This window comes from Bradyrhizobium valentinum, assembly GCF_001440405.1.
Classification (GTDB): domain Bacteria; phylum Pseudomonadota; class Alphaproteobacteria; order Rhizobiales; family Xanthobacteraceae; genus Bradyrhizobium; species Bradyrhizobium valentinum.
Genome location: NZ_LLXX01000119.1, coordinates 96,692 through 153,780, shown reverse-complemented (window position 1 = coordinate 153,780; position 57,089 = coordinate 96,692). Strand labels below are relative to the sequence as shown.

The following is a 57,089-nucleotide window of genomic DNA, read 5'->3' as shown; positions in this document are numbered from 1 at the left end:
ATCCAACCCTTATCGAGGAGACCCGCGATGTTAGCCAGAGCAAGTGCCGCGCTGTTGGGAGCTGTCCTGTTTGCCGGCGCCGCCAACGCCCAGGAGACGACGATCAAGTTTACGCTGGGCTGGAAAACGCAAGGCAGCGATGCCGCGTTCTTCTATGCCAAGGACCATGGCTTCTTCAAAGCGGAAGGCCTCAACGTCGTGATCGATCAGGGCGAGGGCTCCGGCGCGACCGTGACGCGCATCATGTCCGGCGCCTATGACGCCGGCTTCGGCGACGTCAACGCCATCATCCAGAACGCCTCGACCAAGCCGCAGGACGCCCCTGTCATGGTCTACATGATCTGGAACCAGCCGCCGTTCGCGATCGTGACCAAGAAGAGCAGCGGCATCAACACCATCAAGGATTTCGAAGGCCATACGCTCGGCGGCGCGCAGGGCACGCCGACGACGCGGCTGTTGCCGGTGTTTGCGCAGAAGAACAAGCTTGAGGGCGAGAAGATCAAGATTTCCAACATGGCGCCGAACCTGCAGGAGCCGATGCTGATCAAGGGTGATATCGATGCTGCGCTGGTGTTCAACATCACGAGCTATTTCAACCTTGTGCTGAACCGCCAGGATCCCGACAAGGACTACAAATGGTTCCAGTTCGGCGATTACGGGCTTGATCTCTATTCCAACGGCGTGATGGTCTCGCGCAAGCTTTTGGCGTCCAATCCGAAGGCCGTCGCCGGTCTCGTCCGCGCCGTCAACAAGGGCATGATCGCAATCGCCAAGGATCAGAACGCCGGGATGAAGGCCGCGGTGAACTACGATAATCTGATCAACGTCGACGTCGAGAAGCGCCGCCTGCAATATTCCTTCGACAAGCTGATCGTCTCGCCCGAGATGAAGGAGATCGGCGTCGGCGACGTCAAGGACGACCGCATGGCCCGCGCCATCGGTATCATCGTCGAAGGCTATCAGCTCGCCCGAGCGCCGGCGCCGGCTGAGATTTTTTCGCGCGAGTTTTTGCCGCCGCGGGCGGAAAGGGAGCTGGTTTATACGGCGAATTGAGCGTTTCCGTCATTGCGAGGAGCGAAAGCGACGAAGCAATCCATGTCTTAGCAAGCGGCGAATTGGATTGCTTCGCGGAGCCTGCCATCCGGCGGCGCTACGCGCCGACCGGGTGGCTCGCAATGACGGAGAGGGCGCGTCATGACTATGGAAGTTGCCGCACACAGCCTGTTCTCTGGCCTGCAGGGCGGCTTGCTCAATGATGTCGTGCTGCGTCACGACAACGGCGTTATTACGTCCATCTCCGATAGCGCTCCGCCCGCCACAAGCCCGCGCTCTCTCCTGTTACCCGCCTTCGTCAATGCCCACGACCATGCGCGGCCGACCGCGTCGTCATTCGGCGCGGTCGGCATGCCGCTCGAAAGCTGGATCCTGCGCTCCGCGCTCGGCACGCCGGTCGATCCCTATCTCACCGCAGCTTCCGCGCTGGCGCGTTCGGCGCGTGCTGGCTGCGCCGCGATGATGATCCATTATACTCGCCCGAGCGGGACGATGCCGCTGGTGGAAGAGGCGGGCGCCATCGCGCGCGCGGCATCCGACGTCGGTATCCGCATCGCCTTTGCGCTCGCGGTCCGCGACCAGAATCCGGTCGTCTATGGCGATGAAGAACCCGTTCTCTCCGGTCTCTCCAGCAACGATCGCAGCACGATCGAGCAGATGTTCGTCCGCGCGCCGATGTCGCCGCAAGCCTATATCGAGCTGACGGACGCGATCGCTTCGGCCATCGCTGGTCCCAACGTCGATGTGCAGCTTGGTCCCGCCGGCGTGCAATGGTGCTCGAAACCGCTGCTGGAGGCGGTCGCGGAGAATTCGGCACAGACCGGCCGGCGCATCCACATGCATCTGCTGGAGACCGTCTATCAGCGCGCCTGGGCGGACCGGCATTTTCCGGATGGTATCGTCCGTTATCTCCGTGATATCGGCTTCCTGTCGGAGCGACTGACGCTGGCGCATTGCATCCATGCCCGCCCCGAGGAAATCGAGATGATTGCCGCTTCCGGCGCGCGCATCGTCACCAATTTCTCCTCCAATCTTCATTTGCGTTCCGGCCTCGCGCCGGTCGCCGCCGCGCACCGATGCGGCTGCGCCATTGCGGTCGGCGTCGATGGGCTGGCGCTGGACGAGGACGACGACGTGCTGCGCGAGATGCGGCTGGTGCAGATGGTGCACGGCGGCCTCGGCTTCCAGCGCACCTGGACCGCTTCCGAATTCCTCGCGCTCGCGATCGCCAACGGACGGAAGGCGACCGGCGCGCCGGGAACGGGGGCGCTCGTATCAGGTGCGCCGGCCGATTTCGTTACCATCGATCTCGACCGGCTGGATCGCGACCAGATCATGCCGGTCGACCCCATCGATCTCCTGTTCGCGCGCGGCAATGCCTCCCTCCTGCGCGACGTGGTGGTGGATGGACGGCTGATCGTGAGGGACGGCCGCTGCACCGGCGTCGATCTCCCCGCGATCGAAACGGAGCTGCGGGGCATCTACCGCGCCGGCGCCGACAGGCTCTCCGGCTTTCAGCGTGCCTGGCCGCAGCTTTCGACCTCGCTGCAAAGCTGGTTCGAAGTGCAACTGGACTGCCGGTAGCGCTAGCGCGCCGTGCTGTTTTGTGAATTCCGTAGCGCGGGACGAAATTCCGCTTGCACAGAATCTCGGCAAAGGTTGTTGTCCAGCAACAAGAAACTGAGGCGGGCGGCCGCATCGTGCTGCCGATTGGGGTATGGGGAAGCAAGCGGGGCGAGGTGCGCCGATGGCCCATTCATTACGCTCTGACGTCCAAACGGAATCGTCCATGTCTTTCCACAAGCTGCTGATCGCCAACCGCGGCGAGATCGCCATCCGCATTGCGCGCGCGGCCGGAGATGCAGGCCTCGCCACCGTCGCGATCCATTCCGCCGACGATGCCCTTTCGCTGCATATCCGCGCCGCCGACGCCGCCCATGAAATTCCCGGGCGGGGCGCACGGGCCTATCTCGATGTCGAGGCCGTGATATCGGCCGCCAAAGTGACCGGGTGCGACGCCGTGCATCCGGGCTATGGCTTCCTTAGCGAGAACGCCACGCTCGCCCGGCGCTGCATCGAGGAAAGCATCGTCTTTGTCGGGCCGTCGCCGGAAGCGCTCGACCTGTTCGGCGATAAGGCGCTGGCCAAGGCGCTGGCAAACCAGTGCGGCGTGCCTGTTATCGAGGGCACCAGCGGGCCGACCAGCCTGGAAGAGGCAAAGGCCTTCCTTGAATCGCTCGGCGAGCGCGGCGCCATCATGATCAAGGCCATCGCGGGCGGCGGCGGCCGCGGCATGCGTATTGTCGATGACGCGGGCAAGCTGGAGGAGGCCTATGCGCGCTGCCAATCCGAGGCCATGGCCGCCTTCGGCAGCGACGGCGTCTATGTCGAGCGGCTGATCCGAAACGCCCGCCACATCGAGGTGCAGATCATCTGCGACCATTACGGCGCGATCAGCCATCTCTGGGAGCGCGAATGCACCATCCAGCGCCGTAACCAGAAGCTGATCGAGATCGCACCGAGCCCGTCGCTGAACGACGCCTTGCGCGGGCGCATCATCGATGCCGCCAAGGAACTGGCTGCGGCTGCGAACTACGACAATCTCGGCACCTTCGAATTTCTTGTCGATAACGACGCCAGGACGTCGGATAAGGCCTTTGCCTTCATCGAGGCCAATCCGCGGCTGCAGGTCGAGCATACCGTCACCGAGCAGGTGCTGGGCCTTGATCTGGTACAGTCGCAGCTTGCGGTCGCGGCCGGCGCCACGCTGGGCTCGCTCGGCCTCGCGCAAGGGTATATCCCCCGGCCGCGCGGATTTGCGATGCAGCTCCGCGTCAACATGGAGGTGATGGACGTATCAGGCGTGACCCAGCCGACCGGCGGGACGCTGGCGGTGTTCGACCTGCCGTCCGGCCCCGGCGTTCGCGTCGATACGTTTGGATACTCCGGCTACCGGACCAGCGCCGCCTTCGATTCGCTGCTTGCCAAGGTCATTGTGCATTCGCCGGGCGGCAACTGGACCGACGTCGTGCACAAGGCCTCGCGCACGCTGCGCGAGTTCCGGATCGGCGGTGTCGCCACCAACATCTCCTTCCTCGCGGCGATCCTGGCGCATCCGGATTTTGTCGAGAACCGCGTCAGCACCGGCTTCATCGAGGCTCATGTCGTTGATCTGGTCGGCGAAGCCAGGAAGACGGTTGAGGCGACCGCCGAGACGGCGTTGATCGAATCGGGCGCCGCGGCCGACGACGGCGCGCCCACGGTCGAGGTTGCGACGGCCGGGCCGGCGGGTTCGGTGGCCGTGCCGGCGCCGCTGCAAGGTACGATCGTGGCTGTTGACGTCAGGGAAGGGGACCTCGTCCGCCCCGGCCAGCAGATCGCCGTGCTCGAATCCATGAAGATGGAGCATCTGGTGACGGCGCCGCATGGCGGCAGGGTAACGAGAGTTGCGGCGGAAGCCGGCGTGACGCTGATGCAGGACGAGACGATTCTCTATCTGGAGCTGGCCGAGATCGACGCCCACGAATTGGCTGAGGAAGAAGATGTCGATCTCGACCACATCCGCCCCGATCTGGCCGAACTGATCGAGCGCCGCGCCATCACGCTGGATGAAAACCGCCCGGCCTCGGTCGAGCGCCGCCGCAAGACCAACCAGCGCACCGCGCGGGAGAATGTCGCCCATCTCGTCGATGACGGCTCGTTTGTCGAATACGGCTCGCTCGCCATCGCTGCCCAGCGCCGGCGGCGCACCGTCGATGATCTCATCCGCAACACGCCGGCCGACGGCCTGATCTCCGGCGTCGCCACCATGAACGCCGAAAAATTCGGCGCGGAAGCCGCGCGCTGCATGGTGATCGCCTACGACTATACCGTGCTGGCCGGTACGCAAGGTCATATGAACCACAAGAAGATCGACCGTATGCTGAGCCTTGCCGAGCAATGGCGCCTGCCGCTGGTGTTCTATGCCGAAGGCGGCGGCGGCCGTCCCGGCGACACCGACCGGCTCGGCATGACCGGCCTCGACGGGCCGTCCTTCGTACAGTTCGCCAAGCTGTCGGGCCTCGTGCCGGTCATCGGCGTCGTATCAGGCTATTGCTTTGCCGGTAACGCCGCCATGCTCGGCTGCTGCGACGTCATCATTGCCACCAGGAACGCCTCGATCGGCATGGGCGGCCCCGCCATGATCGAGGGCGGCGGCCTCGGCGTCTACCATCCCGCCGAAGTGGGGCCGGTGTCGTTCCAGTCGCCGAACGGCGTCATCGACATCCTGGTTGAGGATGAGGCCGAAGCGACGGCTGCGGCGCAAAAATATCTATCGTATTTTCAAGGCGCGGTTAGCGACTGGAAGGCGCCGGACCAGCGGCTGCTACGGCGGGCGATCCCGGAAAACCGCTTGCGCGTTTACGACATTCGTACCGTCATCGATCTTCTGGCCGACGAGGGATCGGTTCTGGAGATACGTCGCGATTTCGGCATCGGCATGATCACCGCCTTCATTCGCATCGAAGGAAAACCGTTCGGCCTGATCGCCAACAATCCAAAACATCTCGGCGGCGCGATCGATGCGCCGGCCGGCGACAAGGCCGCGCGCTTCATGCAGCTCTGCGATGCCTTCGACATCCCGCTGCTGTCGCTGTGCGACACGCCGGGCTTCATGGTAGGGCCCGAAGCGGAAAAGACCGCGATCGTGCGCCATGTCGCGCGCATGTTCGTGACCGGCGCGAGCCTCACCGTGCCGCTGTTCGGCATCGTCCTGCGCAAAGGCTACGGCTTGGGGGCGCAATCCATGATCGGCGGCGGCTTCCACGCCTCGTTCTTCACGGTGGCCTGGCCGACCGGCGAGTTCGGCGGCATGGGGCTGGAAGGTTATGTCCGGCTCGGTTTCCGCAAGGAGATGGAAGCGATCGAGGACCCGGACGAGCGCGAGGACTATTACAGGTCCAAGGTCGCCGAGCTCTACGCCAACGGCAAGGCGGTCTCGATCGCCTCGGTGCTGGAGATCGACGAAGTGATCGATCCAGCCGACACCCGGCACTGGATCATGTCTGGCCTGCGTTCGGTGCCGAAGCCGGAAGCCCGCACGACGAAGAAGCGGCCGTGTATTGATGCGTGGTAGGTGTCGTCCCTGCGAACGCAGGGACCCATAACCACAGGGTTGCGTTGTTGAAGAAGAACGCCGACCAGCGCGCTCCACAATGACGGCCGCGGCGTATGGGTCCCGGCTCGCGCTTCGCTTGGCCGGGACGACGAGAGAAATTGCCTGGCGCTACAGACTGATTTGCTTTGCGCACAAGCGCGACTTCATGCAGCGGTCTGCGACCAATTGGCACGACGGGCAAATCACCAAAAACCTGTCCAGCCCTTCCGCAAAAATATTCTGCTTTCGTTCTCACCCAAATCAGTCGCATAACTCCGCCCGTCTCACGGCAGATGAGGGGCGCTCGCGATCGTCACGAACGTGCGGTGAGATGCGATGGACGCTGATGGCGCGATAGACGTACGCGCCGGAAGCGTACGGCGAAGTCGTGTGGTCCGGACGCCGCGGTGCTGGCGTTAAGTGTCACGGGTTGTCTCGTGATGCGACGGTGGCAAGAAAGCCGTTCGCCGGGGAGAGCACGAAGTAAGCCGTAAAGCCATTGCGCAGGGAAGGCCGGAATGCTCCCGCTGCCCTGTATGCTCGTGTGCAGTTTTGTTTGCGCAAATCGCACGCGAGACCGCGGGTGCAGCAAGCACCCGGTCTTCCCTGCGCCCTCTGATAGGAGAGGGCGGGAAATTTTAGGCAAAGCTCGGGCAGTTCGTGTCGCGAGATCGCGAACGCATATCTTGTTTTTATAATACCATGTACACACGCTTCACCGCACAAAAGGTCTGTTCCCTCCCCCCTTGCGGGGGAGGGTTAGGGAGAGGGGTGGCGGCAACGGCGGTGCGCGTGGCTTACCCCTCTCCCCAGCCCTCCCCCGCAAGGGGGGAGGGAGCGGACCGCCCGTGCGTCGAGACGGTCCCGCTACCCCAGCCTCAACTCATCATAACCCTTAGCTGCCACCTCGTCGCATCGCGCGCGGTACGCCGGCGCGCTGCCACTGTAGCGGGCGACGATACGGGTTTGCTTGCCCTCGACGTTGGAATTGATGCCGGTCATCCAGGAATTGACCTCGTTGGACAGCAATCCCTCGCCGAGCGCCTTGACGTGATCGGTCCAGGACTTGACGCCCTCCGGAGCCGCCTCCAGCCGCGTCAACCCCTCTTTCATCGCGAACAGGAGCAGCCCGGTGACCCAGTCGACGCTGTATTCGATGCTGCGCGGGATGTTGCCGAGCGCGGTGTGCGGCCCCATCAGCATCAGCATGTTCGGAAATTCATGCACCATGATGCCGAGATAGGTCTCCGGGCCGCTCTTCCATTTATCCTTCAGCCGCACACCGCCTGCGCCGCGAAAATCGATCTTGTCGAAGCTGCCGGTGATGGCATCGAAGCCGGTGGCGTAGATGATGATGTCGAACGTGTATTCCCTGTCGCTGGTCCTGATGCCCTCAGGCGTGATCTGCTCGATCGGCGTTTCGTTGATGTCGACCAGCTCGACATTGTCCTGGTTGTAGACCTCATAATAGAAGGTCTCGAGCGGCAGCCGGCGGGTGCCGAATCCGTGATTCTTCGGGATCAGCCTTTCGGCCACCGCCTGATTCTTCACGCGCCCGCGGATCTTGCGCGCCACGAAGTCGGAGATCGTGGCGTTCGCCTTGCGATCGATCAGGATGTCGCGGAAATTGCCCTGCCAGATACCAAAGCCGCGCTCGGCATAGAGCTTTTCATAAAACGCCTCGCGCTCCTCGTCGGAAACCTCGAACGCGCCGCGCGGGTCCGGCGTATGCAGGAAGCAGGCAAAGGTCTCCTGGCAGCGGGCAAACATCTCAGGATAGCCAGCCTTGATCTTCACTTGCGTCGCGGCGTCGATCTTGCCGTTGTGCAGCGGCGCGCACCAGTTCGGCGTGCGCTGAAACACGGTGAGATGGCCGACCTGTCCCGCAATGGTCTGGATGGTCTGCACGCCGGTCGCGCCGGTGCCGATCACGGCGACGCGCTTGCCGGCGAAGTCGACGGGCTCCTTCGGCCATCGCGCGGTGTGAAAGGATGCGCCCCTGAAATCGTCGCGTCCCTCGATCTTCGGCAGCGTCGGCGTCGAGAGAGGTCCGATCGCGGTGATCAGGAAACGCGTGTCGAAGCGGCTGCCGTCTTCGATCGTGATGGTCCAGCTTCGCCAGTTCTCGTCGTAGACCGCGGCCGTCACCCGGCTGCGAAACTGGATATCGCGGCGCAGGTCGAACTTGTCGGCGACGTAATTGAGATAGCGCAGCGTTTCCGGCTGGCCGGCGAAATGCTCCGACCATTCCCATTCCTCCAGCAACTCCTTCGAAAACGAATAGCCGTAGGAATAGCTTTCGGAATCGAACCGCGCGCCCGGATAACGGTTCCAGTACCAGGTGCCGCCGACATCGGTTGCAGCCTCGAACACCCGCACGCGGAAACCCTGTTCGCGCAGCCGGTAGAGCTGGTACAGGCCCGACATGCCCGCGCCGATGATGATGGCGTCGTAGTCCGGAATTGGCGTCGCTCCCTAGCGCATGTTTGGGAGCAAAGCTATCCCGTCTCGTGCCGGCGAACAAACCTGTATCAAGGCGCGGCAGGGTTGCAGGTTTGTCCCACCAAGCCCGCCTCACTCAGCTTTACTGCCGGCCGCTTCTGCCCCTATCGTGGAGCCCAGATCGCCCGACAAGCGGCGAGCAGTTTGGGAGGAGAAACTTGCACCGAAATCACCAGCGCGCAGCGGCGGCTCTTACGCAGCATTCCTGCCAACAGCCACTTTAAATTGTGTTCGTCATTCCGGGGCGATGCGAAGCATCGAACCCGGAATCTCGAGATTCCGGGTCTGGTCCTTCGGACCATCCCGGAATGACGGAAGGACCAAGAATGAAGCACGATCCCGTTGACGTCCTGATCATCGGCGCCGGCGCGTCCGGCGCGGCGGTGGCATGGGGCCTGGCCGAAACCAGGATGCATATCCTCTGCCTCGACCAGGGCGGCTGGATGAAGCCCTCGGAATATCCGAGCACGGGGCGCGACTGGGAGGCGAAGTTTTACGGCGACTGGTCGACCAGCCCGAACATCCGCGGCCGGCCCGAGGACTATCCTGTTAACGACGACAACTCGCCGATCAAGGTCGTGAACTTCAACGGCGTCGGCGGCTCGACGGTGATGTACACCGCGCACTGGCCGCGGCTGCATCCCTCCGATTTCAAGGTGAAGACGCTCGACGGCGTCGCTGACGACTGGCCGATCGATTACGATGCGTTGACCCCGTTCTTCGAAGAGAACGACCGGATCATGGGCGTCTCGGGCCTGTCAGGCGATCCGCTGTCGCCGCTGACACACCCGCCGATGCCGCCGCAGCCGCTCGGGCTTTCCGGCCCGCTGATCGGCAAGGCCATGAACAAGCTCGGCTGGCACTGGTGGCCATCGGACACCACGGTCGCGACGATGGATTACGAGGGCCGGGCGCGCTGCATCAATCTCGGCCATTGCACGCCGGCCTGCGCGCAAGGCGCAAAGGCCTCGACCGACATCACCTATTGGCCGCAGGCGATCCGCGCCGGCGTCGAGCTCAAGACGCATTGCCGCGTGCGCGAGATCCTGACCAACGAGCACGGCATGGCCTCCGGTGTCGTCTATTACGACAAGGATGGCGTCGAGCAGTTCCAGCCGGCCGAGGTCGTTATCATCGCCTGCAATGGCGTCGGCACGCCGCGGCTGCTCTTGAATTCGGTCTCCGGCCGCTTCCCGAATGGGCTGGCCAATTCATCCGGTCTGGTCGGCAAGAACCTGATGTTCCATCCCTATGCGCAGATCTACGGCTTCGTGAAGGAGCCGACCGACTCTAACCGCGCGCCGCCGACCTGCCTCTGGAGCAAGGAATTCTACGACACCGATCTCTCGCGCGGCTTCGTCCGCGGCTACGGCATCCAGTTCGGCCGCGGCGCCGGGCCTGTGTTTGAAGCTGTCGCGAGCGAACAGAAGGGCATTTTGCCATGGGGTGCAGACCATCACCGCGTGTTCCGCAGGCTCAATGGTCATCGCCTCGCGGTCTCCGCGATCTGCGAGGATCTGCCCGAGGAGCACAACCGCGTCACGCTCGATCCGGTGCTGAAGGACAGCCACGGCATTCCCGCGCCAAGGATCGACTACACGATCAGCGAGAACAGCCGGAAGATGATGGAGCATGGACTGGCACGCGGCCGGGAGATTCTCGAAGCCGCCGGCGCGACTGACATCTGCATCAACAACCCTATACCCTGGGGCGGCTGGCATCTGCTCGGCACCGCGCGGATGGGCACTGACCCCGCGCGCTCCGTGGTCAACGAATGGGGTCGGTCGCATGACGTGAAGAACCTCTTCATCGTCGACGGCAGCGTGTTCGTGACCTCGGGCGGCGTGAACCCGACCTCGACCATCCAGGCGATCGCGCTCTACGTCGCCGATCAGATGAAGCAACGCCTTGCCAACCTCTTCGATTGAGACCGCGATGTCCGCAGCCAATGAACTGACTTCAGCCCAGCGCGATAATCTCCGCACCGTCGCCGCGATGATCATTCCCGCCAGCGATGAGTACAAGGTGCCCGGCGCGGACGACCCCGCGATCCAGGCCGACATGCTGGCGACACTCGGCCGCGACACCGCGCTGGTGGCGCAGGCGCTCGATCATCTCGCGCGTCTGGCCGGCAAGCCGCTGGCCGAACTCGATGCAGCCAAACGCGATGCGATCGCGAAGGAGTTCCGTGCGACAGGCGGCGTCGCGGCTGCGACGCTCGTCCGCGTCGTGCTGCAATGCTACTACCGCGACGACCGCGTGCTCCGCTCGCTCGGCCTCGAGCTGCGCGCACCGTTCCCGAAAGGCTACACGCTGGAGCAGGGCGACTGGTCGCTGCTCGATCCCGTCAGGGTGCGCGGTGGCCGGATGCGGATTCCTTGAGATGGAGGCAGCGCTGCGTGCGGAGCGCAGCTCTTGCATACGCGGTTCCCGGTCACCATCTGATGAGACCGAAGGAAACTCACCATGTTGGATTTTACCTCAGATATCGCCGATGACGGGCCGTCATCGCGAACGGCCGAGTCTGCCCGGGACAATGACCAGGTCTTGCTCGATGCTTACTCCAATGCCGTGATCGACGTGACTGAACGCGTCGGTCCCGCGGTCGTGCGTGTCGAAACCGGACCGAAGGTGCGTACCGTGCGCGAGCGCGGCGGGCTCGGCTCCGGCATCGTCATCTCGCCCGATGGTCTCGTACTGACCAACAGCCATGTGGTCGGATCATCGAAGGAGATCAGGCTGCGCGACACCGAAGGATTCGACACCGACGCTCACGTGCTCGGCGTCGATCCAGACACTGACCTTGCCTTGCTGAGGGCCGACGGCGCGCGCGATCTGCGTTATGCCTCGCTCGGCAATTCCAAGAGCCTGCGTCGCGGCCAACTCGTGGTCGCGATCGGCAATCCGCTCGGCTTCGAATCGACGGTGACCGCCGGCGTGGTGTCGGCGCTCGGCCGCTCGATCCGTTCGGTGAGCGGCCGGACCATCGAGGACGTGATCCAGACCGATGCTGCGCTGAATCCAGGCAATTCCGGCGGGCCGCTGGTATCGTCGGCATCGGAGGTGATCGGCATCAATACCGCCATCATCAGCGGTGCGCAGGGCATCTGTTTTGCGGTCGCCAGCAACACCGCGGAGTTCGTGCTGTCCGAGATCATCCGGCACGGTTACGTCCGCCGCGCCTATATCGGCGTCGCCGGCCAGACCGCGCCGATCCCGCGGCGGCATGCGGTGGTCGCCGGCGTCGACAACAAGATGGGCGCGCTGCTGGCGCAGATCGAGCCGGACAGCCCGGCGGCAAAGGCCGGCCTGTTGCCGGGTGACGTCGTGATCAAACTCGACGGCGTCGAGATCAACGGCGTCGACGATCTGATCCGCGCTCTCGACCGCGACCGCATCGGCCGCACGCTGACGATGGACGTGCTGCGGCTAGGCCGCCTGCGGGCGATCGACATTCATCCGGTGGAGAGGAAGCCGGCGGGGAGGCAGTAGCTATTTCGCCACCGAGCGCTGCTTCCCCTCTCCCCTTGTGGGAGAGGGTGGATCGAATGAGCGAAGCTCATTCGAGACGGGTGAGGGGTTCTCTCCGCGGAGACAGACCCCTCATCCGGCGCTTCGCGCCACCTTCTCCCACAAGGGGAGAAGGAAGAAAACGAGATGCGATGCTATTACTGCAGCGCCGCCAGCAACTCGTCCGGTGCTTCGACCATCATCATGTGACCGGCGCCCGGCAGCACCACGGTACGCGAATTCGGCGTCGCCGCTGCGAGTGTCTTGCCGGCCTTCGCGGGCGTCATCATGTCGCGCTCGCCGAGAATGAAGGTCGTGGGCACCTTGACCTGTGCCGCTGCCGCGAGCGCGTTCTGATAGGAGTTGCAGGCGTTGAGATCATTGTAGAGCACGCCGGGACGCGTCTGCTGCAGCACGCGCTGCGCGCCCTGATGCATCCAAAGTCCTGGCGCGAGGCTGCCGCCGAGTTCGGCCTTGAAGCCGAGACCCCAGATCGAGACCATGTCGATGGCATCGGGATTGTTAACCTCGGCGGCCTTGAGCAGATCCGGCCCGACGGTCATCGTGGCGGCGGTGCCGATCAAACTGAGACCGGAGACCTTGTCGGGATGCCGCGCGGATGTCTCGAGCGCGATCAGCGATCCCATCGAATGCCCGACCAGCTTGGCTTTGGGCGCGCCGGCGGCATCGAGCAGCGCGGCAGTCCAGTCGGCCATGTCGGCGATGGTCGGCAGCGGCGCACCCGCCGAGCGGCCGTGTCCCGGCAGATCGGGCGCCAGCACGGAATAGCCGTGATGCGCAAACCACCGGCTGTGCAGCGCCCAGGTCGAATGATCGAAGCCTGCGCCATGCAGCATCACGACTGCGGGCAGCGACAGATCGAACGGACGGCCGCCGGTCGCGACGAACGTATCAACGCCGTTGACGGAAAGCTGCATGGTTCACACCTTCTGCGATGCGCGAAGCGCCTGGCCGAGATCGTCGATGATGTTGGAGACGGTTTCGATGCCGACCGACAGTCGCACCAGCTCCTCACCGACCCCTGCTGCCTTGAGCTGTGCCGCGTCCATCTGCTGATGCGTGGTGCTGGCGGGGTGAATCACCAGCGTCTTGGCGTCGCCGACATTGGCGAGGTGGCTGATCATCCTGAGCTGCTCGATGAATTTTTTGCCGGCCGCGCGACCGCCCTTGATGCCGAAAGAGACGATCGATCCTGCACCGCGTGGCAGCAGCCGCTTCGCAAGCTGATGGTCTGGATGATTCTCCAGCGCCGGATGCAGCACCCAGTCGACCGCCTTGTTGGCGGTGAGGGCTTCGAGGACGGCGAGCGTGTTGCTCATGTGGCGCTCCATGCGGACGCCGAGCGTCTCGACGCCCTGCAGCAATTGGAACGCGTTGGTCGGCGACAGGCAGGCGCCGAAGTCGCGCAGGCCTTCGGTGCGCGCGCGCATGATGAAGGCGGCCTGGCCGAACTGCTCGTCGAAGACGATGCCGTGATAACCAGCATAGGGCTCGGTGAGCTGCGGGAATTTGCCGGAAGCGTGCCAGTCGAACCGTCCGCCGTCGACGATGACGCCGCCGATCGCAATGCCGTGGCCGCCGATCCATTTGGTCGCGGAATTCATCACGAGATCGGCGCCGAGCTCGATCGGCCGGCTGAGGAACGGCGTCGCAAAGGTGTTGTCGATCAGAAGTGGAATCTTCGCATCATGCGCGATCTGGGCGACCGCCGGAATATCCAGCACTTCCATCCCGGGATTGCCGATGGTCTCGCCGATCACGAGCCGCGTATTCGGCTTGATCGCGGCGCGGAATTCATCGAGCGCACGCGGCTTGACGAAGGTCGTCGTGATGCCGAAGCGCGGCAGCGTGTGCGCCAGCAGGTTGATGGTGCCGCCGTAAAGCGAGGCGGAGGCGACGATGTGATCGCCGGCGTTCAGGATCGTTGCGATCGCCAGGTGCATCGCGGCCATGCCGCTCGCGGTGCAGATCGCGCCGACGCCGGCTTCCAGCGCGGCGAGCCGCTCCTCGAGCACCGCGGTCGTGGGATTGGAAATGCGGGTGTAGATGTGCCCGGCGCGCTCGAGGTTGAACAGTGCCGCGGCGTGATCGGAATCCTGGAACACGTAGGAGGTGGTCTGGTAGATCGGAACCGCGCGGGCGCCGGTTGCGGGATCCGGGCGCTGGCCGGCATGCAGGCTCAGGGTTTCGAAAGCAGGCGGCTTGGGTGCGGGCATGCGGGGCTCGTCATATCAACGGGTGGCGGGAAGGTATTTGATAGCTCAGACGTGCACGGCGGTGCGGACGCGCCCGGCATTGCCGAACACGCGCAAGTAACGTTCGATCTCGGACGGGGTGCCGGTCGCCTTCTCGGGATTATCAGACAGCTTGACCGCCGGCCGACCGTCAACCGACGTCACCTTGCAGACCAGCGAGATCGGATCGAGATCGGCGGATCCATCCGGCGCGCAGCCGACGAAATCATTGGTGAGGTTGGTGCCCCAACCGAAGGAGATGCGGACGCGTCCGGTGAAGTGACGATAGGTCTCCTCGATCGAGTCGACATCCATGCCGTCGGAGAATACCAGCAGCTTCTCCTTGGGATCGCGCCCCTTCTGCTTCCACCACTTGATGATGTCCTCGCCGGCCGCAATCGGGGGTGCGCTGTCCGGGCGGAAGCCGGTCCAGTCGGCGACCCAGTCCGGCGCGTCGCGCAGAAAGGTCTTGGTGCCGAACGCGTCGGGCAGGGCGATCAGGAGGTTGCCGCCGTAGGTATGCCTCCATTGATCGAGGATGCGATAGGGCGCCCAGCGCAGCTCCTCGTCGGAATTGGCGAGAGCGGCCGCGACCATCGGCAGTTCATGCGCGTTGGTTCCGATCGCTTCGAGATCGTTGTCCATCGCGAGCAGCACGTTGGAAGTGCCGGTGAAGGAGGGACCGAGGCCCTCCTTGACGGCCTCGACGCACCAGCGTTGCCATAGATGGCCGTGGCGTCGGCGGGTGCCGAAGTCCGAGAGCCGCAAGCCTTCGAGCTTGCGCAGCCGTTCGACCTTGGACCACAGCTTGGCCTTGGCGCGCGCGTAGAGCACGTCGAGCACGAAGCGTCCCTGTCCCTTGGTCGCCTGGCGCGAGCGCAGCTCGTTCATGATCGCGAGCGCCGGGATCTCCCACATCGTGGTGTGGGTCCACGGTCCGTGGAAGTGCAGTTCGTATTGGCCGTCGACCTTGTTGAGCTCGTATTCGGGCAGGCGGAAGTTGGCGAGCCAGTGGATGAAGTCCGGCGAGAACATCTGGGTCTTGCCGTAGAACGTATTACCGGCAAGCCAGATCAGCTCCTTTTTGGTGAACCGGATGGTGCGCGCATGGTCGAGCTGCGCGCGCAGCTCGCCCTCGTCGATGATCTCGGCCAGGCGTACATGCTTGGTGCGATTGATCACCGAAAAGGTGACGCGCTGATCCGGATAAAACTCGCGGATCATCTGCAGCATCAGGAGCTTGTAAAAATCGGTATCGAGCAAGCTGCGCACGATCGGATCGAGCCGCCAGCCATGGTTATAGGTTCGGGATGCAATGTCGGTAACTGCCATGGCGGAACTCTACCGTGCCGGGGGCCGCCCAACCAGTGGGTTTTGGCGGCGGCATGGCTGCTCAGCGCGCTATTCCTGCCGGATACGGCTAATCGCAGCCTGGACATCGGTCCAGGCCGGCTTGTCCGGGGCAAATTGCCGGCGGAGATAGGTTGCCAGTTCCGCGATCTGGCCGTCGGTCAGGCTGTCCTTGAAGGCCGGCATATAGCCGAGGTCGGTTGTCGCCGGCTTCGCGATGCCGTGCAGGATGACCTGGATCAGATTGTCAGGTGCAGTGCTGTGCAGATTGCTGTTCAGCGCCAGCGACGGGCGGCTGCCGAACAGCGGCGCGCCGCCGACCTCGTGGCATACCGCGCAGGCCCCCTGATAGATCCGGGCGCCGACGCCTGAGGCCGCCGAGGCGCGCGTGCCGGTCGAGGATTCCAGTCTTGCGGCGAGCGCTTCCTGCGCCGCTCGGTCCATGGAAACCTCGTTAAACGAAGCGAGATAGACCGCCATCGCGCGGATGTCAGAATCCGGAATCGTAGCAAGCTCCTTCACCACGGGCGCCATCGGCCCGGCGGCGACGCCGTGAAAGCGCGACTCGCCGGTTCGCAAGTAAGCATAAAGCTCGTCCTCGCTCCACGGAATCGGCGCCTGCGACAGCGATGTCAGCGCCGGCGCTTCCCAGCCTTCCGCGAATCCACCGGCGAGGTAGGCATTCGCCTTCTCCGCGCCGAGCGCATTGCGCGGCGAGTGGCAGGCGCTGCAATGGCCGAGGCCTTCGACCAGATAGGCGCCGCGATTCCATATTTCGGATTTCGCCGGATCGGGCTGAAAGACAGTGGGCTGGTGGAACAGCGCGTTCCATCCTGCCATCAGCGGGCGAAGGTTGAACGGAAACGCTATCACGTTCTGGGGCGTCTCCGCGCGCACTGGCGCCTGCGCCATCAGATAGGCATAGAGCGCCTGCATGTCGGCGTCGGTCGTCTTGGCGAAATGCGGATAGGGAAATGCCGGATAGAGATGCCGGCCGTCGCGATGAATGCCTTCGCGCATCGCGCGCTCGAAGGCGGGATAGGACCATGCGCCGATTCCAGTTTCGACATCCGGCGTGATGTTGGTCGCGTAGATCGTTCCGAACGGCGTTTGTAGCGGACGCCCGCCGGCGTTGAGCAGGCCGTTCACTGAGGTGTGGCAGACCGCACAGTCGCCGAGTGCAGCGAGCTGCTGACCGCGAGCGATGGTCGCAGCGGAATAGACCGAGGCATCGGGCCGCGCGATCGGCGCAATCGCGCGCCATGGCAGCACGGCCGCGCCAATGCCGATCGCGGCGGCGCAGAGCGCGGCGGCGGTGGCAAACACGCCGCGCCGTCCGGCAAAAGGATTCTGCCATCTGCTTAAGTCGGGCCGCGATTCCGGCGGCGGCAATGCCTGGTGTGCTGCTAGCTCCTCGCCGCGTAATCCCCGAAGGATGCGTTCCGGCGTGAACGGCAATTCGCGAAAGCGCACACCGGTCGCATCATAGATCGCGTTGGCGATCGCGGCCGCGCTGGGGACCGAGGCAGACTCGCCGACGCCGAGCGGCGGCTGATCCTGGCGCGGCAGCATCAAGACATCGATGTCAGGCACTTCGGGAAACTTGATAATGGGATAGGCGCCCCATTCCCGCGCTGTCACGGAGGTGCGGTCGAACGAGACTTCCTCCATCAGCGCGCGGCTGGTCGACTGGATGACGTTGCCATGGATCTGGTGGCGGACGCCGTCCGGGTTGATCATCAGGCCGGAATCCTGTCCGGCTACCACGCGCGTGACGCTGACATCGCCGGTCGCCTTGTTGACGGCGACGTCGGCGATCCACGCCGACCACGCCGCGCCATAACCGGGAAACTTGCTGTGCACATAAAGCGCATAGGCAAAGCCGCGCCCGCGCACGATATCGCCTTCGGCTTCTCGTTCCGGCCGCACCGGTCGCGGCTTCCAGCCGGCGCGCTCGGCCACCGCATTGACGAGATCGATGGCGCGCGGATCCTTCAGATAGCGCAGGCGGTATTCGATTGGATCGACGCCGGCCTCGCTAGCGCATTCGTCGATCCAGGATTCATGCGCAAACGTGTTCGGCAGCGCCGAGACGCCGCGCAGCCAAGAGGCGCGCGCGATGGGCGGCATGTCATTCGCCACCACGCGCAGATTCTCGTAGTCGTAGGGCGGGATCGCGGTGCGATCGCCCATCTCGAAGATGGCCGGCGTATGCGGAACGGCGCCGGTCAGCAGCAACGCCAGCGTCGGCGCGCCGTTCGATGGATAACGCGTCGCGAAATCATAGCCGGCGACGCTGCCGTCGGCGTTCAGCCCGCCATCGACGTCCATCAACTGCGCGGTGCCCTTGGGTTCCCACGCATGCTCCTGCTCCCGCGTCAACTGCACGCGCACCGGACGGCCGACGGCGCGCGACAGCAGCACCGCGTCGGCGGAAACGTCATCGGCGCAATTGCGGCCGTAGCAGCCCGCCGCTTCCAGCCGGATCACTTCGATTTCGGCTTCGCGCCGGTGGATCAGCCGCGCCAGATCGGTGCGCAGATGATGCGGGTTCTGCGTGCCGGACCAGACCCTGGTGTGATCATCCTGATAATCAGCGACCGCGCAGGACGGGCCGATCGAGGCGTGCATCTGGTAGGGCCAGATATAGGTGCGCGGCATCGGCTTGGCGGCGGCGGCAATTGCCGCATCGACGTCGCCCTTGTTGATCAGCGTGCGCGGCGTCGATGGATTGGCGCGCAGCGCGGTTTCGATGTCCTTCAGGTCGGGCAGCGTCGGCACCGGCTTCCAGCTCACCTTGAGCTGGGCGGCAGCCTTGATCGCATTCTCCTCGCGCTCGGCGACGACGCCGACGAAGTCGCCGATCCTGACGACGGCGACGAGACCGGGGATGTCGCGCACCGAGGCCTCATCCACCGCGATCAGGCTGTTGCCGATGAAGTCACCGGCATCGACACCTGCATAGGGCGGTCGCACCACGCGGCCGTGCAGCATGCCTGATACCCGCACGTCGTGAACGTAGACCAGTTCACCCGTTGCCTTCGCCGGCAGGTCGACGCGCGGAATGGATTGACCGACAATGTTGTAGGCGCTCACGGCCTTCACTGGAACGTCGTCGGCGAGTTCAAGGCGAATGGTCTCGCCTGCTATCAGTTCGCCATAGCTGACACTGCGATTGTCCTTGCCGCGGATCAAGCCGTCCTCAATGACGAAATCTTCGATCGGAAGCTCGAGCCGCTCCGCCGCGCGCGCGACCAGAAATTGCCGCGCCTGCGCTGCTGCCTTACGCAGCGGCACGGCGGTGATCTGGATGGTCTCGCTCGCAATCGTCGCGCCCTGATTGGGTACGAGCGCCGTATCGCCGAGCACGACGACGACGCGGGCAAAGGATACATCGAGCTCCTCCGCGACGATCTGGCCGAGCGCGGTGCGGATGCCGGTGCCGAGATCGACGTGACCGTTATAGGCGGTGACCGATCCGTCGGCGGTGATCTTGATGAAGGTCTCGAACTTGACGGCCTCGACCGGTGAGGCCGGACGAACGACGGACAGCGATCCCTGCAACCGTTCGCGATGCTCGGTCGTATCAGGCCCAGTCATCACGTCTGCGCCTCAACCACATGACCTGCAGCCCGCATCGCCGCGCGCATGATTTCGATATGCGCGCCGCAGCGGCACAGGTGATGGCGCAGCGCTTCCAGCACCTCGTCCTCGGTAGGGTGAGGGGAGCGCAGCAATAGCGCTTTGGTCGTGATGATCATGCCGTTGAGGCAGTAGCCGCATTGCGCGGCTTGCTCGCTAATGAAGGCTTGCTGCACGGGATCGGGATGCTCGCGCGTGCCGAGACCTTCGAGCGTCACAATGTCGCGCCCGGCGCAGCCCTCGATCGGGATCACGCAGGAACGCGCGGCGACGCCGTCGATCAGCACCGCGCAGGCGCCGCATTCGCCGAGACCGCAGCCATACTTCGGCCCATTCAAGACGAGGTCGTTGCGCAGGACGTAAAGCAATGCAGTGTCGGGAGCCGCGTCGACATCGTACGCTTTGCCGTTGACGGTCAGGCGCATCGTGTTCTGCGTCATGCTCCCTCAAGCCCTCGCTGCGTTGCAACACTCTGCGCTGGAAAGATACCGTTTGTGTACAAACGTGCAAGCGCGCCATCCCGCGCCGCAGCGCGCTGCCCGCTTTATGAACAGAGATGCGAGGCAAATGAGCTATTATGCGGCAAGCGAGGCTTTTGGCTTCCGGGCCCGCTTGACAGCGTTCAAGTCCGCGCGCAACATCATTCGTATACGAACAAAGTGATCGGGCCGCGAGGAAGCAGCTCCGATCGGCGCCTTCTCGACTGCAGGCTTGTTCATGACCGATGCGACCGTCGCCGGTGGCGACAAGATCCGCTGCGATGCCTGTCCGGTGATGTGCTACATCAAGCCGGGCGCGGCCGGCGCGTGCGATCGTTACGCCAACCACAATGGCGAGCTGGTGCGCGTCGATCCGCATATCGTGCTGGAGCGAACGGTATCGCATGGCGGGCGGCTGGTGCCATTCCAGGCCGGGGGCGACTGGGACGGCAAGCTCGTTCACGAACCCAGCGTGTTCGTCACCGCAATCGGCGCCGGAACAACTTATCCCGACTACAAGCCCGCGCCCTTTATCGTGTCGTCGGAGGTCGACGGCGTCGACATGGTCACCGTCGTGACCGAAGGCATTTTCAGCTATTGCGGCGTCAAGGTGAAGATCGACACCGACCGCTATCTCGGCCCTGAGACGGCAACGGTCCGCGCGGAAGGGGAGGCGATCGGCCATGTAACGACCAGCGAATACGGCTCGCAGATGCTGTCGCTTGGCGGCGTGCATCATCTGACCGGAGGCTCCAAGAAGGAAGGCCGCGTCACCTGCGACGCGCTGATGGATCTCTCCAACTGCAAGCCGGTGGAACTGACGATCGACGGCGGCGCCACGGTCGTGGTGCAGGCCGGCCATCCGCCCATCGTCAACGGCGTCGCCGAAGAGCGCATGCGGGTGGGGTGCGGCTCAGCGACGATCGGCATGTTCGCCAAGCAATGGCACGGCAAGGTCGACGAAGTCGTTGTCGTGGATGATCACATCACCGGCGTTCTCTCGGAGCATCAGGCCGGCAAGCTGCTCGATATTCCCGATACCGGGATCAAGATGAAGGGGCGGCGCTCGACGCCGGGCCGTTACTTCCAGGTCGCCGATCCCGGCACCGGCTGGGGCGGGACCAATATTTCCGATCCGCTGTCGGTGCTGGGGCCGTTCAATCCGAAGGAGGCGCGGCCCGGGCTCACCATGCTGATGGTCTCGACCACCGGCGAGCACGCCGCCTATTACGAACTCGACGAGGCGTTGCGGCCGATCGAAAAGCAGATGCCGGCCGATCTCCAGTTCTCGGTCGAGCGCATCCAGGAAAATTGCGAGCCGGCCTTGTGCACGGTGCTGTTCATGGGCGGTGCCGGCGGCTCGCTTCGTGCCGGCGTCACCGACAATCCGGTGCGGCTGACGCGGTCGGTCAAGGACGCGCTGACGCGGGTCACCAGCGGCGGCGCGCCGGTCTATGTCTGGCCGGGCGGCGGCATCACTTTCATGGTCGACGTGACGCAGATGCCGGCCGGCGCGTTCGGCTATGTGCCGACGCCGGCGCTGGTCGCGCCGATCGAGTTCACGCTGAAACTGTCCGATTACGCGGCGCTCGGCGGTCACATGGATCATGTGCGCCCGCTGGCGTCGCTGCGGGAGAACGGCGGGTTCCGCCCGATGCCCAATATGCCGGGACGGCGCGCATGAAACGGCTCCCGCAAATCGCGCTTCTTCCTGACGGCAAGCGGCTGCATTTGCAGGACGGTCCGATCGACCTGATCATCGAGGCGAAGGGAAGTGAGCGCAACGTGCGCGCCGCCTACGAGGACGCCGCGCGGCGCTTCACCTGCCTGCTCGATGAACTCTGCGAGGAGTTGATCGAACTTCGAAAAGCCGCCGATCCGGCGCGAAGCGCGCTGAACGGTGTCGTTGCGCGTCGCATGCATGCGGCGGTCGCGCCGTTTGCGGGCGAGCACTTCATCACGCCGATGGCGGCGGTGGCGGGCAGCGTCGCGGAAGAGATTCTTGGTGCGATGCTGGGCACGGCGCGGCTCGATCGTGCCTACGTCAACAATGGTGGCGACATCGCATTGCATTTGACCCGTGGCGAGCAATTCACCGTCGGGCTGATGGACCGACCGGACCATCATGGCGTGATGCAAACCATCAAGATTGAGGCCAATGATCCGGCACGCGGCATCGCGACCAGCGGACGGCATGGCCGCAGTTTCTCGCTCGGGATTGCCGATGCCGTTACCGTGCTGGCTCGAACGGCCTCGCAGGCGGATGCGGCGGCGACCATCATCGCCAATGCCGTCGACTTGCCTGGCCATCCCGCCATCATTCGCTGTCCGGCCAATGAATTGCAGCCCGACAGCGACCTTGGCGCGCGCCTCGTCACCCGCGACGTCGGCGTGCTCCGGGAAAGCGAGATCGACGATGCGTTGAGGGCCGGAGTTAGCCGGGCACAGCAATTGCTTGCGGCGGGGTTGATCGAAGGTGCCGCCTTGCGTCTACTAGGCGAGACGGCTGTGGTGGGTGCAGCAGGGATCAAGGCGGACGTGTTGCCAACGTTTCATGGAAACGCACTAGAGAGAACAGCGCATGTTTGATCGGCAGCGAGGCGGACAATGAGCGCGATCATTCGCAAGATCGTCACGGTGGTCGAGGAGACCCATCTGGAGATGGGACAGAAGGTTGCGCCGGCGACACGGCGCGCCGCGGCGATCGCCGTCATCGAGAACCCTTTTGCAGGCCGGTATGTCGAGGATCTCTCGCCCCTGATCGAAATCGGCGAGGAACTGGGCGATCTGCTATCGAAAAGAGCGGTGGCGGCGCTCGGCATCGACGGCGCAAAGGCCCATAGCTACGGCAAGGCCGCAGCCGTCGGCGAAAACGGCGAACTGGAACACGCCGCAGCGATCCTGCATCCGAAGATGGGCGCGCCGGTGCGCAAGGTCCTGGGCAAGGGCGCGGCACTGATCCCGTCGTCGAAGAAGCGCAGCGGCCCAGGGACGACGCTGGATATCCCGCTCGGCCACAAGGACGCGGCGTTCGTGCGCAGCCATTTCGACGGCATGGAAGTGCAGATCAACGATGCGCCGCGCGCCAACGAGATCATGGTGGCGGTGGCCGTCACCGACAGCGGCAGGCCATTGCCGCGCGTCGGTGGGCTGACGGTTTCGGAAGTCAAAGGCGAAGACGGATTGAGATAGTTTCACAGTACATTGGAGGTAGGGATGCGACGTAGACACGTACTTGGAGCAGGCTTGGCGATCGCGGTTGCGGGCATGGCGGGCAGCGCCATGGCGCAGAGCGAGATCAAGATCGGCGAAATCAACAGCTACTCGCTGTTGCCTGCCTTCACCGAGCCCTATCGCAAGGGCTGGCAGCTCGCGGTCGAGGAAGTCAACGCGGCGGGCGGTATCAACGGCAAGAAGCTCGTCGTCATCTCCAAGGATGACGGCGGCAAGCCGGCGGACGCGCAGACCGCGGCCAATGAGCTGGTGTCGAGCGAGAACGTCGCGATGCTGGCCGGCACGTTCCTGTCCAACATCGGTCTCGCCGTCTCTGACTTCGCCAATCAGAAGAAAGTGTTCTTCCTGGCGGCAGAACCCCTGACCGACGCCATCACCTGGTCGAAGGGCAATCGCTACACCTTCCGCCTGCGTCCTTCCAACTACATGCAGGCGGCGATGCTGGTGGAGGAAGCCGCAAAACTGCCGGCCAAGCGCTGGGCGACGATTGCGCCGAACTATGAATACGGTCAGTCGGCGGTCGCGGTGTTCAAGAAGCTGATGTCAGAGAAACGTCCTGACATCCAGTGGGTCGACGAACAGTGGCCGCCGCAGGGCAAGATCGACGCCGGTCCGGTGGTGCAGGCGGTTGCCGCCGCCAACCCCGAGGCGATCCTCAACGTCACCTTCGGCGCCGATCTGGTAAAGCTCGTGCGCGAGGGCAACACCCGCGGCCTGTTCAAGGGCCGCTCGGTGGTCTCGTTCCTCACCGGCGAGCCGGAATATCTCGATCCCTTGAAGGACGAGACGCCGGAGGGCTGGATCGTGACGGGATACCCCTGGTACGACATCAAGACGCCCGACCATGACAAGTTCCTGAAGGCGTATCAGGCCAAGTATAACGACTATCCGCGCCTCGGTTCGATCGTCGGCTACCAGACCATCAAGGCGGCAGCAGCGATCCTTGCCAAAGCCAATTCGACCGATCCGGAGAAGCTGATTGCGGCGACCGAAGGCCTGTCGATGCCGTCACCGTTCGGCGAAATCACGTTCCGCAAGATCGATCATCAGTCGACGCTCGGAGCCTATGTCGGCAAGACCGCGCTGAAGGACGGCAAGGGCGTGATGGTGAACTCGGTCTATCGCAAGGGCGCGGATTATCTCCCGAGCGATGCGGAAGTTGAGAAGCTCCGGCCGAAGTAGTGAGCCTCTTCTCCCTCGCCCCGCCCTTGCGGGGTCGAGACGAGCGAAGCTCGCTCTTAGAGGGCCGGGGTGAGGGCTGTCTCCACGAATCGAACTCGCAGAGACAGAGTCGCTCACCGCTATCGAGGCCTCATGGTTCGAGACGCGCGGCGTTGCCGCGCTCCTCACCATGAGGGACTACCAGACCTCATCCTGAGGAGGCGCGAAGCGCCGTCTCGAAGGATGAAGGCCCCCGCTCTGACGACTGCCCTAACCCGGACCGCCAATGGCCTTTTACTTCGTCCAGTTCCTGACCGGTCTCGCCAGCGCGGCGTCGCTGTTTCTGGTCGCGTCGGGGCTGTCGATCATCTTCGGCGTGACGCGGATCGTGAACTTTGCCCATGGCGCATTCTACATGCTCGGCGCCTATATGGCGTTCACGCTGACCGAGCGCTTCTCCGGCGCGCTCGGTTTCTGGGGCGGAATCGTCGCCGCGGCCTTGGTCGTCGCCGCCATCGGCGTGCTGGTCGAAATGGTGCTGTTGCGGCGGATCTATCATGCGCCGGAACTGTTCCAGTTGCTGGCAACCTTCGGCCTCACGCTGATGGTCCAGGATATCGTCGTGCTGATCTGGGGACCGGACGATCTGCTCGGCCGCCGTGCGCCGAGCTTCAGGGGCGCGGTGGACTTCTTCGGCCAGAACATCCCGAGCTATGACCTGTTCCTGATCGCGCTCAGTCCGGTCGTGCTCGGCGTGCTCTGGCTGTTGTTCCAACGCACGCGCTGGGGCGTGCTGGTACGCGCGGCGACGCAGGACCGCGACATGGTGGCGGCGCTTGGCGTCAATCAGAAATGGCTGTTCACCAGCGTGTTCGCGCTCGGCGTCTTCCTCGCGGCACTCGGCGGCGCGCTGCAGATCCCGCGCGATGCCGTGCATCATGCGCTCGACCTGCGCATCATCGTCGAAGTGTTCGTGGTGGTGGTGATCGGCGGGCTCGGCAGCATCATCGGCGCCTTTGTCGCCGCCGTGCTGGTGTCCGAGCTCAACGCCTTCGGCATTCTCATTTTCCCGAAGATATCCATCATCCTGGTGTTCCTGGTGATGGCCGTGGTGCTGATCGTGCGCCCGTGGGGGCTGTTCGGCAAACCGGAAGCTGCCGCGCGCCGCACGCCCGGGCTGACCGTCAATCCGTGGCGGCCGCTGACTTCGGGCGAGCGGCTGATGTCGCTCGGCGCGCTGGTCCTTGCGGCGATGCTGCCGCTGTTCGCGGGCAATTATGCGCTCACGGTTGGGTCGGAGATCGCGATCTACGTGATCTTTGCCGCCAGCCTGCATTTCCTGATGTCGGTCGGCGGGCTCGCCTCGTTCGGCCACGCCGCCTATTTCGGGCTCGGCGCCTATGGCGTCGCGTTCCTTGCCAAGGCGGCGGGGCTGCCGATGATCGTTTCGCTGCTGCTCGGCCCGCTGCTGGGCCTGCTCGGTGCCGCGGTGTTCGGTTTCTTCGCCGTGCAACTCTCCGGCGTCTATTTCGCGATGCTGACGCTCGCGTTTGCGCAGATCGTCTGGTCGATCGCGTTCCAGTGGGTCACGGTGACCGGTGGCGACAACGGCATTTTGGGCGTCTGGCCGGATAAATGGGCATCGAGCCCGGCCAGTTTCTACTGGCTGTCGCTCGCGGTTGCAGCCCTCGCAGTTGCGGTGTTGCGCGTGATCGTATTCTCGCCGTTCGGCTTTGCGTTGCGCGCGACGCGGGACTCGCCGCTGCGCAGCGAGGCGATCGGCATCAACGGCAAGCGCGTGCAGTGGACGGCGTTCGTCATATCGGGCACGGTCGCGGGGATCGGCGGCGCCTTGTTCGCCTATCTGAAGGGCAGCGTATTCCCCGACAGCCTCGGCATCTCGCTGTCGGTCGATGCGCTGGTCATGGTGCTGCTCGGCGGCGTCGAGACGGTTTCCGGCGCGATCATCGGCGCCATCGTGTTCAAGGCGGCCAATATCTGGCTGGTCAGCCAAACCGATCTTTCCAAGTTGGTGCTGGGGGGCTTCATCGTGCTGATGGTGGTCGCCTTCCCGAAAGGCATCGTTGGCACGCTGGAGACGATCAGGAATCGTTGGCGGTCCCCTGAGAAAAAATCCGCGCTTGCCATGTCACGGATCGAGACTGCCGAATGAGCATGGTCCCCACATTGCTGTCAGTCGAAGCCTTGAGCAAATCCTATGGCGGCGTGCATGCCGTGCGCAGCGTGTCGTTTGAGCTCCGGGCCGGCGAAATCCTGGCATTGATCGGGCCCAACGGAGCAGGGAAAAGCACTTGCTTCGATATGCTCAACGGCCAGAACATCCCGGACAGCGGCCGGATTACTCTGCTCGGGGAGGATACGGTGGGGCGGAAGCCGCGCGCGATCTGGCGGCTCGGCGTCGGGCGCACGTTTCAGATCACCGCGACCTTCCCGACCATGACGGTGCGCGAGAACGTGCAGGTCGCGCTGGTGTCGTATGGCAGGCAATTGTTCAATTTATGGGGCTCGACGGCGGCTTACGCGCGCGAGGAGGCGGGACGGCTGCTCGATCTCGTCGGTATGGGCGCCTATGCCGGGCGGCCCTGCGGCGAGTTGGCTTACGGCGACCTCAAGCGGCTCGAGCTTGCGATCGCGCTCGCCAACCAGCCCAGGCTCCTCCTGATGGACGAACCAACCGCAGGCATGGCGCCGCGTGAGCGGATCGAGTTGATGCGGCTGACCGCGCGCATCGCCCGCGAGCAGTCGATCGGCGTGCTCTTCACCGAGCACGACATGGACGTGGTGTTCGAACATGCCGATCGCATCCTCGTGCTCAACCGCGGCAGCCTGATCGCGCAGGGCTCGCCGGAGGAAGTCCGCGGCAACCCGCAGGTACGGGCGATCTATCTCGGTGAGGGTCTGGTCTACGACGCGCGGCATCGCGAGGGAGCCGGCGCATGAAGCTGCAGGTCGCCGATCTCAACAGCTTTTATGGCCCGGCGCATATCCTGTTCGATATTGCGCTCGAAGTCGGCGAGGGCGAAGTGGTGGCGCTGCTCGGCCGCAACGGCGCCGGCAAGTCGACAACCTTCCGTTCCATTGTCGGCCTGGTCGAGAACAGGTCCGGACGCATTGTGTTCGAGGGCAGGGACGTGTCGGCCCAGCCGACGCATGCGATCGTGCGCGGCGGGCTCGGCTACGTGCCGGAGGAGCGGCGCATCTTCACGGACCTAACAGTCGATGAAAACCTCGAAGTCGGCCGCCAGCCGAAGCGGCCGAATGCGCCGTACTGGACCCGCGAAAAGCTCTTCACGCTGTTTCCGAATCTCGGTGAAATGCGCAACCGTCCGGGCGGGCGGATGAGCGGCGGCGAACAACAAATGTTGACCATCGCGCGGACGCTGATGGGTAACCCGTTGCTGGTGCTGCTCGACGAACCGTCGGAAGGGCTGTCGCCGAAGATCGTCGAACAGATGGTCGAAGCCATCCTTGCGATGAAGAGGGAAGGCGTCAGTATCGTGGTATCCGAGCAGAACCTGCATTTCGCGCGGTTGATCTCCGATCGCGCCTACATCATCGAGCGTGGCAAGATCTGCTTCGGCGGCACGATGGCCGAACTCGACGCGCGGCCGGACATCCGGGACGCGCATCTGTCGCTGTGATCGGCAAAGGGGAAGGGCGGGGGAGCGCAGATGGGAAGGAGTGTTTCGCCGAAACGAAATGTCAAGCCGGCGCGGCCGTCCTATATTCTCGACGAGCAGATCGGCTTCATCCTGCGCCAGGTCTGGCAGCGCCATGCCACCATCTTCGCCCGCGAGATCGGCATCAACCTGACCCCGACGCAATGGGCGGCACTGGCAAAACTGACCGAGACTGGGCCATGCTCGCAGAACCTGCTGGGCCGTTTGACGGCAATGGACGTCGCGACCATCAAAGGCGTGATCGACCGCCTCACCGCGCGCGGCCTGACCGAGACAAGCCCGGACCCTGAGGACGGCCGCCGCCTGCTGGTGAGCCTGACCCGCGCCGGCCAGCAACTGGCGGAGAAGGCCGCGCCGAACGCGCTCGCGATCACGCGGGAGACGCTGGCGCCGCTGGATGCCAAGGAGCGCGAGACGCTGATCGCGTTACTCGACAAGTTGCGCTGAATGCCGGCCGCGGCTTCCGCGTCAGCTCAGGTTGAATGCCAGTGCAACCGCGCCGACCAGGATGAGGCTGACGGCCCAAGTCGTGTCCAGGTTGAACCAGCTTTGCGATATGAATTTGAGGCCGAGATAGCGGTAGGCGAGCCACGCGCAACATCCGCCGGCGGCGATCATCGCTGCGGCATGGATGGTAGCGACCAGCACGGCCATGCCGAGATTGGCGTTGATGAGCGTGCCAGCGGCAGCATGGCCGCTGTCTAGTTCGGCTTCCCGGCAGAGCCTGAGATAGATCGGCACCAGCATCAGCGCGGCGCCGTGTGCGAGCGCCACGGCGAACGACCAAAGCCCCAATTGCGCCGGTGATATCCGCGCCAGCACTCTCGGATGGCGCCTGTTGGCGAGCCGGAACAGACCGAAGGCCACGACGAGGAGGCTGGCGCCGATCTGTATCGTGCGCTGCCATTCGACCACGGCAACCAATAGCGCGAAGGGCAACATCACGAGGAGCATCGCGAGCAGATGGCCGGCCGTGAGCGGCCAGAGCGCGGCCACCAGCGCCCGCGGACTTCTTTCCATCAATCCAGCCGAAACGGCGAGCGGCCACCCCATGCCCGGGTTGACGCCGTGGTAGAGGCCGCTCGCGATGACAGCCAGCCAGAGCCAGGCAGGTGTCCAGTCGGCTGCGCTCAAATTCAGACCGACGGATAGCAGAACGAATCCGTCGAACAGTCACCGCCGTCGAGCCGGACTTGGTGTGCGCGGTATCCGTCGGGGAAGTTGACCCAGTAGTCTCGCGCCAGCTCGAGGCCACCGTCCGGCTTCGTATTGGCCATCACCATGGCGCCCGGGACACCATCGGGATAGAATTGATCGTCCCACGTCGAGTAGAGCGAGTTGGTCCAGTAAACCCGCTTGCCGTCGCGGCTGATCTCGACCATCTGCGGACCGCCTGCAAACGCCTTGCCGTTCGGGTGCGGCGTGCGCCGCGCGATGCCGCCGATGCGCACCGAGCCGGCAAGCTTCGGCCTCCGCGGTTCGCTGACATTGTATTGACGCATCTCGCCGGTGCCCCAGCAGGCGACGTAGAGGAATTTGTCGTCCATCGACAGGTCGATGTCCGTCACCAGCGGCGGCACTGCGCCAAAGCCCTGCAGCAGCGGCGGCAATTGCTCCTTCGGCGCCGCCTCGGGCGAGATCGTCGCCGTCTTCTCGACGTGAAACTTGCCGCCCTCGCGCCACCAGGTCCAGATCGAGCCTTCGAGATTTGTGGTGTCGACCACGGTGCCCAGAAAGCCGTATTCGCGAACCGGATCATGCGCGGGACGCACTTCCAGCCCCATCTGATGATTGGCCCCGAGATCAATTGTCTGCACGTTTCGCCGGGCCCGCAGATCCCAGAAGTGAATATGGTGACCGTACTTGTTCGAGAGCAGATCCTCCGGCACGATGCCGTTCTCGAACTGCGGCGGCAACCCCCACTCGCTCGTCACCATGTAATCGCGTGGCAGGTTCCACCAGAAATCATAGTGCATTGTCTGGGGGCCACGATCGATTTCCCACCGTCCGAGCACCTCGAAGGTTTCGCAGTCCATGATGAAGACGCCGGGCGGTCCGTCGGTGCCATCCTTGCCGCCGCCGCCGAGCGTAGAGACGTAGATGCCTTCCGGCCCGCAATGAACGGTGTGGGGCCGCGAGTATCCGGTCTTCCTGAAGATTTCCTCCGGCTCGATGATCTTGTGTATCGCCGCCTTGGTGGGATCGGGCTTGGTATCGACGATGTAGATGCGGGATGACCGCATGCCGGGAATGATCAGATAGCGGCGCTCGAGGAAGGCATGTCCGGTGAGCGGCGATAGCGCCGACGAGCAGGCGTTCCAGCCGAAATGGTGAAACTCGTCGCCCTTGTTCGGCATCGTCACCGTGTGAACGATCTGACTGTAGGTCTGGGAATTCGGATTGACGTCGATCACAGCCAGCGCATCCGGTTTTGAAGCGTCCGGGCTGAGCAGGACGGTGTAGGCGAAGCTCTCCGGCGGAGCTTCCATGGCAAGCTTTGGCGAAGCGTGAAACGTGGGATCGGGCCGAATGTTCATCGTACTGCCTCCCTGTTTGCCTCGATGTACAGCGACACGGCTCAGCGGCATGCAGCAGCAAGACATCACCCGACGCGTTGAGTTCCTTTTGCGAGCGCCGCCGGCCGGGGTTTGCCGACCGACCATACACCGCAATACGGCAGGCGAAAATAACGATGGTGCTACTGATCCGCTGCGCGACGCAAAGGGCGCGGAAGCCTGCTGATGATTGCGCTTGCCGGTTTGGGCGGCGTCGCGAACGCGTCAACGCAGGTTCGATCATCGCCATTCGCTCGCGACCATTTGCAGGGAGAGGGCGTCCTGCGTCCTATGCACGCTTTCTCCGTGCAATCGATCGAGCGTTGGCTTGGTCGGCGGCGCCCAGATTGGCGGGGCCGTGAAACCGCTGTTACTATTGACGTTACATCAAACTGTTTGATAACGTTGTTATCATGAACAAGCTCGCACCCTCCCAAAAGGACTGGTCTGACGTCGTGAAGGGGGCGAAGCGCGAGCTTCTGCTGCGCGCCGCGCGCGACGAATTCGCCGAACAGGGCCTGGAAGGCGCCACCATGCGCGGCATCGCCGTTCGCGCCGGCTGCACGACGGGCGCGATCTATCCGCTGTTCGATAGCAAGCAGGCGATCTACGCCGAACTGCTGAAACAGTCGCTGGCGGCGCTCGATGCCTACGTTGCCGAGGCCGTGACTAAAGCGCGGACGCCGGAGACGCAGGTCGAGGCGGCCTGCGGGGCCTTCCTGAACTACTACCTCGATCACCGCTTCGAGATAAATCTAGGCCTCTATGCGTTCCGCGGCCTCAAGCGGCTGGGCGTCGGCAAGCCATCGGATGAGGAACTCAACCAGGCGCTATGGAAGGTGCTGGAACGCATCGCCCTGCCGCTGACTGAAGTGCGCGGCCTCAAGCCTTCAGAGGTTCGGCCGTGGGTAGCGCTGCTCACCAGCCAGATGATCGGGGCTCTCGTGCTGCAGATTGCGGGCCGGCTGGATTTTCTGGAAACCGGCGCGCAGGCGCTGCTTCGCATGATGCTGGCGCAATGCCTTGCCCCGACGATGTCGAAGAACGTAAAGGCCGCACGCAAATCAAAACAGTAAGGGAGTAGGCGAAATGGTCCGGATCGAAAAGCAGGGCGCAGTGTGGACAATCATCCACAGCCGGTTTGCCGAAGCGCGCAACGCTATGGATCCCGACAGCGCGGAAGCAATCCTGGCAGCCTTCAAGGAATTCGACGCCGACGATTCCGCTAGCGTCGCCGTGCTGTGGGGCGAGGGCGGCGCGTTCTGTGCCGGCTGGGATCTCAAATTCGCCAGCACGCTCTCCGATCGCGCCGCTTTCCAACGTCATGTCGTCGATGGCCTGGCGTTCCCCACCGGCGCAAACCCCGCGCCGCGCGGTCCGCTCGGACCGACGCGATTGGAATTGTCGAAGCCGGTAATTGCCGCGGTAGAAGGACCGGCAGTGGCCGGCGGGATGGAGCTTGCGCTGTGGTGCGATATCCGCGTGATGGCCGAGAGCGCCTATTTCGGCGTCTATTGCCGGCGCTGGGGTATCCCGCTGTTGGACGGCGGCAGCGTTCGTCTGGCGCGTCTGGTCGGGCAGGGACGAGCTATGGAAATCATCCTTACGGGCCGCAAGGTCCCGGCGGACGAAGCGCTGCGCATCGGCATGTGCGAACAGGTGGTCGAGACCGGTGGCGCGCGTGCCGCGGCCGAGGCAATGGCGCGGGAGATCGCGCGGTTTCCGCAAGCGGCCGTGCGGGCAGATCGCCGCTCGGTGGTGGAAACCTACGGTCTGCCGGTCCGTGAAGCGTTGCGGCAGGAATGGACCAACGGCGTTGAAGCCATCTTCAAGGAAGGCGTTAGCGGCGCCGCGCGCTTTGCCGCCGGCAAGGGCCGCCACGGCGATTTTGCCAAGATCTGAATTCCTTTATCCAGGGAGGCTCTCATGGCCAAAGTCATCTACGAGCGCGACGGTCGCATCGCCCGCATCACGCTGAACCGGCCGGAGGTCATGAATGCGATCGACGACGAGTTGCCGGGCGCGCTCGCCGATGCAGTGGCGCGTGCCGACAGTGATCCGGGGGCGCATGTCATCGTGCTGGCGGGCGCCGGCCGCGCCTTCTGCGCCGGATACGACCTGACGGCTTACGCCTCCGGCGACAAGGCCAATCGCTATACCCAGGAGATGCCGTGGGATCCGATGAAAGATTACGCGGCCATGTCCGACAACACCAACAAGTTCATGAGCCTGTTCCGTTCGAAGCGGCCGGTGATCTGCAAGGTGCAGGGCTTTGCGGTCGCCGGCGGCTCCGACATCGCGTTGTGCTCTGACATGATCGTCATGGCGGAAGATGCGCGCATCGGCTATCCGCCGGTTCGGGTCTGGGGCTGTCCGACAACGGCGATGTGGGTCTACCGGCTCGGCGCCGAAAAAGCCAAGCGCATGCTGTTCACCGGCGACAAGATCACCGGCGTTGAAGCAGCAGCGCTCGGCCTCGTGCTGAAAGCCGTTCCGGCCGACAGGCTGGATGAGGAGGTCGACGCGCTTGCACACCGCATCGCCACCGTGCCGCAGAACCAGCTCATGATGCAGAAACTGATGGTCAACCAGGCACTCTACAATATGGGCCTGATGGGCACGCAGATGATCGCCACCGTGTTCGACGGTATCACCCGGCATTCTCCCGAGGGGCTGAACTTCAAGCGACGGTCGGAGGAGATGGGGTGGAAACACGCCGTCGACGAACGCGACCAGGGTACCTTCGACTGGACGACCAACCAGCCGATCACGCAAAACAGGTAATTCGAAGCGCAAGATTTCGAGTCGGAGAGCATTCCGCTCTATCTGACCGTAATGGTAATTTTCTGCGAGACCACCGGAGGAACGTGTGGGTAGTGTTCGGCATCGCCGAGCACGAGCTGAAGCGTGTGCTTGCCGGGTGGAAGTTCGATCCGGGCTTCGGTCTGACCCGCCCCAAAATGAAGATGTGACTTGTCTTGCGGGATCGGTTCGTTCGGATTGAGCGGCTCGTTCACATTGATCAGAAGATGATGATGGCCGCTGTTTGGATAATTGTCGCCGGCGTGCGTTACGCCCATGTTGCGCAGACCAAAGCGGCACCAGAATGCACCTTTGATGGTGGCGCCGTTCTGCGGCCACACGAAATAAAGAAGCGCATCCTTCGCAGCGGGCTTTCCTTGGGCGCACGCGGCGAACGGCAGGCAAGTGAGCGCTGCTGACAGAGCGATCCACTGCATAAACTTCATGACTGTCTCTCAACGCTTCCTAGAGCATGATCCGGAAAAGTGGGTACCGGTTCTCCGAAAAGATCATGCTCGAATCAAAGAGATAGAGCGGGACGACTTTTCGAAGAAAAGTTATCCCGCTCTAGGGGGAAAGTGCGACGCGGAACCCGTGGGTGGGATACCGCACGTTGGTGTCATAGCTGCCGCGGTTTGACGTCCGGGCATATTGCGAGTCTTTCCTCCAGGAGCCGGAACGGATGACATGCGAGGGACATCCATTCTCGACCCACGCTGACCCGTCTGCCGGCGCGCCTTGATAATTTCTGTGCCAGCAGTCTTCCACCCATTGGTCAACGCCGCCGCCCATATCGAATAGCCCAAAAGGATTTGGCTTCAGGCTGCCGACCTTCACCGGCTGATCGATGGCCGGAATGTCACTGCAGTTCTTGCAATTGACCATGCCGGGCTGAAACTGATCGCCCCACCAGTATCGGGTCTGCGTGCCGCCGCGCGCTGCATATTCCCATTCGGCCTCGCTCGGCAGCCGATACGGCTTGCCGGTGGTTTCCGCGAGCCACGCGGCATATTGCTTGGCGTCGCTCCAGCTTACGTTTGTAACAGGCGCATCGTCCTTTCCGCTCGCTGTGAATCCGCATGCCTTTGCAGCAGCGCATGCATTCCATTCTCGCACGGAGACAGGAAATTTCCCCATCGCAAACGGCTTGATCGTTACCTGACGGACCGGCTTTTCCGAAACGTCTTCGTTGCTGCCCATTGCGAAGCTGCCACCCCGAAGCGAGACCATCTCGGGTTCTCGAACCGAGGCGGCCGCCTGCGTGGTTGGTTGACCAGCGGGTGGGGCGGGTAGGGCGGACGGCGGTAGCGGCGCGGCCTGTTTGGAAGCTGGAGACGGCTCTGGCTGAGGCGTCGCCTGCTGCTGCGTTGGCGCAGGCTGAGCAGGCGGCGCTGGTTGTTTTGTGGCGGGCGCCTTCTGCACTTCGGCCGGAGGTGAAACGGGAGCCGAAACCAGATTTTTCAGCTTGCCGGTTGGCAAGAGCGTCCAGATAGCGCCGCCCGCAATTAGCAGCAGCGCAAAGATCAGCAAGGAGACCAGAATGCCTTCGCGCCGCTTCCGGCTTTGCAGAAGCGCCGCAGGATCGGAAAGCACGCGATAGACCCGCACCGGGTCGGTGATGTTCTTGACATGGCGATCACCGAGCGATTCGTATCCGCAAACCAGCTTGTGCTTAATCTGTTCGTAGATGCCGCCGGAGATATAGACTTCGCCGGGCTGGGCTATGCCTTCAAGTCGCGTGGCAATATTGACGCCGTCGCCGTAAACGTCGTCCGTTTCGATGATGACATCGCCAAGATTGACGCCAATTCGATACTCGATCCAATGGTGCTTCGGCAGTGCCGCGTTGCGTCCCACCAGATTTTGCTGGATCACGATGCTGCAGCGGACGGCTTCGACGGGACTATCGAAAATCGCAATGAACCCGTCGCCGGTGGTTTTAACAAGCCTGCCGTGATGTTCTATGATGCTGGGTTCGATGAGATCGCGCTCGATGCGCTTGACACGGTTGTGCGTGCCCTCTTCGTCGATTTGCATCAGTCGGCTGTAACCGGAGATATCGCCTGCCACGATGGCTGCAAGGCGGCGCGGTGCCGGTTCGCGCGTTGGCGCGCCAACTCGGCCTGTCTTGATGTCACGAATCTGAGCCATGGTTCAGATTGTTCCAAGACTGCGAAAATGACAGTGTGGGGCAAACAATCTTTCCAGCGCCAATAACGTAGCATATTGCAGGCATGTAGCAAGCGAGCGGCCGCAATGCGTGGAACCGTCCACCGACTGGGGTTGGACTGATCCTCGGCCAACCACCGGTATGGATCTTCGTCGATCGGGTACTGTGGCACGCTTACCGCATCGAACGAGCGGGTTGGCCACATGGAACGAAGGCGATATTGCCGATGCGCAGTGCGGAACGCCAGTTCAGCGTCGCCCGCGATCACCGGCCTGTCGCCGTCGCTGCGGAACCGGCGACGCGGCTAGGTCCACCGCCATCAATGCCCGATGATGATCTCGGGCACCTTCCCGGCGGGCGGCGTGTTGCGGCTGCGCTGGGTGCGGACGATGCCGTCGATGATGGTCATGCCGATGCCGGGGAGGTCGCCGAGCTGCACGCTCTCGAGGATGTTCTTGCCGGGCGAGTGCTGCGCCTTGTCCATCAGCACGAAATCGGCAGAGCGGCCGACTTCAATTAGCCCGCAATCGAGCTCGCGCATGCGGGCGGTGTTGCCGGTGGCAAGGCAGAAGGCGAGTTCGGCGGGCAGATCGCCGAGCGAGGACAGCATCGACACCATCCGCAAAATGCCGAGCGGCTGCACGCCGGAGCCGGCCGGCGCATCGGTGCCGAGGATGACGCGGTGCAGGTCGCCCATTTCGCGCGCGGTGCGCAACGTGAACAGCGCTGAGCGCTCATTGCCGTTGTGAACCAGCTCCAGCCCGCGCTTGCAGCCCTCGCAGATGCAGCGGATCTGGTCGTCGGGCAGCGCAGTGTGGCCGCCATTGATATGACCGACCACGTCGGTGTCGGCTTCCAGCACCACGTCCTTGTCGATCAGGCCGGAGCCGGGAATCGAGGGACCGCCGGTGTGGATCGTGCTCTGGATGCCGTATTTACGTGCCCAGCCGACCATCTTGCGCGCAGTCGGGCCGTCCTTGACGCCGCCAAGGCCGACTTCGCCGAGCAGCTTGACGCCGGCCGCGGCCAATTCCTTGAAATCGTCCTCGACCATTTCGCATTCGATCACGGGCGCGCCGGCGTGCACCTTCACCCCGCCCGGACGCAGCGTCCAGAACGCGCGCTGCGCAAAGATCGCCATCGCCTTCAGGCCGACGACGTCGCGTGGACGACCGGGCATGTGGACTTCGCCGGCCGAGATCATGGTGGTGACGCCGCCATGGAGATAGCTGTCGATCCAGTTGGTCTGGTTCTGCCGCGGCGTCCAGTCGCCGGCGACGGGGTGGACATGGCTGTCGATCAGGCCGGGCGCGACGGTGGTGCCATTGGCGTCGACGACCGTGGTGGCGCCCTCGGTGTTGACGTCCTTGAAGCGGCCGATCGCTGAAATCTTGCCGTTTTCGGCCACGATCGTGTCGCCGTCCAGGATCGGCTTCTCCAATGCCCCCGACAGCAGCAACCCGATGTTGCGGATCACCAGCTTGCTGGGACCGGTCGCCTGGGGTGCATCGTGGGCCATGGTTTTTCCTTTTGGTTCAATGCCTTCGCTGCGCATTCTGCCCGGCTTGACGATCGGATCAAGCTGGATTATTCATTTGTATACGAACGATCGTATACGAATGATTTGATCGGTCAATCCGGCTTGCAGGTCAGGAACGGCAAGATGAGCAATTTCAACCAGGAAAGCGTCCTCAGCGTCCATCACTGGACCGACACGCTGTTCAGCTTCACCACCACGCGCGATCCCTCGTTCCGCTTCCGCAACGGTGAGTTCACCATGATCGGACTGAAGGTCGGCGAGAAGCAGCTGCTCCGGGCCTACTCAGTCGCCAGCGCCAATTACGAGGACCGGCTGGAATTCTTCTCGATCAAGGTGCCGGACGGGCCACTGACCTCGCGCCTCCAGCACTTGAAGCAGGGCGACGAGATCATCGTCAGCCGCAAGGCCACGGGCACGCTGGTCATCGACAACCTCGAGGACGGCCGCAATCTCTATCTGATCGGCACCGGCACGGGCTTGGCCCCGTTTCTTTCCGTGATCAAGGATCCCGAGACCTATGAGCGGTTCGAGAAGGTCGTGCTGCTGCACGGCTGCCGCCGCGTCGCCGAGCTCGCCTATGGCGAGATGATCACCGAAAAGCTGCCGAACGACGAACTGATCGGCGAATATGTCCGCAACCAGTTGATCTATTACCCGACGGTGACCCGCGACCCGTTCCGCAACCGCGGCCGCATCACCGACCTGATCAACTCAGGAAAACTGTTCGCTGATATCGGTTTGGCCTCGCTCGATCCCGCGCATGATCGCGTCATGATCTGCGGCAGCCCGGCGCTGGTGGCGGACACGCGCACGCTGCTCAACGGCAAGGGGCTTGTCGAGGGCAATCACGGCGAGCCGGCCCAGTTCGTCGTCGAGAAGGCGTTTGTGGAGCGGTGATCTCCTGCGGCGCCATAGGTTTATCTCCTCACCCTGAGGAGCTTGCGCAGCAAGCGTCTCGAAGGGCGAGGCCACAGCGGGGCCTCATGGTTCGAGACGCGCTGCGCGCTCCTCACCATGAGGGGTTAGAGCTAAGGCCTAACCCCCGGCGCTTCCATCGCCATCCCGCGCGCCCGTGACATCAGATACAATTCAAGTTCGACCAGTTCCGGCGCGCCGTAGTCATAGGCCTGCGCGCGGATGCCGGTGATGCAGGCGCGCAGGCGCCGCTGCAGCGATCCCAGCGACTGCCATTCCAGCCGGTAGAGCGGGTAGCCGGTCGGGTGTCCCTGCGTGATCGCGGAGCCGGCGAGCTTCTTGTCCCAATTGTCGTCATGGCAATTGGCGCAAGCGAGATTGAGCTGGCCCTGCCGCTGCATATAACGCTCGCCTCCCCTGGCGATAAACGGCGCGAGCTGTGGGTCGGCGCCGGTCTCGATCGGCATGCCCTGCGACTGCCGTGAGACAAAGGCCGTGAGCGCCAGCAGTTCGCGGCTCTCGAAGGGCATCGGCGTCGCCTGCTGGTGGTTGCTGCGGCACGAATTGATGCGCTGCTCCAGATCGACCGGACGGCCGGTTGCCTTGTCAAAGGCGGGGTAACGGGCGGCTATCCCTTTCATGCTGGTGCGCGCATCGCCGTGGCAATCGGCGCAGGCCTTGTTGGAGGCGCCTAGCTTGCGCCTCCATAGCGCTTCGCCGTCGAGCACCCAGAGCATGCCTGGATTGGCGGTATCCTCGTCCTGCATCGCCTTGGTGTCGGCCTTCATAAAACTGTAGCCGGAGCGGCGGTCGGCTTGGGGGATTTCGGCGGCGCACACCGCGCTTGCGGTCAACAGCGCGGCGGCTATGGCGCCAAAAGGTCTCATTCGACCGTGATCGAGGCGGACGCGGTTTCGGAAAAGCCCTTGTCGCCGATCCATTCGAACTCGAACTTGCCGCTTTCTGTGGCGGTCGTGAAAAAAGTGATGAAGGGGTTCGCGGCGATCGCCGGAAACAGATCGGCGCGGAAAATCTCGTTTCCATTGAAGCGGCACGTAAAGCTCGTGATGATGTTGCGCGGAACGGCTTCGCCTGTAGTCGTATGGCGATAGCCGGTTTCCATAATGTGCGACATCAGCGTCTTGATCTCGATAATGTCGCCGCGTTTGGCTTTCGCCGGAACGTTGATGAGCGCGGAAGCCATCAGATTACCTCCTCGGTGCAGGCTGCGAGCGTCACCACGACGTCGACGCTGGTTGACCAGAACGAGCCATCCGAGAGTTTTGCGATCGCGACGATCTTCTGGCTGTCGGCGAGACGGATGCGGGTCGAAACCTGCGCGCGACCGCTATGCGGGCCGAGATGGAAATTGGCGATGTTGGGCTGCGGATTCTTCTCATTGAAGACGTGAATGCTCCGGACGTGATCCTCCGGGGCCATCGGATGCGCGACGGTGACCGTCATCGGTACGGTGTTGCCGTTCTCCACCAGCGGCGGGATGTCGAGCTTGACCTTGCCGGTGTGCACCATCGCGCCGCCGGTGACATTCTGGATGGCGGAAGCAAGCATCGCGGGCGTCGCCTCCGCGGGCCGAACGGTAATGACGGGGATTGCGCCGAGCGCGGCTGCGCCACCGGCGAGGCCGAGGAACTGGCGGCGTGATGAATTTGGAGGTTGCTGCATCGTGCCTTCCTATTCTCGCAGCGTCATAAGATACGCTACGATATCCTCGATCTGCTCGGCCGACAGGATCGGCTTGCCGCGCCACAGCGTCCCGACGCGATTGAGGCCGTCCACGCGGTAATAGGACGGCATGATGGTCGCGGCGTTGAGGCGGGGCGCGTCCACTAGGCGGAGCCGAAGCTGGCCTTCGGACGCGCGGCTGCTGGAACCGGAAAGATCAGGCGCCAGATCGCCCTGGAATTTCTGCTCGGGAAATGGGCCGCTATGGCAGAGGATACAAGTGCTGGAACGCTCGACGACCAGGGCGCGCCCGCGCGCGGCATCACCCGCTGCGCCCGTAAGTGAAAACGGAATGGCATCGCCGACGACCGCATAGCTGCGAAGTTCCTGCGCAGCGGTACCGCCGGGCAGGGCAAGAAGCGCTCCGGCAAGGATTGGCGCCGATATGCGAAATCCGAATCTAGCCAAAGACTTCCGCCGTAATGGTCGCGAACCAGGTTTGCGCGTAGTCGGCTTCGCGCGCGCGGAAATCGCGCGGCGCCTCCAGCGGACTGACGCCGCCGGCGCCTTCGACGTCGGCCAGCAATCCGTTCTTCGGTTGGTAGACGCCGGCAATCGAGATGCCATAATCGGGCGCCGCCAGGCTGTAGCAGGTGTTGATCAGTTTCGGCGCGGCAGGCGTTCCGCCTGATATCAGCGTCGCAATCGCGGCCGCGCAAACCTTGGCCTGCGCATTCGCCGTGAATGCGGATTTGGGCATGGCGCCGGCAAGACAGGCATCGCCGATGACATGGATATTCGGCGCCGATTTGGACTCGAAGGTGACAGGATCGATCGCGCACCAGCCGGTGGTGTCAGTCGCGCCGGCGATCGCAGCGATGCGGCCAGCGCGCTGCGGCGGAATGACATTGGCCACCTGGGCGGTGTGGTTGCCGAAATCGGTGATCAGCGTGTTGGTCGCTGGATCCACGCCGTTCACCTTGCCGCCCTGCGACAGCGATACCCATTCGACCATTCCCGGATAGAGCTCCTTCCAGGCGTTCTGGAACAGACGCTGCTTGGAGAAAGCATCCTTGGCATCGAGGATGAGCAGCTTGGAGCGCGGCTTCTTGGTTTTCAAGTAGTGCGCAATCAGACAGGCCCGTTCGTAAGGTCCTGGCGGGCAGCGGAAGGGATTGGCCGGGGCTGCGATGACAACTAGACCGCCATCGTCCATGGCTTCGAGCTGCTTGCGCAGCAGCAGCGTCTGCTCGCCGGCTTTCCAGGCATGCGGCATCTTCGCAGCCGCAGCTTCGTCGTAGCCCTGTAGCGCGTCGAAACGCAAATCGATGCCGGGGGAGAGCACCAGCCGGTCGTAGCCGAGCGATGTGCCATCGGCGAGCCCGACGGTCCGCGCCGTAGCATCGATCTTCGTCGCTGCCTGCGGCACCACCGTCACGCCTCCGGAGGCGATCTTATCATAGCCGAATTGTTGCTGCTCGATCGAACGCAGTCCGGCAATGACGTTGTTGCTGAACGGGCAGGCAATGAAGGTCCGGTTCGGCTCGACCAGTGTGACCTGCAATTTCGGGTCGATCTGTTTCAGCGCCCGCGCGCAGCTAGCGCCGCCGAAGCCGCCGCCGATCACGACCACGCGTGCTGCCGCTTGCGCGAACGCGGGCAGCGGAAACGCCGCCGCCGCTGCGGCTGTAGCGGCGACGCGGCAGAAATCCCGGCGGCTGATGCGATGGCTGATACCCATCCCGGCGGCTCCTTATTTCTGCGCCGCGAGCCACGCCGCAATCGCGCGCGACTCCTCGTCGGTGAAACCTTTGGCAATGCGGTTCATGACCGTGGCGGGAAGCGAGCCGTCGCGGAATCCGGCCATCGCCTTGGCGATATCCCCGGCATCGCGGCCGTACAGCCGCGAAATGGACGAGGTGGTTGTTCCGGTGGAATGGCAGCCGGAGCAGGATGCCGCGCCGGGCGGGGGATCGGAAGCCGCAAGCAGCGGCTGATACCACGCTGCGACCGTGACAACTGCGATGGCGACACGCAACGCGTTCATCGGCAATCTCTCGGGTGGGAAAACGGCGGCCTCGGGGTGAGGCCGCCGTCCACTATTGTCAGGCAAAGGTGATGTTCTGATCCTTCAGCGGCACCGAACGGATGCGTTTGCCGGTGGCCGCGAAGTAGGCGTTGAGCACCGCGGGCGCGGCGACACCGATGGTCGGCTCGCCGACACCGCCCCAGAAGCCGCCGCTCGGCACCATCACGCATTCCACCTTCGGCATCTCGGCGATGCGCATGGAATTGTAGGTGTCGAAGTTGGTCTGCTCCATCTTGCCGTCTTTCACCGTGCAGCCGCCATAGAACAGGGCGGACAGGCCGTAGACAAAGGAGCCCGCGATCTGCCGCTCGACCTGCGCCGGGTTGACGACGTAGCCGGGATCGGTCGAGGCGACGATGCGGTGCACCTTGATCTTGCTGCCTTCGGAGACGGAGATTTCGGCGGCGCCTGCGACATAGCTGCCATAGCCCATCACTTGCGCAATCCCGCGATAGACGCCCTGCGGCGCAGGCTTGCCCCAGCCGATTTTCTCGGCCACGGCGTTGAGCACGGCGAGATGCTTCGGGTGCTTGCTCATCAGCTTGCGGCGGAACTCCACCGGATCTTGCCCTACCGAATGCGCCAGCTCATCCATGAAGCATTCCAGATAGATCGCGTTCTGGTTCACGTTCACGCCGCGCCAGAAGCCGGGCGGTACGTGCGGGTTGCGCATGGAATGCTCGACCAAAAGGTTCGGCACGGAGTAGCCGATCGCCGCATCGCCGGAAGGGCTCATGCCCTGGAACGCAACCGTGTCCATGCCGTTCACCAGCGCCGCCGGACGCACCGTGAACAGGATCGATTGGCCGGACAATCTGACGTGCAGCGCCGTCAGATTATTGTTGGCATCGAAGGCTCCGGTCAGCTTGCATTGCGTGACCGGATGAAATTTGCCTTGCGCCATGTCCTCTTCGCGCGACCACAACAGCTTGACCGGCGTACCCGGCATCTGCTTGGCGATCAGAACCGCCTGCCTGACGTAGTCGGTCATGCCGCGGCGGCCGAAGCCGCCACCGAGGATGAGCTTGTGCACCTCGCATTTTTCGGCCGGTAGGCCTGCGGCTTCCATGGTAGCGGCGAATGCTGCTTCGCCGTTCTGCGTACCGCACCAGACCTCGCATTTGTCCGGCGTATAGAGCGCCGTTGCGTTCATCGGCTCCATGGTCACGTGGTTCTGGTAGGGATAGTTGTAGACCGCCTCGACCTTCTTGACCGCGCTGGCAATCGCGGCTTTGGCGTCGCCGTTCTGGTTGCCGATATAGGCCGGCTGGGAATTGTCGAGGCCTTCGGCCAGCCATTTGGCGATCGACTCGCTGGAGACCTTGGCGTTCTCGCCTTCGTCCCAGACGATCGGTAGCGCATCGAGCGCGGTCTTGGCATGCCACCAGGTATCGGCGACGACGGCGACTGCGCTGTCGCCGACCTGCACTACCTTCTTGACGCCCTTCATGCCGGTGATCTTGGATTCATCAAAGCTCTTCAGCTTGCCGCCGAAGACGGGACAATCCTTGATCGCCGCATTGAGCATGCCCGGCAGCTTGACGTCGGCGCCATAGATCATCGCGCCCGTCGTCTTGTCGACCGTATCGAGCCGCTTCAGGCCCTTGCCGGCGATCTTCCAGTCCTTGGGGTCCTTCAGCTTCACGTCTGCCGGCGGCTCGAGTTTCGCGGCGGCTTCAACCACCTTGCCGTAGGTCGTGGTCTTGCCCGACGGCGTATGGGTGATGACGCTGTTGGTCGCGGTGCATTCCGAGGCCGGCACCTTCCACTCGTTGGCGGCCGCCTGGATCAGCATCACCCGCGCGGTGGCGCCGCCCTTGCGGACATATTCCTGGCTAGAGCGGATGCCGCGGCTGCCGCCGGTCGAGAAATCGCCCCAGGCGCGCTTGCGTGCGACACTTTGACCGGGTGTCGGATATTCGGTGACGACCTTCGACCAGTCGCATTCGAGTTCTTCGGCGACGAGTTGGGCGAGGCCGGTGAGGGTACCCTGACCCATCTCCGAGCGGGCAATACGAATCACAGTTGTGTTATCGGGGCGGATCACCACCCAGACATTGACCTCGGGCGAGCCGTCGGCGGCGCGAACGACTGTGGGTCCGCCGAAGGGAATGTCGAGGCCGATTGCGAGGCCCGCGCCGGCGGCAGCGGTGCCAATGACGAAAGCGCGGCGATTGAGCTTGGGCATGACGTGCTGATTCATGGCATCCCCCTCAAGCGCTCGCGGCGGCGTGGATCGCCTCGCGGACCTGCTGGAAGGTCCCGCATCGGCAGATATTGGTGATGGCCTCGTTGATGTCCTCGTCGGTCGGCTTCGGCTTCTCCTTGAGAAGGGCCGCAACCGCCATGATCATGCCGCTCTGGCAATAGCCGCATTGTGGGACGTCGTTGGCTACCCAGGCCTGCTGCACCTTGTGCAGGGCGCCGTTGCTGGCAAGCCCTTCGATCGTGGTGATCTGCTTTCCGGCAGCCTCGCTGACCGTCATGCCGCAGGAGCGCATCGCGACCCCGTCGACATGAACGGTACAGGCCCCGCATAGCGCGATGCCGCATCCGTACTTGGTGCCGGTTAGGCCAACGTTCTCCCTGATCGCCCAAAGTAGTGGCGTGTCGTCTTCGACGTCCACGTTGATTGTTTTGCCGTTAATTGTGAGGTTTGCCATCGCGTATCCCCTGTTCGTCTGACCCATCGGTCGAGACCCGGCGCAATCTGGCCTGCAACCTGGAATCGTTCAAATCACGAAAATGCGTGGTTACGGTGGGGAAGAAGACCGATCCGCTGGTGTTGCGTGGGCACGCGCCCGTCGCATGGCTGTCATATCCGTTCTGCATCCACGGCCAGACGCAGGAAACTCATTACGCTCCCAAGCGCGGCAAATCCGGCCCGAGCGCCAGTGCTACCGTGGCCCCGTTGTGGCCGGCGAGGGCAAAACACGGGGTTGCAAGCGCGGCGCCGCAATCTCGAAATCGCTGGCGCCGTCGTCCAGCCGCTATGGTTTGCTGGCCTTGAAGGCGTCGAGAATCTCGGCGCAGACGGGCCCCGACCGGGTGCACCAGGCACGCTGCGCTGCCGCCGCTCCCGTTCGCAGCGCTTCAACGATCGACGGCTCGGGATTTGAATCGATCGTGACGCCGTTCTGGCGCATGCGTTGATAGTTCTCCTGCAACCGGGTCGACAGAGCGAGCCACAATTCGCTCTCGGTTTGACGGCTGGCGGCATCGACCGCGGCTCGCGTATCCGAGCTCAAACCGTCATAGGCCGCCTGATTGACGCTCGCGATCGAAAGCGGCAGCGAATAGGTGATTTCACTGAAACAGGGCAGATACTCCCAAAGCTTGCGGCCGGCGCCGCCGTCTCCCGACGACAACACCGCGTTGATGTTGCCGTCGACCAGTTTCGGCATCGTGTCCGCGAAACTGATCGATGCGGCCTTGGCGCCGACGCTTAGGAATACTTCGGTTGAGGTCCTGTCATAGGTGCGAATGGAAAGCCCGGCGAGGTCGGGCGGTGACGTCAGTGGCGTCTTGGACCAAATGCCTGAAGGCGGCCAAGGCGTCAGATAAAGCAGCCGCAGGCCTTTCTTCTGCAGCGCAGCCGCAAGATGCGGCCGCGCGATGTCGGCAAGGCGTTTGGCGTCGGCGGTCGACGTCACCAGAAATGGTAGCGAGGGTAGCGCAAAGATCGGGTCTTCGGCCTCAAGCGCGCCGGCGAAGGCATCGCCGGCCTGCACCCGGCCTTCCGCAATCGCGGCGAGCATGCCGGCCGATTTGATGCCGGCCTTGGCATCGAAGCTCGGCTTGATCTCGAGTTTGCCTCCGCTGGATTCGGCGACGTGTTTCGTGAAGGCCGTCAGGCCAACGCCCGGCATCGCGTTTTGCGGATATTCCGTTGGCATGTCCCAGACGGTCTGGGCCTGAAGGGCGGCCGGAAACAGCAAGAGACACACGCTGGCCAGCATACTGAGAAGTCGCAACTCGTCCTCCAAATCCATCGCGTCGGCCCGATCGCCGCCGGCGATGACAGTCATGTACTATGCGGAGCACCCACGGCCAGACGCAGAAAACTCATCACGCTGCCGAGCGCAGCAAACCCGGCGCCGAGTGCCAATGCAAGCGTCGCGCCATCATGGCTGGCAAGGGCAAAACACAGGGCAGCCAGCGCGGCGCCCAGGGTTTGCCCGGTCAGGCGGGAAGTGGCGACGATGCTGCTCGCGCTTCCACTGCGGTGCGGCGGCGCGCTCGACATCAGTGCCCGCAGATTGGGCGTTTGAAAGAACCCGAATCCGATCCCGCAAATCACGGTGCGCCAGACGATGTTGGCAATGCCGGGATCCGGTGGCAGCGTCGCCAGCAGCGCCATGCCGATGCCGAGCAGCACCAGCCCGAGACCACCGAGAATGCCGACCGGATAGCGGTCGGAGAGCCGGCCCCCGATCGGCGCCATGATCGCCACCACCAGCGGCCAGGGCGTCATGAAGAAGCCCGTCTCCACCTGCGACCGATGCAGCACATCCACGAAGTAGAAGGGCAGCGAGACGAAGGCCAGTCCCTGCACCGCGAATGAACAGACCGACGTAGCCGCCGACAGCGCGAACATCGGCCGCCGAAACAAGTCGATCGGCAACATCGGTGCGGGATGGTCCGCATCTCTGCGCATCATGATCCAGCCGAGCAGCAATGCAGCGCCAAGCGCCAGGCCGACCAGGACGGGCGGGGTCTGATGCGCCGCGCTGCCTATTCCGACAATGAAGAGCCCGAGGCAGCTTACGGTCAGCGCCGCGCTCGCAAAATCGAACGCGAGCTTCGCGCGCGGCGTTTTTGGCAAGGTCTTCAGGCCGATCCAGATCGCGATCACGCCGAAGGGGATGTTGATCGCGAACAGCCATGGCCATGTTCCAATCGCAAGGATCGCTGAAGCGATCGTCGGACCGAACGTGAATGCCGTTCCGACCACAAGCGCGTTGTGGCCGAAGCCACGGCCCAGCATGTGGGTCGGATAGACGAAGCGGACCAGCGCCGCGTTCACGCTCATAATGCCGCTGGCGCCTAGTCCCTGCAGCGCCCGGGCAGCCGTCAGGCTGGGCAGCGACCATGCCAAGGCGCAGCCGAGCGAGGCCAGCGTGAACAGCACGAGGCCGCCGATATAGATACGTTGGTGACCGACGATTTCGCCGAGGGCGCCGAGCGGCAGCAGCGTCGCAACCAGCGCGATCTGATAGATGTTGACCACCCAGACCACGTCGGCCGGGCTGACGCGGAGATCGGCCGCGATGGCCGGAAGCGCAACGTTGGCGATCGCTGTGTCCAGCGAAGCCATCGCCAGCGCCGTAAAGATCGCCGCGACCGCCCAGCGCCGGAGTTCCGGGGGCAGGCCGTCGATTGGCGCGGCTGATGGTTTTGACGCTAACTCTGCGGACATTCTGTCGGGCTCTCCACGCCGGCCGCGGACGCGCCCGTCTGCGGCGTGTACTACGGACGCGACATGCGCCACAGGCGATTCCTTGCATGATGCGTATGCGAAGCGGGGCGGCGAAATCCTGTGGCTTGCAGGCTATGCGTCTGGGCTCAATCCCAGGCTCGCATAAATTCGCCGCGCATAGGCGCCGAATTCGTCCGTGGTCTTGATCGGCAACGCGCGCGGGAATGGCAGATCGATCGGGAAGTACTCCGCCATCCGCGCCGGACCGGCAGTGAGCACGGCGCAATGCGAGGCAAGAAATACCGCTTCCTGGATGCTGTGCGTCACGAACAGGATGGTCTTGCCGCTCTCGCGCCAGATCCGCAGCATTTCGAGGTTCATCTGCTCGCGAGTGAGCGCATCGAGCGCACCGAACGGCTCGTCCATCAGGATCAGCTTGGGATCATGGATGAAGGCGCGCGCAATCGCGGTACGCTGCTGCATGCCGCCGGACAATTGCTGCGGATATTTGTCCTCGTAACCCGCGAGGCCGACCAGGTTTAGCAGGTCACGGGCGCGCGCCCGCGCGGCCTTCATCGGCAGGCCGACGATCTCGGCCGGCAGCAGCACGTTGTCCAAAATGGTTCGCCATTTCAGCAGCAAGGCCTGCTGGAACACCATGCCGATGTCGCGCGCGGGGTCGAACGGTGTTGTCGAACTGCCGATTTTGATGGTGCCGCCGTCGGCCTCATGCAGCCCGGCCAGGATCTTCAGCACGGTGGTCTTGCCGCAGCCGGACGGGCCGACCAGCGAAACCAGCTCGCCTTCCTTCACGTCCATGGTGACGTCGGAGACGGCGAGGAATTCCGCGCCCTTGGACCGATAGATCTTGCGGACGTTCTTCAGGCTGATGAAAGGCTCGTCTGCGCTCATGCCAGCCATTTCTGCAAGTTCGCCTTCACGAAGGCGTCGTCCGAGAGATCGGCATGTTCGCGGCAGACGCGGTCGATCTGTTGCATCTGGCCTGGGCTGAGCCCTTCAGCAGGATCGAGGCACCAGAGCCCCTGCATCAACCCTTGCCGCCGCAGGATCTCGTGACAGCCAGCGATGCAGCCGTGAAAATTGTTGGCGACATCGAAGAACGCGCTGTTGCAGTCGGTGACGCGGGCGTCGAGCGCCAGCAGGTCCGCCGGCACGGTCTCCTTGCCGCGGGCTGCCTTGCACATCTCGAACTGCTTGATGGCGCTCGCGGTCCACACCGACCAGTGCCCGAGTAGGCCGCCCTTGAAGTAGGCGCGGGTGGTGACGCCGTTGTCGCGCAGATCGAAGGGCAGCGTGAGATCGAGCAGGATGTGATCGTCATTGCCGGTATAGAGCGCGATGCGGTCGAGCGCGCCTGCGGCCGCCACCCCGCGCAGAACGTCAAGCGTCCGGTAGCGGTTAAACGGCGCGATCTTGATGGCGATGACATTGTCGATGGCGGCAAAGCGGCGCCAGAAATCGGCGCTGAGGATGACGCCGCCGACGGCGGGCTGCAGATAGAAGCCGACCAGCGGAATCTCGCGCGCCACCGCCTCGCAATGGGAGATGATCTCGTCCTCGGATGCCGATTTCATCGCCGCGAGGCTGAGAAGGCCAGCATGGTAGCCAATGCCAACAGCGGTTTGGGCTTCCGCAATGGCTTGCTGGGTCGGACCGGCGAGCCCCGCGACCATCGCGACCGGCCGCTTGGTCCATGAAGCGGCGGTCTCCGCCGCCAGTTCCAGCACCGGCCGGTACAAGCCGACGTCGCGGATCGCGAACTGCGTGGTGTGAACGCCGACGGCCAATCCGCCGGCACCGGCATCGAGATAATAGCGCGTTAGCGCCCGCTGATGTCTGACATCGAGCTTGCGGTCGGCGTCGAGCGCGAGCGGATGCGCCGGGAGCACCGTGCCGTTGGCGATCAGCTTGCGAACCTCGGCCTTGATTTCGCTATGGTGCATAACGGATGTTCCTATCCAAATTCCGGGCCGGCGACGGCGAACGGAAATTGCGCGGGCGAAGCGGTTGCGGGGCCGAAGCGCATTCGCTGAAACGGTCGCTCGATGTTCCAGCCTGAACGGATGAGCCCGTCCAGAAATTCGTCCTGCGAATGGACGGCGTCGATCAGCCAAGGGCCGGCCTCGGTACGAACGATGGCGCCGACGAGCGCGAGCGCCTGATCGGCGCGATCGGCCAGTAGCGGACCGATATGCCGCGCGATGCGTCCGTTGCGGACGAGGGCTATTGCCTGGGCATCGGACACAATGCGAGAGCCCGCCCGCGCGGCGAACTCGGAGAGTAAGGAACTGCGGTCGAATCCCATGGCCCTGCCGTCGCAAACGGCCAATGCGTCGAGGTTGCCCGCCGATAGCGGCCGAGAAGCCCCGGCGCCTTGCGGTTTCGTTATCCGCAACCGTCTCAATTGCAGCGTCGGCGTGAAGCCGAGCGGCCCGTAGACGGCGGCGCCAGCGGGTGTAGCATCCAGCCAGGTCGTGAGACCACGGCTTGCCGCCACGTTGAGGCAGGCATCGACGAGCTTCGTCGCAATGCCGCGGCGGCGAAAGTCCGCGGTCACCAATACCATGCTGATCCAGGCATTGCCGGCCGAGTAGGGCAGCAGCGCGGCAGTAGCTACCAATCGCGCGCCGTCGCGCACACCGAATACAACACCTTGGCTCAGGAAAAACCGCCAGTCGGCCTCGTTCTGGTTCCAGCCCGCTTCGGTCGACAAGGTAAGTCCGCCCTCAGCATCGCCAGCGTCGAGTTCGACAATGTCGATAGGTTCAGTAGCGGCCATCGCGCACCTCGTATTTGGTGGGCTTGCCGAGGCTCGGCATCGATCGCGACACCCAGTCGGCGGTCCAACTGATGAGCTGCTCGGTATCGACGATCGGCAGGCCGAACAACTTTACCGCCTGTGAGGTGTCGGTGAGCCATGCCGTCGGTTCTTCTGTGCCGACGATCACGGGTGCGCGACCAAAACGCTGGCCGAATTTTGCGGCGAGATCGCGCACCGACAGGATTTCATGGCCGCTGACATTGATCGGCGAGGTCGGTGTCTCGCAATGCGCGAGACAACGTAGCGCCTGCGCGGAAGCGTCGCCCTGCCAGATGAAATTGACATGGCCGAGGCTGACGTCGATCGGCTTGCCCTGCAGAACCTTGCTGGCGATGTCGTGCAGCACGCCGTAGCGCATGTCGATCGCATAGTTGAGCCGGAACAACCGCCCGGGCGTCGAATATTTCCGCGAGAAATACTCGAACATGCGCTCCCGCCCGACGCAGGATTGCGCGTATTCGCCGGGCGGATTGGGTGCCATGTCCTCGCTCGAGCCTTTGCTATCCACGGGCACGAACGGATAGACGCAGCCGGTCGAGAACGCGACGATGCGCGAAGTGGAAAAGGCCTGCGCGACCAGGGCAGGGACGTGCGAATTCATCGCCCAGGTCAGTGACAGATCACCCTCCGCGCCGAATTTGCGCCCTGCCATGAAAATGATGTTCGGAATCTTCGGCATCGCCTTGATGGCGGCCTCATTGAGCAGGTCGCAATTGATGGTCTCGACGCCGCGCTCCTGCAGCCAGTCCTTGACGGCGGGATCACTGAAGCGGGCGACGCCGATCACGCGGCGATTCGGCGCGGCGGCCTTGGCAAGTCCCGCCAGCGTCGGCCCCATCTTGCCGGCGACGCCCAAAATCATGATGTCGCCGTCGACCTTGCCGAGATCGTCGATCAGCGCCTGGCTCGGGCGGCACAGCAGATCGTCCAGATCAGCGATATCGGCAATTGTCTGCGGCAGGTTTTCGCGCGTCAGCAGCATGTTCATTCCCTGTCTCATTGCAGCCGGATGTCCCGGACGACGAACATCCGCTCGAGGCCGAGCACGAGCCCATACAGCGCCACGCCCAGCAACGTCAGGAGCACGACCGCCATCACCATCGCCGGCGTATCGAGCGATGATTGCACCTGGATCATGAGGTAGCCGAGCCCTCGCTCGGAGGCGATGAACTCGCCGACGATGGCGCCGGCCACCGCCAGAATCGCGCCGACCTTCATCCCGGAAAACACGTAAGGCAGCGCGCCCGGCAACTGGATTTTTCGGAACAGCGTCCAGCGCGAGCCGCGCAGCGATTTTACCAGATCGAGCAAATCCGGCTCGACTTCGCTTAAGCCCCGTGCGGTGGTGAGCAGGATCGGAAAAAAGCAGATCGAAAACGCGATCAGGATGTTCGGAAAGATGCCGTAGGAGAACCAGACGATGAACAGCGGGCCGAGCGCCACTTTCGGAATCATGTTCAGCGTCACGAACAGCGGCAGCAGCAACAGGCTGATCAACGGCGACCAGGTGAACATCACCGCCAGCATGATGCCGACCAGCGCGCCGAGGCAGAACCCGCCGAGAATTTCGACGGCCGTCACCGCGAGATTGGAGAGCCACGCATAGCTCGGCGAACCCAGCGTCGCGACGGTCGCAAGCGGCGAGGGCAGGATGAATTTCGGCACCTGGAAGGCGTCTACCAATACCTGCCACAGCACGATCACGGCCAGGTGCACGATCAGGATGATCGCGAAAGACCGTATCGATCGTCCGTCATCGCTGAACACTGCGCACTCCCTGGGTCCCGCGTCCGGTTCCCGGGCGCATGGCGGCAATCCTATCGCGGCCTCCTCCGGTAATCAACCATCTGGTTGATTAGGGTCGCAGCGAATGCATCACCAAATCGACGACGTGCTTGCGGCGGGCCTGCCGCGCGGCCCGGCTCGACAGATCCTTGCCGAAGATGGCCGACAGGGTCGGCGTATTCGAGAAGTAGAAATAACTGAGCCCGGCGATCGAGATATAGAGGTGCACCGGGTTGATACCTTTGCGGAATATGCCGGCCTTTACGCCCTCGCCGAGAATGGTCGAGACCAGGCTGACCAGCGGCGAATGCATCGCCTCCAGTTTGCGGGAGCCGCGCACATGGCGGGCGCCGCCGCGGTTTTCGTCGTTCAGCAGCACGATGAAGTCGGGGTGCGCGGCGAGGTGGTCGAAGGAACTTTCGATCAGCTTCTTGATGGCCAGTTCGGGCGGCAATCCTTCGAGATTGAGCTTGCGCTCCTGGGCGCGGATCTCCTCATAGACCCATTCGAGCACCGCCAAATACAGCGCGTCCTTGTCGCCGAAATAGTGGTAGACGAGCTGCTTGTTGACGCCCGCCCGCGCGGCGATCTCGTCGACCCGGGCGCCCGCAAGGCCGCTGCTGGCGAACTCGCGCCGCGCCGCCGTCAGCAGTTTCTTGCGGGTGGCGGCCGGATCGCGCCGCTGCGGCCTGGTGACGTCAGAACGTTTTTTGGGCATTTCCAACCAAATAGTTGACAACTCGTCTCGTCCCTAGTTGCATTCGTAGCGTCACCGGCGTGCGGCGACAAGATCGGTTGCAAACGAGGAGGGTTGTCATGAAGGGGTTGCGAATTGCGGGACTGGCGCTTGCGCTTGCCGTACCGGCTGTGCCCTGTGTGGCCGCCGAGTCCGTCAACCTGATCCTGAACTGGACACCGACGGCGGATCACTCGCCGTTCTATTACGCCAAGTCGCAAGGCTGGTACGAAAAGGCAGGCATCGACCTGACGATCGAGGTCGGCAAGGGGTCGGGCGTCTCCTCGCTGAAGGTCGGCTCCGGCGGCTCGCCGTTCGGCATCGCCGATCTCGCGACCATGCTGGTGGCGAAGAGCAAGGGCGCCGACGTGGTGGCGCTGATGAGCATCTACGCCAATACCGGGCAGACCTTCTACTGGTTGAAGAGCTACGGCGTGAACGGGCCGAAGGACTTTCCGAACCACAAGATCGGCAATCCGCCGGGCGACGCCTCGCGGGTGATGTGGCCGGCCTTTGCCAAGGCGGCCGGCATCGCGCCTGACTCCGTGAATTTCGTCAATGTCGGCCCGACCGCCAAGATCGCGGCGCTGAAGAGCCACACCGTCGATATCATCAGCGATTTCTACAATGAGCACGATCTCAAGGTGATCGAGTTCGGCGCCGATCTCGGCTACGTCAACTGGAAGGATATCGGACTCAATCCTTACGGCAACTCGCTGATCGTCAACGGCGCTTACCTCGCGAAGAATCCGAAACTGGTAGAAGAGTTCGTCAAAATCAGCCAGAAGGCCTACGCCGCCTGCGTCGCCGACGTCGCGCCCTGCCTCAAGGCGCTGCTCGACCAAGCCTCCGGTCTCGATAAGGAAAACCAGCAGCGTCAGTGGGAGCGCATCAAGTTCCTGATGACAGACGAGTTTACGACGACCAAGGCATTGGGTTGGATCGACGCCGAGCGCATGAAAAAGGACTACGAGCTGGTGCAGACCTATCTCGGCATGGAAAAGCCGTTTGACGTGAACTCCGCGTTCTCGGTCAAAATGCTTGATACGTCGATCAAGATGGACGCCAGCAAGGTGAAGAAGTAGGGGCGATAGCTTCTCCGCCGTCATTGCGAGCGAAGCGAAGCAATCCATCGCACGACACCGCGGATGGATGGATTGCTCCCGCCTTCGCTCGCGGAGCTTCGGCGGACAAGTCGTCGCTACGCTCCTCGCAATGACGTTGAGGTGCGACGGTCATTGACGGATCAATCGTCGTCGTCGCGGCTCTTGCCCAATTCCTGATCCAGCCGTTCGCACAATGTTGCGAGGAGGCGGCGGGTCTTCGCGAACTCCTCCGCGCTGATCCCCTTGGCCAGGGCGTTCGCCCACGGCGCCTGCACTCGGCTGGCGGAAGCAAAGGCGTCTTCGCCCCGTTTCGTCAGCGCGACGAGATGCGCGCGCCGATGGTGCGGATTGGGGCGCAACTCGACAAGGCCATCTTCCCGCATCTCGTTGACGATACGCTGAACACCCTGGCGATTAAGTCCCATGCTGCGCGCCACCCAGGCTACCGGCTGCGGGCTTGGCGAAAGGGCAATCGCGCCCAGCAACTGCCAGCGCGCGCTGGTGAGGCCGAGATCGGCGACAAGGCGATCGCCAGCCGTGAGCAGGCGCCCATTGAGCCGGAACACCGCAAGAACCAGATCGGTCAGGGCCTCGCCGCCGGGCGTGTGTCGTTTGGCTTTCATTTGACTATTAGTACCCAAGATGACAATATATTGTCAATATGGAACAGGTGAAGTGGAGTGAGTCATGCTTGCAGGACAGCTTGCGACGATTGTCGCCGCCGCGTTCGCCGGGGCCGCGTTCTACATCAATCTCGCCGAGCAGCCGGCGCGTCTCGGTCTCGATGACCGAGCCCTCTTGAAGCAGTGGAAGCCAAGCTACGACCGCGGCCTGGCGATGCAGGCGAGTGGCGCGGTCATTTCGGGCGTGCTTGGCCTGATCGCCGCCTGGGCGACTGGGGATTGGCGCTGGATTGTCGGCGCGGTGCTTATTCTCGCCAACTGGCCGTATACGCTGCTTGGCATCATGCCGACCAACCGCGCGTTGAAAGCGATTGCCGAGAACGACGCCGGGGCGCAATCACGCGCGCTGATCGTGAAGTGGGGAGGCCTGCACGCGGTCAGAACGGGCCTCGGAATCGCGGCGACGCTGGCCTATCTCTGGGCGCTCAATTAGCGTACGAGAGGCGGTGCTCGCGGGCGAACGGTTTCAAGGAGATCGAAGTCACCAGGGAGGCTGAGGATCGCTGGGTCGAGCTGCTGTTGACGGGCGCTGGCCGCATGATCGGCTCACCTGACTGCACGCCCGGCTACTACAACAACGAAGGACGCGAGCCGGGGCCGGCGGCCAAGCTCAACGTCGGGCATCCGGCCGAGCCTATGGCCTACTTCAAATATATCGAAGGCTGGCGCAACAACGGCCAGTTCGAGGGGCCGCAGTTCCGCTGACGCCGTTCGATTACTCGATCTCGGTTTTTTTACTGCGCAAGGGAGTGCACAACAATGAGCCAACCAGCCACGATCGAGACACCAAGGGAATCTCCGCAGGATGCTTCCGCGCCGGTCGTCGCGCAGCATGCGGCGACGCTGAAGGCGCTGCCATTCTCCGACACGCGCGATTTCGACGATGCGGCGCGCGGCTTCCTCGGCACGGTGGAGAACGCAAAGATCGTTTCGCCGCAGGGTAGGGTGGTCTGGAGCCTCGAGCCTTATGGCTTCCTGTCGGCGGAAGAGGCACCGCCAACCGTCGACCCCAGCCTGTGGCGGCAGTCGCGGCTCAACATGCATCACGGCCTGTTCGAGGTGCTGCCCGGCGTCTACCAGGTGCGCGGGCTCGACATCGCCAACATGACCCTGATCGAGGGCGACAGCGGCGTCATCGTGGTGGATACGCTGACCTCGATCGAGGCCGCGCGAGCCGCCATGGAGCTCTATTTCCAGCACCGTGGCAAACGGCCCGTCGCCGCCGTCATCTTCACCCATACCCACACCGACCATTGGGGCGGCGCGCGCGGCGTGCTCGACGACGAAACGCTCGCAAGCGGCCGCGTGCCGATCATCGCGCCGAATCTATTCATGGAGCATGCGGTTTCGGAGAACATCATCGCCGGCCCCGCGATGCTGCGGCGCGCGCAATATCAGTTCGGGCCATTTCTCGCCAAGGGCGTGCGCGGGCAGGTCGATTGCGGGCTTGGCAAGACCATGTCGGCGGGGGCGGTGGCGCTCGTGCGCCCGACCGATCTCATCATCGCGACCGGCGACAAGCTGACCATCGACGGGGTCGAATTTGAATTCCAGATGGCGCCGAACAGCGAAGCGCCGGCGGAAATGCACTTCTACGTCGACCGCTACAAGCTTCTGAATCTGGCGGAGAACTGCACGCATAATTTCCACAACCTGCTGCCGTTCCGCGGCGCCGACGTGCGCGATGCGCTGGCGTGGTCAAAATATCTCGGCGAAGCCCTGCAGATGTGGGGCGGCAAGGCCGATGCAATGTGCGGCCAGCACCACTGGCCGGTCTGGGGGCAAGAGCGGATCGACACCATGATCCGCCAGCAGCGCGATCTCTACAAATTCGCGCATGACCAGACCATCCGGTTGATGAACCACGGGCTCACCGCGACCGAAATCGCGGAAACCATCCGCTTGCCGGCGAGCCTCGATGGCGCCTGGCATGGCCGCGGGTATTATGGCCACATCAGGCACAATGTGAAGGCGATCTACCAAAAGTACCTCGGCTGGTACGACGCCAACCCCGTCAATCTCGATCCGCTGCCGCCGGTCGAGCCGGGCAAAAAATATGTCGAGTACATGGGCGGTGCGGACGCGATCCTCGCGCGTGCGCAGAAGGACTTTGCCAAGGGCGAATTCCGCTTTGTCGCGCAGGCGGTGAGCCACCTGGTGTTCGCCGATCCCGATAACCAGGCGGCGCGCGCGATGCTGGCGGACACCTTCGAACAGCTCGGCTATGCCTCGGAGAGTTCGACGTGGCGTAACGCCTATCTGTTTGGCGCACAGGAATTGCGGCAGGGCATGCCCAAGGTGCCGCCGCGCTGGGCGATGCCGCGGGAAACGCTGGCTGCGCTACGCACCGAGCAGCTATGGGACGTGCTCGGCGTTCGCCTCAACGGTCCCAAGGCCGAAGGCAAGCGCATCGTGCTGAACTGGGATTTCACCGACACTGGTGAGACGTTCATTCTCAACCTGGAGAACTCCGCTCTGACCTATACGACCAATGCGCAGGCCGCCGATGCCGACGCCAGCTTCACGCTGCCGCGCGGCGTGCTCGACGAAGTGATCGCCAAGCTGACGTCATTCCAGGATGCGGTCGGCTCCGGCAGGATCAAGGTCAGCGGCAACCCGGTGCGGCTCGGCGAGTTGATGGCGCTGATGGACGAGTTTCCGCGGATGTTTGAGATCGTCGAGCCGAAACGGACGGCGGTGAGCTGACACTAGATCGTCATGCCCGGGCTTGTCCCGGGCA

50 protein-coding genes are annotated in these 57,089 nt (G+C 63.6%); 22 read left to right on the top strand and 28 right to left on the bottom strand.

Annotation, left to right across the window (positions count from 1 at the left end):
* The first annotated feature begins 27 nt into the window (after positions 1–27).
* From CP49_RS18800 to CP49_RS18790, 3 genes are all read left to right on the top strand, one after another.
* The gene (locus CP49_RS18800) at positions 28–1,053 is read left to right on the top strand and encodes an ABC transporter substrate-binding protein (protein WP_057851685.1); all 1,026 of its coding nucleotides are present in this window, start codon (positions 28–30) and stop codon (positions 1,051–1,053) included.
* 141 nt (positions 1,054–1,194) lie between these two features.
* A complete protein-coding gene (locus tag CP49_RS18795) occupies positions 1,195–2,637 on the top strand; it encodes an amidohydrolase family protein (protein WP_057851684.1) in 1,443 nt (480 codons plus the stop codon).
* A gap of 205 nt (positions 2,638–2,842) precedes the next feature.
* On the top strand, positions 2,843–6,169 hold the full coding sequence (locus CP49_RS18790) for a carboxyl transferase domain-containing protein (RefSeq protein WP_057851683.1): 3,327 nt from the start codon (positions 2,843–2,845) through the stop codon (positions 6,167–6,169).
* 888 nt (positions 6,170–7,057) lie between these two features.
* Here CP49_RS18790 and CP49_RS18785 read toward each other — a convergent pair.
* Positions 7,058–8,632 carry a flavin-containing monooxygenase gene (locus CP49_RS18785; RefSeq protein ID WP_276326482.1) on the bottom strand — a complete coding sequence of 525 codons (1,575 nt, stop codon included), beginning with the start codon at positions 8,630–8,632 and terminating at the stop codon, positions 7,058–7,060.
* Between the two features lie 386 nt (positions 8,633–9,018).
* On the opposite strand from CP49_RS18785, the gene CP49_RS18780 reads away from it, so the two are divergent.
* The 3 genes from CP49_RS18780 to CP49_RS18770 all read left to right on the top strand — a co-directional run bounded on the left by CP49_RS18780 (position 9,019) and on the right by CP49_RS18770 (position 12,184).
* A complete protein-coding gene (locus CP49_RS18780; protein ID WP_057851681.1) occupies positions 9,019–10,620 on the top strand; it encodes a GMC family oxidoreductase in 1,602 nt (533 codons plus the stop codon).
* Positions 10,621–10,627: 7 nt separating this feature from the next.
* Positions 10,628–11,074, top strand: coding sequence for a gluconate 2-dehydrogenase subunit 3 family protein (locus tag CP49_RS18775; protein ID WP_057851680.1), 447 nt, complete (start codon positions 10,628–10,630; stop codon positions 11,072–11,074).
* A gap of 84 nt (positions 11,075–11,158) precedes the next feature.
* Positions 11,159–12,184: a S1C family serine protease gene (locus CP49_RS18770; RefSeq protein WP_057851679.1), complete on the top strand. Its 1,026-nt coding sequence runs from the start codon at positions 11,159–11,161 to the stop codon at positions 12,182–12,184.
* 176 nt (positions 12,185–12,360) lie between these two features.
* On the opposite strand, the gene CP49_RS18765 is transcribed toward CP49_RS18770, so the two are convergent.
* From CP49_RS18765 to CP49_RS18745, 5 genes are all read right to left on the bottom strand, one after another.
* Positions 12,361–13,140, bottom strand: coding sequence for an alpha/beta fold hydrolase (locus tag CP49_RS18765; protein ID WP_057851678.1), 780 nt, complete (start codon positions 13,138–13,140; stop codon positions 12,361–12,363).
* Positions 13,141–13,143: 3 nt separating this feature from the next.
* Positions 13,144–14,439 carry an O-acetylhomoserine aminocarboxypropyltransferase gene (locus CP49_RS18760; RefSeq protein ID WP_057851677.1) on the bottom strand — a complete coding sequence of 432 codons (1,296 nt, stop codon included), beginning with the start codon at positions 14,437–14,439 and terminating at the stop codon, positions 13,144–13,146.
* A gap of 45 nt (positions 14,440–14,484) precedes the next feature.
* Positions 14,485–15,789 carry a nicotinate phosphoribosyltransferase gene (gene pncB, locus CP49_RS18755; protein WP_057851676.1) on the bottom strand — a complete coding sequence of 435 codons (1,305 nt, stop codon included), beginning with the start codon at positions 15,787–15,789 and terminating at the stop codon, positions 14,485–14,487.
* 69 nt (positions 15,790–15,858) lie between these two features.
* Positions 15,859–19,407 (bottom strand): molybdopterin cofactor-binding domain-containing protein, encoded by a 3,549-nt coding sequence (locus CP49_RS18750; RefSeq protein ID WP_057851846.1) that lies wholly within the window; start codon positions 19,405–19,407, stop codon positions 15,859–15,861.
* A complete protein-coding gene (locus CP49_RS18745) occupies positions 19,407–19,889 on the bottom strand; it encodes a (2Fe-2S)-binding protein (RefSeq protein WP_057851675.1) in 483 nt (160 codons plus the stop codon). Before CP49_RS18745 ends, CP49_RS18750 begins: the two co-directional genes overlap by 1 nt.
* A gap of 277 nt (positions 19,890–20,166) precedes the next feature.
* On the opposite strand from CP49_RS18745, the gene CP49_RS18740 reads away from it, so the two are divergent.
* The 8 genes from CP49_RS18740 to CP49_RS18705 all read left to right on the top strand — a co-directional run bounded on the left by CP49_RS18740 (position 20,167) and on the right by CP49_RS18705 (position 28,471).
* Positions 20,167–21,612 carry a hypothetical protein gene (locus CP49_RS18740; RefSeq protein ID WP_057851674.1) on the top strand — a complete coding sequence of 482 codons (1,446 nt, stop codon included), beginning with the start codon at positions 20,167–20,169 and terminating at the stop codon, positions 21,610–21,612.
* Positions 21,609–22,517 (top strand): UPF0280 family protein, encoded by a 909-nt coding sequence (locus CP49_RS18735; RefSeq protein ID WP_057851673.1) that lies wholly within the window; start codon positions 21,609–21,611, stop codon positions 22,515–22,517. Before CP49_RS18740 ends, CP49_RS18735 begins: the two co-directional genes overlap by 4 nt.
* An 18-nt stretch (positions 22,518–22,535) precedes the next feature.
* Positions 22,536–23,120 carry an amino acid synthesis family protein gene (locus CP49_RS18730; protein ID WP_057851672.1) on the top strand — a complete coding sequence of 195 codons (585 nt, stop codon included), beginning with the start codon at positions 22,536–22,538 and terminating at the stop codon, positions 23,118–23,120.
* Between the two features lie 24 nt (positions 23,121–23,144).
* A complete protein-coding gene (locus CP49_RS18725) occupies positions 23,145–24,344 on the top strand; it encodes an ABC transporter substrate-binding protein (protein ID WP_057851671.1) in 1,200 nt (399 codons plus the stop codon).
* 265 nt (positions 24,345–24,609) lie between these two features.
* Positions 24,610–26,496, top strand: a complete 1,887-nt coding sequence (locus tag CP49_RS18720; RefSeq protein ID WP_057851670.1) for an ABC transporter permease — start codon at positions 24,610–24,612, stop codon at positions 26,494–26,496.
* Positions 26,493–27,284, top strand: coding sequence for an ABC transporter ATP-binding protein (locus tag CP49_RS18715; RefSeq protein WP_057851669.1), 792 nt, complete (start codon positions 26,493–26,495; stop codon positions 27,282–27,284). Before CP49_RS18720 ends, CP49_RS18715 begins: the two co-directional genes overlap by 4 nt.
* The gene (locus tag CP49_RS18710; RefSeq protein WP_057851668.1) at positions 27,281–27,985 is read left to right on the top strand and encodes an ABC transporter ATP-binding protein; all 705 of its coding nucleotides are present in this window, start codon (positions 27,281–27,283) and stop codon (positions 27,983–27,985) included. The genes CP49_RS18715 and CP49_RS18710 overlap by 4 nt, the downstream gene beginning before the upstream one ends.
* A gap of 30 nt (positions 27,986–28,015) precedes the next feature.
* Positions 28,016–28,471, top strand: coding sequence for a MarR family winged helix-turn-helix transcriptional regulator (locus CP49_RS18705; protein WP_057851667.1), 456 nt, complete (start codon positions 28,016–28,018; stop codon positions 28,469–28,471).
* Between the two features lie 21 nt (positions 28,472–28,492).
* Here the strand turns inward: CP49_RS18705 and CP49_RS18700 are convergent, their stop codons facing one another.
* Both CP49_RS18700 and CP49_RS18695 read right to left on the bottom strand, forming a co-directional pair.
* Positions 28,493–29,158 carry a hypothetical protein gene (locus CP49_RS18700; protein WP_057851666.1) on the bottom strand — a complete coding sequence of 222 codons (666 nt, stop codon included), beginning with the start codon at positions 29,156–29,158 and terminating at the stop codon, positions 28,493–28,495.
* Between the two features lie 2 nt (positions 29,159–29,160).
* On the bottom strand, positions 29,161–30,561 hold the full coding sequence (locus CP49_RS18695; RefSeq protein WP_057851665.1) for a selenium-binding protein SBP56-related protein: 1,401 nt from the start codon (positions 30,559–30,561) through the stop codon (positions 29,161–29,163).
* A 431-nt stretch (positions 30,562–30,992) separates the two neighbouring features.
* Here CP49_RS18695 and CP49_RS18690 point away from each other — a divergent pair, with 431 nt between their 5' ends.
* Genes CP49_RS18690 through CP49_RS18680 form a run of 3 tightly spaced genes read left to right on the top strand, consistent with a single transcriptional unit; the run spans position 30,993 to position 33,363 of the window.
* Positions 30,993–31,655 (top strand): TetR/AcrR family transcriptional regulator, encoded by a 663-nt coding sequence (locus tag CP49_RS18690; protein ID WP_057851664.1) that lies wholly within the window; start codon positions 30,993–30,995, stop codon positions 31,653–31,655.
* 13 nt (positions 31,656–31,668) lie between these two features.
* Positions 31,669–32,481 (top strand): crotonase/enoyl-CoA hydratase family protein, encoded by an 813-nt coding sequence (locus CP49_RS18685; RefSeq protein ID WP_057851663.1) that lies wholly within the window; start codon positions 31,669–31,671, stop codon positions 32,479–32,481.
* Positions 32,482–32,505: 24 nt separating this feature from the next.
* Positions 32,506–33,363, top strand: a complete 858-nt coding sequence (locus CP49_RS18680) for a crotonase/enoyl-CoA hydratase family protein (protein ID WP_057851662.1) — start codon at positions 32,506–32,508, stop codon at positions 33,361–33,363.
* 38 nt (positions 33,364–33,401) lie between these two features.
* Here CP49_RS18680 and CP49_RS18675 read toward each other — a convergent pair whose 3' ends face one another.
* The 3 genes from CP49_RS18675 to CP49_RS18665 all read right to left on the bottom strand — a co-directional run bounded on the left by CP49_RS18675 (position 33,402) and on the right by CP49_RS18665 (position 37,070).
* Complete coding sequence (locus CP49_RS18675; RefSeq protein ID WP_057851661.1) at positions 33,402–33,827, bottom strand: DUF4399 domain-containing protein; 426 nt, start codon at positions 33,825–33,827, stop codon at positions 33,402–33,404.
* A gap of 121 nt (positions 33,828–33,948) precedes the next feature.
* The gene (locus tag CP49_RS18670) at positions 33,949–35,532 is read right to left on the bottom strand and encodes an SUMF1/EgtB/PvdO family nonheme iron enzyme (protein ID WP_057851660.1); all 1,584 of its coding nucleotides are present in this window, start codon (positions 35,530–35,532) and stop codon (positions 33,949–33,951) included.
* 338 nt (positions 35,533–35,870) lie between these two features.
* Complete coding sequence (locus CP49_RS18665; protein WP_057851845.1) at positions 35,871–37,070, bottom strand: amidohydrolase family protein; 1,200 nt, start codon at positions 37,068–37,070, stop codon at positions 35,871–35,873.
* 144 nt (positions 37,071–37,214) lie between these two features.
* On the opposite strand from CP49_RS18665, the gene CP49_RS18660 reads away from it, so the two are divergent.
* On the top strand, positions 37,215–37,988 hold the full coding sequence (locus CP49_RS18660) for a ferredoxin--NADP reductase (protein WP_057851844.1): 774 nt from the start codon (positions 37,215–37,217) through the stop codon (positions 37,986–37,988).
* 131 nt (positions 37,989–38,119) lie between these two features.
* Here CP49_RS18660 and soxA read toward each other — a convergent pair whose 3' ends face one another.
* The 16 genes from soxA to CP49_RS18580 form a co-directional block, all read right to left on the bottom strand.
* Positions 38,120–38,893, bottom strand: a complete 774-nt coding sequence (soxA, locus tag CP49_RS18655) for a sulfur oxidation c-type cytochrome SoxA (protein WP_057851659.1) — start codon at positions 38,891–38,893, stop codon at positions 38,120–38,122.
* On the bottom strand, positions 38,890–39,210 hold the full coding sequence (gene soxZ, locus CP49_RS18650) for a thiosulfate oxidation carrier complex protein SoxZ (RefSeq protein WP_057851658.1): 321 nt from the start codon (positions 39,208–39,210) through the stop codon (positions 38,890–38,892). Before soxZ ends, soxA begins: the two co-directional genes overlap by 4 nt.
* Complete coding sequence (locus CP49_RS18645; protein ID WP_057851657.1) at positions 39,210–39,689, bottom strand: SoxY-related AACIE arm protein; 480 nt, start codon at positions 39,687–39,689, stop codon at positions 39,210–39,212. Before CP49_RS18645 ends, soxZ begins: the two co-directional genes overlap by 1 nt.
* Before the next feature lie 9 nt (positions 39,690–39,698).
* Entirely contained in the window at positions 39,699–40,157 is a 459-nt protein-coding gene (gene soxX / locus CP49_RS18640) for a sulfur oxidation c-type cytochrome SoxX (RefSeq protein WP_082646088.1), read from the bottom strand.
* Complete coding sequence (locus tag CP49_RS18635) at positions 40,150–41,430, bottom strand: NAD(P)/FAD-dependent oxidoreductase (RefSeq protein WP_057851656.1); 1,281 nt, start codon at positions 41,428–41,430, stop codon at positions 40,150–40,152. The genes soxX and CP49_RS18635 overlap by 8 nt, the downstream gene beginning before the upstream one ends.
* A gap of 12 nt (positions 41,431–41,442) precedes the next feature.
* On the bottom strand, positions 41,443–41,736 hold the full coding sequence (locus CP49_RS18630) for a c-type cytochrome (protein ID WP_057851655.1): 294 nt from the start codon (positions 41,734–41,736) through the stop codon (positions 41,443–41,445).
* A 58-nt stretch (positions 41,737–41,794) separates the two neighbouring features.
* Positions 41,795–43,981 (bottom strand): xanthine dehydrogenase family protein molybdopterin-binding subunit, encoded by a 2,187-nt coding sequence (locus CP49_RS18625; protein WP_057851654.1) that lies wholly within the window; start codon positions 43,979–43,981, stop codon positions 41,795–41,797.
* A 10-nt stretch (positions 43,982–43,991) separates the two neighbouring features.
* Positions 43,992–44,441 (bottom strand): (2Fe-2S)-binding protein, encoded by a 450-nt coding sequence (locus CP49_RS18620; RefSeq protein WP_057851653.1) that lies wholly within the window; start codon positions 44,439–44,441, stop codon positions 43,992–43,994.
* Positions 44,442–44,768: 327 nt separating this feature from the next.
* Positions 44,769–45,806, bottom strand: coding sequence for a TRAP transporter substrate-binding protein (locus CP49_RS18615; RefSeq protein ID WP_197423154.1), 1,038 nt, complete (start codon positions 45,804–45,806; stop codon positions 44,769–44,771).
* Complete coding sequence (locus tag CP49_RS18610) at positions 45,803–47,197, bottom strand: MFS transporter (RefSeq protein ID WP_057851652.1); 1,395 nt, start codon at positions 47,195–47,197, stop codon at positions 45,803–45,805. Before CP49_RS18610 ends, CP49_RS18615 begins: the two co-directional genes overlap by 4 nt.
* 132 nt (positions 47,198–47,329) lie before the next feature.
* Complete coding sequence (locus tag CP49_RS18605; protein WP_057851651.1) at positions 47,330–48,118, bottom strand: ABC transporter ATP-binding protein; 789 nt, start codon at positions 48,116–48,118, stop codon at positions 47,330–47,332.
* Complete coding sequence (locus CP49_RS18600) at positions 48,106–49,161, bottom strand: dihydrodipicolinate synthase family protein (protein ID WP_057851650.1); 1,056 nt, start codon at positions 49,159–49,161, stop codon at positions 48,106–48,108. Before CP49_RS18600 ends, CP49_RS18605 begins: the two co-directional genes overlap by 13 nt.
* An 11-nt stretch (positions 49,162–49,172) precedes the next feature.
* Positions 49,173–49,997 (bottom strand): GNAT family N-acetyltransferase, encoded by an 825-nt coding sequence (locus tag CP49_RS18595; RefSeq protein ID WP_057851649.1) that lies wholly within the window; start codon positions 49,995–49,997, stop codon positions 49,173–49,175.
* Complete coding sequence (locus tag CP49_RS18590; RefSeq protein ID WP_057851841.1) at positions 49,984–51,021, bottom strand: NAD-dependent epimerase/dehydratase family protein; 1,038 nt, start codon at positions 51,019–51,021, stop codon at positions 49,984–49,986. The genes CP49_RS18595 and CP49_RS18590 overlap by 14 nt, the downstream gene beginning before the upstream one ends.
* A gap of 14 nt (positions 51,022–51,035) precedes the next feature.
* Complete coding sequence (locus CP49_RS18585; protein ID WP_057851648.1) at positions 51,036–51,806, bottom strand: ABC transporter permease; 771 nt, start codon at positions 51,804–51,806, stop codon at positions 51,036–51,038.
* A gap of 88 nt (positions 51,807–51,894) precedes the next feature.
* A complete protein-coding gene (locus tag CP49_RS18580) occupies positions 51,895–52,542 on the bottom strand; it encodes a TetR/AcrR family transcriptional regulator (RefSeq protein WP_057851647.1) in 648 nt (215 codons plus the stop codon).
* Between the two features lie 98 nt (positions 52,543–52,640).
* Here CP49_RS18580 and CP49_RS18575 point away from each other — a divergent pair, with 98 nt between their 5' ends.
* Positions 52,641–53,645: an ABC transporter substrate-binding protein gene (locus CP49_RS18575; protein WP_057851646.1), complete on the top strand. Its 1,005-nt coding sequence runs from the start codon at positions 52,641–52,643 to the stop codon at positions 53,643–53,645.
* Positions 53,646–53,806: 161 nt separating this feature from the next.
* Here CP49_RS18575 and CP49_RS18570 read toward each other — a convergent pair whose 3' ends face one another.
* Entirely contained in the window at positions 53,807–54,289 is a 483-nt protein-coding gene (locus CP49_RS18570; RefSeq protein ID WP_057851645.1) for a MarR family winged helix-turn-helix transcriptional regulator, read from the bottom strand.
* Between the two features lie 64 nt (positions 54,290–54,353).
* Here CP49_RS18570 and CP49_RS18565 point away from each other — a divergent pair, with 64 nt between their 5' ends.
* From CP49_RS18565 to CP49_RS18555, 3 genes are all read left to right on the top strand, one after another.
* On the top strand, positions 54,354–54,782 hold the full coding sequence (locus CP49_RS18565; RefSeq protein WP_057851644.1) for an anthrone oxygenase family protein: 429 nt from the start codon (positions 54,354–54,356) through the stop codon (positions 54,780–54,782).
* Positions 54,783–54,886: 104 nt separating this feature from the next.
* Positions 54,887–55,054, top strand: coding sequence for a hypothetical protein (locus CP49_RS18560; protein ID WP_245310747.1), 168 nt, complete (start codon positions 54,887–54,889; stop codon positions 55,052–55,054).
* 54 nt (positions 55,055–55,108) lie between these two features.
* Complete coding sequence (locus tag CP49_RS18555) at positions 55,109–57,055, top strand: alkyl/aryl-sulfatase (RefSeq protein ID WP_057851642.1); 1,947 nt, start codon at positions 55,109–55,111, stop codon at positions 57,053–57,055.
* Positions 57,056–57,089: the final 34 nt, after the last annotated feature.

Excerpts from the sequence above, each read along its gene's own strand:
- CP49_RS18800 (WP_057851685.1), top strand. The coding sequence starts at position 28 with ATGTTAGCCAGAGCAAGTGCCGCGCTGTTGGGAGCTGTCCTGTTTGCC.
- CP49_RS18795 (WP_057851684.1), top strand. The coding sequence starts at position 1,195 with ATGACTATGGAAGTTGCCGCACACAGCCTGTTCTCTGGCCTGCAGGGC.
- CP49_RS18790 (WP_057851683.1), top strand. The coding sequence starts at position 2,843 with ATGTCTTTCCACAAGCTGCTGATCGCCAACCGCGGCGAGATCGCCATC.
- CP49_RS18780 (WP_057851681.1), top strand. The coding sequence starts at position 9,019 with ATGAAGCACGATCCCGTTGACGTCCTGATCATCGGCGCCGGCGCGTCC.
- CP49_RS18775 (WP_057851680.1), top strand. The coding sequence starts at position 10,628 with ATGTCCGCAGCCAATGAACTGACTTCAGCCCAGCGCGATAATCTCCGC.
- CP49_RS18770 (WP_057851679.1), top strand. The coding sequence starts at position 11,159 with ATGTTGGATTTTACCTCAGATATCGCCGATGACGGGCCGTCATCGCGA.
- CP49_RS18765 (WP_057851678.1), bottom strand. The coding sequence starts at position 13,140 with ATGCAGCTTTCCGTCAACGGCGTTGATACGTTCGTCGCGACCGGCGGC.
- CP49_RS18760 (WP_057851677.1), bottom strand. The coding sequence starts at position 14,439 with ATGCCCGCACCCAAGCCGCCTGCTTTCGAAACCCTGAGCCTGCATGCC.
- pncB (WP_057851676.1), bottom strand. The coding sequence starts at position 15,789 with ATGGCAGTTACCGACATTGCATCCCGAACCTATAACCATGGCTGGCGG.
- CP49_RS18750 (WP_057851846.1), bottom strand. The coding sequence starts at position 19,407 with ATGACTGGGCCTGATACGACCGAGCATCGCGAACGGTTGCAGGGATCG.
- CP49_RS18745 (WP_057851675.1), bottom strand. The coding sequence starts at position 19,889 with ATGACGCAGAACACGATGCGCCTGACCGTCAACGGCAAAGCGTACGAT.
- CP49_RS18740 (WP_057851674.1), top strand. The coding sequence starts at position 20,167 with ATGACCGATGCGACCGTCGCCGGTGGCGACAAGATCCGCTGCGATGCC.
- CP49_RS18735 (WP_057851673.1), top strand. The coding sequence starts at position 21,609 with ATGAAACGGCTCCCGCAAATCGCGCTTCTTCCTGACGGCAAGCGGCTG.
- CP49_RS18730 (WP_057851672.1), top strand. The coding sequence starts at position 22,536 with ATGAGCGCGATCATTCGCAAGATCGTCACGGTGGTCGAGGAGACCCAT.
- CP49_RS18725 (WP_057851671.1), top strand. The coding sequence starts at position 23,145 with ATGCGACGTAGACACGTACTTGGAGCAGGCTTGGCGATCGCGGTTGCG.
- CP49_RS18720 (WP_057851670.1), top strand. The coding sequence starts at position 24,610 with ATGGCCTTTTACTTCGTCCAGTTCCTGACCGGTCTCGCCAGCGCGGCG.
- CP49_RS18715 (WP_057851669.1), top strand. The coding sequence starts at position 26,493 with ATGAGCATGGTCCCCACATTGCTGTCAGTCGAAGCCTTGAGCAAATCC.
- CP49_RS18710 (WP_057851668.1), top strand. The coding sequence starts at position 27,281 with ATGAAGCTGCAGGTCGCCGATCTCAACAGCTTTTATGGCCCGGCGCAT.
- CP49_RS18705 (WP_057851667.1), top strand. The coding sequence starts at position 28,016 with ATGGGAAGGAGTGTTTCGCCGAAACGAAATGTCAAGCCGGCGCGGCCG.
- CP49_RS18695 (WP_057851665.1), bottom strand. The coding sequence starts at position 30,561 with ATGAACATTCGGCCCGATCCCACGTTTCACGCTTCGCCAAAGCTTGCC.
- CP49_RS18690 (WP_057851664.1), top strand. The coding sequence starts at position 30,993 with ATGAACAAGCTCGCACCCTCCCAAAAGGACTGGTCTGACGTCGTGAAG.
- CP49_RS18685 (WP_057851663.1), top strand. The coding sequence starts at position 31,669 with ATGGTCCGGATCGAAAAGCAGGGCGCAGTGTGGACAATCATCCACAGC.
- CP49_RS18680 (WP_057851662.1), top strand. The coding sequence starts at position 32,506 with ATGGCCAAAGTCATCTACGAGCGCGACGGTCGCATCGCCCGCATCACG.
- CP49_RS18675 (WP_057851661.1), bottom strand. The coding sequence starts at position 33,827 with ATGAAGTTTATGCAGTGGATCGCTCTGTCAGCAGCGCTCACTTGCCTG.
- CP49_RS18670 (WP_057851660.1), bottom strand. The coding sequence starts at position 35,532 with ATGGCTCAGATTCGTGACATCAAGACAGGCCGAGTTGGCGCGCCAACG.
- CP49_RS18665 (WP_057851845.1), bottom strand. The coding sequence starts at position 37,070 with ATGGCCCACGATGCACCCCAGGCGACCGGTCCCAGCAAGCTGGTGATC.
- CP49_RS18660 (WP_057851844.1), top strand. The coding sequence starts at position 37,215 with ATGAGCAATTTCAACCAGGAAAGCGTCCTCAGCGTCCATCACTGGACC.
- soxA (WP_057851659.1), bottom strand. The coding sequence starts at position 38,893 with ATGAGACCTTTTGGCGCCATAGCCGCCGCGCTGTTGACCGCAAGCGCG.
- soxZ (WP_057851658.1), bottom strand. The coding sequence starts at position 39,210 with ATGGCTTCCGCGCTCATCAACGTTCCGGCGAAAGCCAAACGCGGCGAC.
- CP49_RS18645 (WP_057851657.1), bottom strand. The coding sequence starts at position 39,689 with ATGCAGCAACCTCCAAATTCATCACGCCGCCAGTTCCTCGGCCTCGCC.
- CP49_RS18635 (WP_057851656.1), bottom strand. The coding sequence starts at position 41,430 with ATGGGTATCAGCCATCGCATCAGCCGCCGGGATTTCTGCCGCGTCGCC.
- CP49_RS18630 (WP_057851655.1), bottom strand. The coding sequence starts at position 41,736 with ATGAACGCGTTGCGTGTCGCCATCGCAGTTGTCACGGTCGCAGCGTGG.
- CP49_RS18625 (WP_057851654.1), bottom strand. The coding sequence starts at position 43,981 with ATGAATCAGCACGTCATGCCCAAGCTCAATCGCCGCGCTTTCGTCATT.
- CP49_RS18620 (WP_057851653.1), bottom strand. The coding sequence starts at position 44,441 with ATGGCAAACCTCACAATTAACGGCAAAACAATCAACGTGGACGTCGAA.
- CP49_RS18615 (WP_197423154.1), bottom strand. The coding sequence starts at position 45,806 with ATGACTGTCATCGCCGGCGGCGATCGGGCCGACGCGATGGATTTGGAG.
- CP49_RS18610 (WP_057851652.1), bottom strand. The coding sequence starts at position 47,197 with ATGTCCGCAGAGTTAGCGTCAAAACCATCAGCCGCGCCAATCGACGGC.
- CP49_RS18605 (WP_057851651.1), bottom strand. The coding sequence starts at position 48,118 with ATGGCTGGCATGAGCGCAGACGAGCCTTTCATCAGCCTGAAGAACGTC.
- CP49_RS18600 (WP_057851650.1), bottom strand. The coding sequence starts at position 49,161 with ATGCACCATAGCGAAATCAAGGCCGAGGTTCGCAAGCTGATCGCCAAC.
- CP49_RS18595 (WP_057851649.1), bottom strand. The coding sequence starts at position 49,997 with ATGGCCGCTACTGAACCTATCGACATTGTCGAACTCGACGCTGGCGAT.
- CP49_RS18590 (WP_057851841.1), bottom strand. The coding sequence starts at position 51,021 with ATGCTGCTGACGCGCGAAAACCTGCCGCAGACAATTGCCGATATCGCT.
- CP49_RS18580 (WP_057851647.1), bottom strand. The coding sequence starts at position 52,542 with ATGCCCAAAAAACGTTCTGACGTCACCAGGCCGCAGCGGCGCGATCCG.
- CP49_RS18575 (WP_057851646.1), top strand. The coding sequence starts at position 52,641 with ATGAAGGGGTTGCGAATTGCGGGACTGGCGCTTGCGCTTGCCGTACCG.
- CP49_RS18570 (WP_057851645.1), bottom strand. The coding sequence starts at position 54,289 with ATGAAAGCCAAACGACACACGCCCGGCGGCGAGGCCCTGACCGATCTG.
- CP49_RS18565 (WP_057851644.1), top strand. The coding sequence starts at position 54,354 with ATGCTTGCAGGACAGCTTGCGACGATTGTCGCCGCCGCGTTCGCCGGG.
- CP49_RS18560 (WP_245310747.1), top strand. The coding sequence starts at position 54,887 with ATGATCGGCTCACCTGACTGCACGCCCGGCTACTACAACAACGAAGGA.
- CP49_RS18555 (WP_057851642.1), top strand. The coding sequence starts at position 55,109 with ATGAGCCAACCAGCCACGATCGAGACACCAAGGGAATCTCCGCAGGAT.